Source organism: Micromonospora arborensis (assembly GCF_003205615.1).
Lineage (GTDB): Bacteria > Actinomycetota > Actinomycetes > Mycobacteriales > Micromonosporaceae > Micromonospora > Micromonospora arborensis.
Genome location: NZ_PYBV01000024.1, coordinates 1 through 57671, shown reverse-complemented (window position 1 = coordinate 57671; position 57671 = coordinate 1). Strand labels below are relative to the sequence as shown.

The 57671-nt window shown below is 68.8% G+C and carries 49 protein-coding genes and 1 pseudogene (1 of these 50 running past the window's edge); 20 read left to right on the top strand and 30 right to left on the bottom strand.

Going from position 1 to position 57671, the window contains the following annotated elements; genetic code table 11:
* Positions 1-634 carry the 5' portion of a nucleotidyltransferase domain-containing protein gene (locus C7C45_RS19690; RefSeq protein WP_110565156.1) on the bottom strand. The gene continues 143 nt to the left of window position 1, outside the view, so the window shows 634 of its 777 coding nt (coding positions 1-634); the start codon lies at positions 632-634; the stop codon falls past the left edge of the window.
* A 301-nt stretch (positions 635-935) separates the two neighbouring features.
* Between C7C45_RS19690 and C7C45_RS19685 the strand changes: the two genes are divergently transcribed.
* From C7C45_RS19685 to C7C45_RS19665, 5 genes are all read left to right on the top strand, one after another.
* Positions 936-2129 (top strand): endo-1,4-beta-xylanase, encoded by a 1194-nt coding sequence (locus tag C7C45_RS19685; RefSeq protein ID WP_110565155.1) that lies wholly within the window; start codon positions 936-938, stop codon positions 2127-2129.
* A 224-nt stretch (positions 2130-2353) separates the two neighbouring features.
* Positions 2354-2695 (top strand): ArsR/SmtB family transcription factor, encoded by a 342-nt coding sequence (locus C7C45_RS19680; protein WP_208641223.1) that lies wholly within the window; start codon positions 2354-2356, stop codon positions 2693-2695.
* A gap of 175 nt (positions 2696-2870) precedes the next feature.
* On the top strand, positions 2871-3635 hold the full coding sequence (locus C7C45_RS19675; RefSeq protein WP_146247352.1) for a hypothetical protein: 765 nt from the start codon (positions 2871-2873) through the stop codon (positions 3633-3635).
* Between the two features lie 119 nt (positions 3636-3754).
* A complete protein-coding gene (locus tag C7C45_RS19670) occupies positions 3755-4243 on the top strand; it encodes a nitroreductase/quinone reductase family protein (protein ID WP_110565152.1) in 489 nt (162 codons plus the stop codon).
* A gap of 8 nt (positions 4244-4251) precedes the next feature.
* Complete coding sequence (locus C7C45_RS19665; protein WP_244200455.1) at positions 4252-4917, top strand: class I SAM-dependent DNA methyltransferase; 666 nt, start codon at positions 4252-4254, stop codon at positions 4915-4917.
* Position 4918: 1 nt separating this feature from the next.
* On the opposite strand, the gene C7C45_RS19660 is transcribed toward C7C45_RS19665, so the two are convergent.
* Positions 4919-5302: a hypothetical protein gene (locus tag C7C45_RS19660; RefSeq protein ID WP_110565151.1), complete on the bottom strand. Its 384-nt coding sequence runs from the start codon at positions 5300-5302 to the stop codon at positions 4919-4921.
* 338 nt (positions 5303-5640) lie between these two features.
* Between C7C45_RS19660 and C7C45_RS19655 the strand changes: the two genes are divergently transcribed.
* Positions 5641-6075 carry a DUF6223 family protein gene (locus C7C45_RS19655; RefSeq protein WP_110565150.1) on the top strand — a complete coding sequence of 145 codons (435 nt, stop codon included), beginning with the start codon at positions 5641-5643 and terminating at the stop codon, positions 6073-6075.
* Positions 6076-6080: 5 nt separating this feature from the next.
* Here C7C45_RS19655 and C7C45_RS19650 read toward each other — a convergent pair whose 3' ends face one another.
* Together C7C45_RS19650 and C7C45_RS19645 are read right to left on the bottom strand one after the other, a co-directional pair.
* The gene (locus C7C45_RS19650; protein ID WP_110565149.1) at positions 6081-6743 is read right to left on the bottom strand and encodes a response regulator; all 663 of its coding nucleotides are present in this window, start codon (positions 6741-6743) and stop codon (positions 6081-6083) included.
* Positions 6740-7870, bottom strand: a complete 1131-nt coding sequence (locus C7C45_RS19645; RefSeq protein ID WP_110565148.1) for a sensor histidine kinase — start codon at positions 7868-7870, stop codon at positions 6740-6742. The genes C7C45_RS19650 and C7C45_RS19645 overlap by 4 nt, the downstream gene beginning before the upstream one ends.
* A 77-nt stretch (positions 7871-7947) precedes the next feature.
* On the opposite strand from C7C45_RS19645, the gene C7C45_RS19640 reads away from it, so the two are divergent.
* Positions 7948-8340 carry a hypothetical protein gene (locus C7C45_RS19640; protein ID WP_110565147.1) on the top strand — a complete coding sequence of 131 codons (393 nt, stop codon included), beginning with the start codon at positions 7948-7950 and terminating at the stop codon, positions 8338-8340.
* Between the two features lies 1 nt (position 8341).
* Complete coding sequence (locus C7C45_RS19635; RefSeq protein ID WP_146247351.1) at positions 8342-10774, top strand: DUF4132 domain-containing protein; 2433 nt, start codon at positions 8342-8344, stop codon at positions 10772-10774.
* Between the two features lie 19 nt (positions 10775-10793).
* Here the strand turns inward: C7C45_RS19635 and C7C45_RS19630 are convergent, their stop codons facing one another.
* Positions 10794-11285, bottom strand: coding sequence for a MarR family winged helix-turn-helix transcriptional regulator (locus C7C45_RS19630; RefSeq protein WP_110565145.1), 492 nt, complete (start codon positions 11283-11285; stop codon positions 10794-10796).
* A 108-nt stretch (positions 11286-11393) separates the two neighbouring features.
* Here C7C45_RS19630 and C7C45_RS19625 point away from each other — a divergent pair, with 108 nt between their 5' ends.
* Genes C7C45_RS19625 through C7C45_RS19615 form a run of 3 tightly spaced genes read left to right on the top strand, consistent with a single transcriptional unit; the run spans position 11394 to position 14222 of the window.
* Positions 11394-12443: an LLM class flavin-dependent oxidoreductase gene (locus tag C7C45_RS19625; protein ID WP_110565144.1), complete on the top strand. Its 1050-nt coding sequence runs from the start codon at positions 11394-11396 to the stop codon at positions 12441-12443.
* A complete protein-coding gene (locus tag C7C45_RS19620) occupies positions 12436-13467 on the top strand; it encodes an LLM class flavin-dependent oxidoreductase (protein WP_110565143.1) in 1032 nt (343 codons plus the stop codon). Before C7C45_RS19625 ends, C7C45_RS19620 begins: the two co-directional genes overlap by 8 nt.
* 38 nt (positions 13468-13505) lie before the next feature.
* Complete coding sequence (locus C7C45_RS19615) at positions 13506-14222, top strand: NADPH-dependent F420 reductase (RefSeq protein ID WP_110565142.1); 717 nt, start codon at positions 13506-13508, stop codon at positions 14220-14222.
* A 61-nt stretch (positions 14223-14283) separates the two neighbouring features.
* Here the strand turns inward: C7C45_RS19615 and C7C45_RS35095 are convergent.
* Positions 14284-14382 (bottom strand): annotated as a pseudogene (locus C7C45_RS35095) (IS5/IS1182 family transposase); the annotation flags it as partial.
* 1 nt (position 14383) lies between these two features.
* Positions 14384-15379, bottom strand: coding sequence for an aldo/keto reductase (locus tag C7C45_RS19605; protein ID WP_244200454.1), 996 nt, complete (start codon positions 15377-15379; stop codon positions 14384-14386).
* A gap of 78 nt (positions 15380-15457) precedes the next feature.
* Between C7C45_RS19605 and C7C45_RS19600 the strand changes: the two genes are divergently transcribed.
* The 5 genes from C7C45_RS19600 to sodN all read left to right on the top strand — a co-directional run bounded on the left by C7C45_RS19600 (position 15458) and on the right by sodN (position 19060).
* Complete coding sequence (locus C7C45_RS19600) at positions 15458-16351, top strand: LysR family transcriptional regulator (RefSeq protein ID WP_110565141.1); 894 nt, start codon at positions 15458-15460, stop codon at positions 16349-16351.
* Between the two features lie 157 nt (positions 16352-16508).
* Positions 16509-16958 carry an iron chaperone gene (locus C7C45_RS19595; RefSeq protein ID WP_110565140.1) on the top strand — a complete coding sequence of 150 codons (450 nt, stop codon included), beginning with the start codon at positions 16509-16511 and terminating at the stop codon, positions 16956-16958.
* Positions 16959-17011: 53 nt separating this feature from the next.
* Positions 17012-17818: an inositol monophosphatase family protein gene (locus C7C45_RS19590; protein WP_110565139.1), complete on the top strand. Its 807-nt coding sequence runs from the start codon at positions 17012-17014 to the stop codon at positions 17816-17818.
* A gap of 58 nt (positions 17819-17876) precedes the next feature.
* Positions 17877-18560 carry an HAD family hydrolase gene (locus tag C7C45_RS19585; protein ID WP_110565138.1) on the top strand — a complete coding sequence of 228 codons (684 nt, stop codon included), beginning with the start codon at positions 17877-17879 and terminating at the stop codon, positions 18558-18560.
* Between the two features lie 95 nt (positions 18561-18655).
* Complete coding sequence (sodN, locus tag C7C45_RS19580) at positions 18656-19060, top strand: superoxide dismutase, Ni (protein WP_110565137.1); 405 nt, start codon at positions 18656-18658, stop codon at positions 19058-19060.
* Between the two features lie 213 nt (positions 19061-19273).
* Here the strand turns inward: sodN and C7C45_RS19575 are convergent, their stop codons facing one another.
* Positions 19274-20830: a pectate lyase family protein gene (locus tag C7C45_RS19575; RefSeq protein ID WP_110565136.1), complete on the bottom strand. Its 1557-nt coding sequence runs from the start codon at positions 20828-20830 to the stop codon at positions 19274-19276.
* A gap of 475 nt (positions 20831-21305) precedes the next feature.
* On the opposite strand from C7C45_RS19575, the gene C7C45_RS19570 reads away from it, so the two are divergent.
* A complete protein-coding gene (locus tag C7C45_RS19570) occupies positions 21306-22634 on the top strand; it encodes a hypothetical protein (protein ID WP_110565135.1) in 1329 nt (442 codons plus the stop codon).
* Between the two features lie 61 nt (positions 22635-22695).
* Here the strand turns inward: C7C45_RS19570 and C7C45_RS19565 are convergent, their stop codons facing one another.
* The 8 genes from C7C45_RS19565 to C7C45_RS19530 form a co-directional block, all read right to left on the bottom strand.
* On the bottom strand, positions 22696-23775 hold the full coding sequence (locus C7C45_RS19565; protein WP_110565134.1) for a hypothetical protein: 1080 nt from the start codon (positions 23773-23775) through the stop codon (positions 22696-22698).
* 58 nt (positions 23776-23833) lie between these two features.
* A complete protein-coding gene (locus tag C7C45_RS19560) occupies positions 23834-24466 on the bottom strand; it encodes a hypothetical protein (RefSeq protein ID WP_110565133.1) in 633 nt (210 codons plus the stop codon).
* Positions 24467-24492: 26 nt separating this feature from the next.
* Positions 24493-26919 (bottom strand): family 43 glycosylhydrolase, encoded by a 2427-nt coding sequence (locus C7C45_RS19555; RefSeq protein ID WP_110565132.1) that lies wholly within the window; start codon positions 26917-26919, stop codon positions 24493-24495.
* A 202-nt stretch (positions 26920-27121) separates the two neighbouring features.
* On the bottom strand, positions 27122-29455 hold the full coding sequence (locus tag C7C45_RS19550) for a glycoside hydrolase family 43 protein (RefSeq protein WP_244200453.1): 2334 nt from the start codon (positions 29453-29455) through the stop codon (positions 27122-27124).
* A gap of 442 nt (positions 29456-29897) precedes the next feature.
* Positions 29898-31052 (bottom strand): serine hydrolase domain-containing protein, encoded by a 1155-nt coding sequence (locus tag C7C45_RS19545; protein ID WP_110565130.1) that lies wholly within the window; start codon positions 31050-31052, stop codon positions 29898-29900.
* A gap of 3 nt (positions 31053-31055) precedes the next feature.
* Positions 31056-31880 carry a carbohydrate ABC transporter permease gene (locus C7C45_RS19540; RefSeq protein ID WP_110565129.1) on the bottom strand — a complete coding sequence of 275 codons (825 nt, stop codon included), beginning with the start codon at positions 31878-31880 and terminating at the stop codon, positions 31056-31058.
* Positions 31877-32830 carry a carbohydrate ABC transporter permease gene (locus tag C7C45_RS19535; protein WP_110565128.1) on the bottom strand — a complete coding sequence of 318 codons (954 nt, stop codon included), beginning with the start codon at positions 32828-32830 and terminating at the stop codon, positions 31877-31879. Before C7C45_RS19535 ends, C7C45_RS19540 begins: the two co-directional genes overlap by 4 nt.
* A complete protein-coding gene (locus C7C45_RS19530; protein WP_244200452.1) occupies positions 32827-34143 on the bottom strand; it encodes an ABC transporter substrate-binding protein in 1317 nt (438 codons plus the stop codon). The genes C7C45_RS19535 and C7C45_RS19530 overlap by 4 nt, the downstream gene beginning before the upstream one ends.
* Before the next feature lie 413 nt (positions 34144-34556).
* On the opposite strand from C7C45_RS19530, the gene C7C45_RS19525 reads away from it, so the two are divergent.
* Positions 34557-35582, top strand: a complete 1026-nt coding sequence (locus tag C7C45_RS19525; protein ID WP_110565126.1) for a LacI family DNA-binding transcriptional regulator — start codon at positions 34557-34559, stop codon at positions 35580-35582.
* Between the two features lie 144 nt (positions 35583-35726).
* On the opposite strand, the gene C7C45_RS19520 is transcribed toward C7C45_RS19525, so the two are convergent.
* From C7C45_RS19520 to C7C45_RS19495, 6 genes are all read right to left on the bottom strand, one after another.
* Entirely contained in the window at positions 35727-38090 is a 2364-nt protein-coding gene (locus C7C45_RS19520) for an RICIN domain-containing protein (protein ID WP_110565125.1), read from the bottom strand.
* A gap of 105 nt (positions 38091-38195) precedes the next feature.
* Entirely contained in the window at positions 38196-39047 is an 852-nt protein-coding gene (locus C7C45_RS19515) for a sugar phosphate isomerase/epimerase family protein (protein ID WP_110565124.1), read from the bottom strand.
* Between the two features lie 6 nt (positions 39048-39053).
* On the bottom strand, positions 39054-40232 hold the full coding sequence (locus C7C45_RS19510; protein WP_244200451.1) for a substrate-binding domain-containing protein: 1179 nt from the start codon (positions 40230-40232) through the stop codon (positions 39054-39056).
* A 12-nt stretch (positions 40233-40244) separates the two neighbouring features.
* Entirely contained in the window at positions 40245-41228 is a 984-nt protein-coding gene (locus tag C7C45_RS19505) for an ABC transporter permease (protein ID WP_208641221.1), read from the bottom strand.
* A 2-nt stretch (positions 41229-41230) separates the two neighbouring features.
* Positions 41231-42205, bottom strand: coding sequence for an ABC transporter permease (locus C7C45_RS19500; RefSeq protein WP_110565122.1), 975 nt, complete (start codon positions 42203-42205; stop codon positions 41231-41233).
* Positions 42202-43713: a sugar ABC transporter ATP-binding protein gene (locus C7C45_RS19495; RefSeq protein WP_110565121.1), complete on the bottom strand. Its 1512-nt coding sequence runs from the start codon at positions 43711-43713 to the stop codon at positions 42202-42204. Before C7C45_RS19495 ends, C7C45_RS19500 begins: the two co-directional genes overlap by 4 nt.
* Positions 43714-44238: 525 nt before the next feature.
* On the opposite strand from C7C45_RS19495, the gene C7C45_RS19490 reads away from it, so the two are divergent.
* Positions 44239-47787: a ThuA domain-containing protein gene (locus C7C45_RS19490; protein WP_110565120.1), complete on the top strand. Its 3549-nt coding sequence runs from the start codon at positions 44239-44241 to the stop codon at positions 47785-47787.
* Positions 47788-47865: 78 nt separating this feature from the next.
* On the opposite strand, the gene C7C45_RS19485 is transcribed toward C7C45_RS19490, so the two are convergent.
* From C7C45_RS19485 to C7C45_RS19455, 7 genes are all read right to left on the bottom strand, one after another.
* Complete coding sequence (locus C7C45_RS19485; protein ID WP_110565119.1) at positions 47866-48873, bottom strand: aldo/keto reductase; 1008 nt, start codon at positions 48871-48873, stop codon at positions 47866-47868.
* Positions 48870-49631, bottom strand: coding sequence for a 2-dehydro-3-deoxy-D-gluconate 5-dehydrogenase KduD (kduD, locus tag C7C45_RS19480; protein WP_110565118.1), 762 nt, complete (start codon positions 49629-49631; stop codon positions 48870-48872). Before kduD ends, C7C45_RS19485 begins: the two co-directional genes overlap by 4 nt.
* Complete coding sequence (locus C7C45_RS19475) at positions 49628-50653, bottom strand: zinc-dependent alcohol dehydrogenase (RefSeq protein ID WP_110565117.1); 1026 nt, start codon at positions 50651-50653, stop codon at positions 49628-49630. Before C7C45_RS19475 ends, kduD begins: the two co-directional genes overlap by 4 nt.
* A gap of 105 nt (positions 50654-50758) precedes the next feature.
* Positions 50759-51982: a mandelate racemase/muconate lactonizing enzyme family protein gene (locus C7C45_RS19470; RefSeq protein ID WP_110565116.1), complete on the bottom strand. Its 1224-nt coding sequence runs from the start codon at positions 51980-51982 to the stop codon at positions 50759-50761.
* 1 nt (position 51983) lies between these two features.
* A complete protein-coding gene (locus C7C45_RS19465; protein WP_110565115.1) occupies positions 51984-52811 on the bottom strand; it encodes a carbohydrate ABC transporter permease in 828 nt (275 codons plus the stop codon).
* Positions 52811-53791 (bottom strand): carbohydrate ABC transporter permease, encoded by a 981-nt coding sequence (locus tag C7C45_RS19460; protein ID WP_110565114.1) that lies wholly within the window; start codon positions 53789-53791, stop codon positions 52811-52813. The genes C7C45_RS19465 and C7C45_RS19460 overlap by 1 nt, the downstream gene beginning before the upstream one ends.
* A gap of 4 nt (positions 53792-53795) precedes the next feature.
* Complete coding sequence (locus tag C7C45_RS19455) at positions 53796-55058, bottom strand: ABC transporter substrate-binding protein (protein ID WP_110565113.1); 1263 nt, start codon at positions 55056-55058, stop codon at positions 53796-53798.
* A 145-nt stretch (positions 55059-55203) separates the two neighbouring features.
* On the opposite strand from C7C45_RS19455, the gene C7C45_RS19450 reads away from it, so the two are divergent.
* The gene (locus C7C45_RS19450) at positions 55204-55974 is read left to right on the top strand and encodes a FadR/GntR family transcriptional regulator (RefSeq protein WP_110565112.1); all 771 of its coding nucleotides are present in this window, start codon (positions 55204-55206) and stop codon (positions 55972-55974) included.
* A 71-nt stretch (positions 55975-56045) separates the two neighbouring features.
* Here C7C45_RS19450 and C7C45_RS19445 read toward each other — a convergent pair.
* The coding region (locus C7C45_RS19445; protein WP_110565111.1) for an RICIN domain-containing protein at positions 56046-57671 on the bottom strand (1626 nt) is incomplete at its 5' end.

Sequence of the window (57671 nt, the reverse complement as noted above, 5' to 3'; positions counted from 1 at the left end):
AGAGCTGCCCAAGGTACGTCCCCGCGGCCGACTTCGAGATGATGTCGCTGTGGGCGAGCGTGTAGTGCAGGCGCGGTGGCCCGAGCACGAACCAGCAGACCGTTTCGGCGTCCATGACCTCGTCCGGGGCGACACCGGCGAGCGCTGACGGAAACGTCGCGACCGCCGACTGCCAGTATTCCCGCAGGTTTGTCAGGTTGTAGCGCCGCAGCGCCTCCGGATCGACGCGCACACCCAGCGCGGCCGTGGCTGGACCGCGTACGGGGATGCCGTACCGCTGCAAGGTCAACCACAGCACCGGGTTGAGCTCTCCGCAGGGCCTGGCCGTCCTGAACTCACCGTTGACGACGAACGGTACGACTTGTTTGTCGCTCGGCCAGGATCGCGCCATCGCCGGTTCCAGGTAGACCCCGTCTAGGTGGGGTGACGCCGGCATCCTGGCGTGGACCGCCGCGAGTGCGGCGAGGTCGTCGATGCTGGCCGGCCGTGACGTCAGGATCACCGTGTCGACGTCGCTCACGTTGGGCTGCCACGCGCCGAGTGCGGCGGACCCCACCACATACAGGGCGGTCACGTAGCCGGGCAGCGCCCTGTCGACCGCCTCAAGGTAGGCCTGCGTGCGCTGCTCGATCATGCGCGCCACGGTATCGGGTCGACCTGGAAGGCGGCAGCAGGCTGCGGGGCTTCGAAAGTTTCGGGCGCGCAACGCGTGGGGCTACCCAGCTCACAGGAGCAATTTCCGGAAGTTTTCCCCATTGACGCCCAGACATCGACGGCCTTAACGTTTCGAGCAAGTTTCCGGTTCCGGCCGGAACTACCAGCGCCACGGACGAGCAGACCAAACCCGGGCGCCACACTCCGCTCCCACCCGCCAGCAGCCGGACCCGCACCTTCTTGATCGACTAACGTCTATCGATGATGTGAAAGGTAGGCAGATGAAGCTGAGACAGTGGACGACCGTCGGGGTGGTCGCCGTCGCGACCGTCGCGGCGCTGAACACTGTGCCGGCCACCGCGAGCCGACCGTACGACCCCACGGCGCAGAGCCTCGCCGCCCTCGGCCTGCGCCACGGCCTCCAGGTCGGCACCGCGGTGAGCATTGATGCCCTCAACGACGCCAGCGACCCGCAGTACCGCAGGCTGGCCGCCTCCGAGTTTTCCTCGGTCACCGCCGAGAACGCGATGAAGTGGGAGAGTCTGGAGCCCACCCGCGGCGCCTACAACTGGGCGCCGGCCGACCAAACTGTCGAGTTCGCCAAGCGCAACCGGCAGAGCGTGCGCGGCCACGTGCTGGTCTGGCACAACCAGCTGCCCGGCTGGCTGACCAGTGGCGTCGCCGACGGGTCCATCAGCAAGCAGGAGCTGCGCGACCTGCTGCGCAAGCACATCACCACCGTCGTCAACCGCTACAAGGGCAAGATCTGGCAGTGGGACGTGGTCAACGAGGCGGTCAGCGACCCGTGGGACACCCCGTCGACCCTGCACTACAAGGGCTTCTGGGCGGAGAATCTCGGACCCGGCTACATCGCCGACGCGTTCCGGTGGGCCCGAGCCGCCGACCCGAAGGCACTGCTGTTCTACAACGACTACAACATCGAGGCATTCGGCTCGGGCAACCCGGCCGACGACAAGACCCAGTTCGTCTACGACATGACCAAGGGCCTGCGCGCCCAGGGTGTCCCGATCGACGGCGTCGGCTCCCAGGGCCACCTGGGCACCCAGTACGGCAACTACGACACCCTCCAGGTGACCGCCGCGCTGAAGAAGTTCAGTGGGCTCGGCGTCGCCACCGCGTTCACCGAGGTCGACGTCCGCAGTCAGATGACGGCGGCGGTCCAGGCCGGCAACTCGGAGGAGATCAACCCCCGGTTGCAGGCGTCGGCCGCCAACTTCAGCGTGCTGATGAAGGCGTGCCTCGCCGTCCGCAGCTGCCTGTCGTACACGGTCTGGGGGTTCAGCGACAACCACTCCTGGGTGCCGGGCTGGTTCGACGACCCACTGGAGGGCCTGGCCACGATCTACGACGAGAACTACCAGCCCAAGCGGGCGTACCACGAACTGAAGTCCGACCTGATCTTCGCTGGGCCGCCGTACGTCCTGCCGCGGATCACCCCCAAACCCCGCCGCTGACCAGTGGACTCGGCTGATCCGGCGGCGCGGATTCAGCCGTGCGGCCGTGTGGGGCTTCGCGAGGCCCCACACGGCCGGTCCGCCACCACGGACGTCGAAGAATTGCTCACGTTCGGTCGTCCCGGTCAGCCATACGGACGCCATTGGAGTATTGATGCCGGTTCTACCGGCTTATCGATGGTGTTGGTGTAACGATAGGACGCGTGGGAACTGCGAAAACTGCCATGCCTGCGATCTCGCCGCTCACCGGCGATCCAATCAAGCGGGCCGATGCCGAGCGACTTGCGGGAGTGCTGAAGGCATTCGCCGACCCGGCTCGACTGCGTCTGCTCAGCCTGATCCAGTCCGCGCCGGAAGGTGAGGCATCCGTCAGTGACCTCACCGGGGCGCTCAACCTCTCCCAGCCGACGGTGAGTCATCACCTTCGAATTCTCACCGAGGCTGGCCTACTCGAACGCGACAAGCGGGGGGTCTGGGCGTACTACCGCCTGGTGCCGGCCGCGATCGCACAGATCGCCGACCTGTTGACGCCGCCCCGAAAGCGGGCGACGAAGAAGACCCGCTGATCCTGCGCAGCAGCAGCCAACTCGCCGCACCTCGTCCGGGCGGATGCTGGCGGCTCGATGCGCCGACCGTAGGCGCGACCGCGATCCCGTGGGTCCGGTCGGCGTCCGGCGCTGCGCATTGTCGTTTGGGCCGGCTCACCACAGGGAACCTCTCGAATATCGACGAGAGGTGATCATGAGCCGATACGCACCGCCACAGCCCGCCCGTATGCGAAACCTGCTGGTGCTGGTCCCGCTGCTGGGCACCATCGCTGTCGCCACCGCCTGCACCGCTACCTCGGACCCGTCCGACTCGGCCTCGTCGACCCCGGCGCCGACGACCGCGGCGGCAGCGGTGGATCCGACCGGGTCACCGTCGCCGAGCGCGAGCACCCCGGCGACAATCCCGACGTCAGCCTTCATCGAGTTGCCGTCCGAGCTACGGAAGTCTCCACGACGTGCGACGGCCGTCGAGGAGGCCCTGCCGAAGCTGTGTGCCAACGAGTTCGGCAGCGGAGGCCGACAGGTGACCGCGAGCGCCGCGATGACCGTCACCTACAAGAAGCCCGGCGACAACGAGGGCAATACGCCGCAGGGGATGATCCACCAAACCATCTTCACCTTCGACGGTGACGGCGCCTCGGCGTACCTGGCACGCGTCCGCACCGCCGTGGAGGCGTGTCCCTCCTACACGCAACTCGAGAACTCCACCACCGTCAAGAGTCAAACCCTGCCCGGCGTCGGCGACGAGGCGCTGCTGGTGACCCGGACGTGGCCCTATGCGAACCTGAACGGGACACGCACCGGCGGCAACGGGTCCAGCCAGATCGCGGTGGCGCGTGTCGGCAACGCCGTGACGGTCTTCGACGACCAGGGGTGGGAGGGCAGCAGCGGCGATCCCACCCTCCTGGACCGGATTGTCCGCGACGGTGCAAAGACCCTCGACGCCTGGCAGCGGTAGGAGGCGGCGGTGTACGGGGGTCCATCGAACGGCCCAGTCTTGGGTCGGATCAAGGACAGCAGGACACCGGGCGCGCGCACACCCGCAGACTGAGTTATCAGTCCAGGTGGGAGGCGATCATGTCGGACGGTCAGACGGCGAAGGCACCGTGGCTCCCGCCGCGTTGGTTCATCCGCCTGGCCTGGTCGGTGCACCGGGGCCTGTACAAGGTCTCCGGCAGTCGGGTCGGGCTGTGGCAGCCACGCAGTAATCGCTGGGGTGCGCTGCGGCTGACCACTACCGGTCGTCGGACCGGGCAGCAGCGAAGCGTCATCGTCGCGTACTTCGAGGATGGCCCGAACCTGGTCACCGTGGCGATGAACGGGTGGGGTGAGGGCCAGCCCGCCTGGTGGCTCAACCTGCAGGCGCATCCGGACGCGTCCGTCGACGTGGTCGGCGGGCCGCGGCTGGTCCGCGGTCGCGCCGCCACCGACGACGAGCGGTTGCGACTGTGGCCACGGTGGAGCGAGTCCGACGCGAACTTCGACGCCCACGCGGCGCGAAGGTCGTCCGAAACCACGGTGGTGGTGCTGGAGCCCAGACCGGGTGGTGCCTCGGCGGTGCAATGATGCGGCTCGTGATCTCCTCGCCCGCAGAGCCGCTCGACTTCCGCGGTGTGCGACGTGCCTACGACACGGTGGCCGAGGCCTACGCCAACAAACTGCCGGACACGCGCGCCGAGGCACCCCTCGACCTCGCCATGATCGACGCCTTTGTTGAGGCGGTGACGTCCAGAGGCGACGCCCGAGTCCTCGATGCGGGGTGCGGCCCCGGCCGGATGAGCAGGTACCTCGCCCAGCGCGGGTGTCAGGTGCAGGGCCTCGATCTGTCTCCGGGCATGATCGCCATGGCCCGACGCGACCACCCGGACCTGATGTGCACGGTGGGCTCGTTGACCGCCCTCCCCTACCCGGACGACCAGTTCGCCGGCGTGCTCCTGTGGTATTCCACCATCCACACACCTCCCGCCGGGCAGGCCCGCATCTTCGCGGAGGCGGCCCGGGTCCTACGCCCAACCGGCCACCTGCTCGTCGGATTCCAGGCCGGCGAGGGTACGCGTGACCTGTCGGCGGCGTACCGCCGCTTCGGCCACGAGATCCACCTTGAGCGACACCATTACGCCGTGGACCAGGTCGCCGCCGAAATCGCGGCCGCCGGTCTGCGGGAGGAGTGCCGCCTGGTGCGACGGGCTCGGGGCACCGAGCGCGACGATCAGGCGTTCCTGCTGGCCAGAGCCGGTTGAGTCAGCGGTTGAAGGCGAGGTACAGGCCGAGGCCGAAGTTGACCACCAGGATGATCGCGCCGACGACGGCGAACCAGCGCTGCCACGCCGTCCATCGGACCGTCCTCTGGGACTCGACGTTGTCCGCCTCCTCCACCCGGACCTCCGCGATCCTGTCCCGTTCCTTTGCGTCCCGGCGATCCGCGACCACACCGGCACTGAACAGGGTGACGTTGGCGCGAAGCTCCTCGGTGAGACTTCGCAACGCCTGGGTCATCGATTCGATCGAACCATTGATATGCCGGAGGTGCTCATCGTGCCCCTGCAGACGTTGCTCGATCCGGCCCGCGTCGAGACCGCGGTTGTAGGCGGCTGCCTTCTCCTCGGTGTTCTCCGGGCCCGTCACGACGGTCTCGCCGGCCGATCCGGGGATCTGGTGCTGGAGAGACGCACGGCCCTACCTCCTACTGACCACCGCAGCTGCCGAATGGTCGATGCTCCAGTCGTACCACTCCCAGCCGGAGAAAGCCACTGCTCGGATCCGACAAAACCGCAGGTCAGAGCAGTGTTTCCGGCCAGTGGAGGGGCAGCTCGAGGCTCGGGATGACAACTTCGGCAGTACGACGCCCAGGACGCGTACAGCCCTGGTGGTAGACGCGGAGTCAACTCCGGCAGGACGACCAACGTGCACTCCGATACCTACGCTGCCGGCTGTACCCGTCAGACGACCGAAGGGGAAACGCCATGTCCATCTGTCACCTGCTCACCACCGCCGTAGCCGCCCCGCTCGGGGGGATCGACCTGGCCGCACCGGCAGCCGCACACGCCTCCGTCCAACCGGCCGCCGCAGCTGTTCTCGCCATGAGCTCCGGGCGACTCGGTGCCAGCGTGGCCGCCCTGCTCGGGCTGGTCGGCGCGGTCATCGGCGGGCTGGCACTGGCCCGCCCCGCCAGTCGCGTCGGCACCGGCACCGGGCGGCTCGGCGCCGTCCTGGCCCTGGCAGCAGGGCTGACCGCCATGGCGCTCGGCGGTGTGGTGGTGGCCACCTCCGACAGTGGCATCGGCACGGGCAACGGGCGTGGTGGGGCCTTCGTGGCCCTGGCGGTCGGGCTGGTCAGCGTGGTCCTCGGTGGGCTGGCACTGGGCCGCTCCCGCCGCGCCGGCCGGTTGCCCGCCTGAGGTGGTCAGGGTCGGGCGAGCCAACCAGGAACGGTCAGGCCGGACTCGTAGGCGAGGATCACCAGCTGGGCGCGATCCCGGACCTGCGCCTTGGTCATGATCCGGCTGACATGCGTCTTGGCGGTCGCTGGACTCAGCACCAGCCGCGCCGCGATCTCGTCATTCGAGAGGCCGGCGGCGACCAGCGTCAGCACCTCACGCTCCCGCTCGGTGAGCGCGCTCAGTCGCGGCGCGGGGTCCGGATGCATGACCCGGGCGGTGAACTCGGCGATCAACCGACGGGTGATCGCCGGCGCGATCAGCGCGTCGCCACGGGCGACCACCCGCACCCCGTGGATCAGCTCGGCCGGCTCGGTGTCCTTCACCAGGAAGCCGCTCGCACCGGCCCGCAGGGCACGGTAGACATAATCGTCCAGGTCGAACGTGGTCAGGATGATCACGCGGGCAGCGCAGCTCGCGACGATCTTCGCGGTGGCAGCGAGGCCATCCAGCACCGGCATCTGGATGTCCATGAGGACGACATCCGGTCGCAGCTGCCCGGCGAGCCGCACCGCCTCGGCGCCGTCGGCGGCCTCGCCGACCACCTCGATGCCGTCCTCACCCTCCAGGATGGACCGGAAGCCGGCACGTACCAGGGTCTGGTCATCGACGAGCAGCAGCCGGATCACGCCAGCTCCCCCGCCGGCAGCGGCAGGCGAGCGCAGACCCGAAAGCCGCCCTCCGGCTGGGCGCCCGTGGTCAGCGAACCGCCAAGCGCCCGGGCACGCTCGCGCATGCCGAGGATCCCGCTGCCGGGCATGCCTGGTGTGCTGGTGCCGTCGTCCTCCACCTCCACCACCACGTCGTCGTGGTCAGGCCGGATCCGGACCACCGCGGCGGTGGCGCCCGCGTGCCGGGCCACGTTGGTGAGCGCCTCCTGGACGATCCGGTACACCGCGAGGTCGACCTCCGGCGGCAGCGACCGGGTCTCGGCGAGCTCGGTGCGGATCGTCAACTCGGATCGCCCGGCCGCCGTGATCAGATCGCCGAGGCGGTTCAGGCCCGGCCTGGGCACCAACGGCTCCGCACCCTCCTGCCGTAGCACGCCGAGCGTCGTACGCAACTCCCGCAACGTCTCCTTGCTGGTCTGTTTGATCGCGGTGAGCGCCTGCTCGGACCGGGTCGGGTCCGGCCGGTGCAACGCCGCGCTGGCCTGCACATTGATCAGCGAGAGGTGGTGACCGAGCGCGTCGTGCAGCTCGCGGGCGATGCGCAACCGCTCCTCGGTGGCACGCCGCCGGGCCTCCTCCTCCATCCGCTGCTCGGCGACGATCGCGCGGGCCTGTGCTTCGGCAAGGTAGGCCCGACGGTTGCGGGTCACACCGACGATGACCGCGATCAGCCAACCAGCGTGCAGCAGCGTCGCCCCATTCATCGTGTCCGGGGATCGGTTGTAGCTGTCGGCGACGGCGAAGGCCAGCACCGAGGCGAGACCGAGCCCGACGGCGACCCGGAGATATCCCTCGTCGACAACGGTGTAGAGCGCCACGACGAACACCAGCATGATCGGGCCGGGCTTGTGTAGCAACGCCCCGTACGCGCCGATGCCGGCCAGCGCCACCACGCCGACCGGCACCGGATGGCGGCGGCGGACGCAGAGCGCAGCGGAGGAACCGAGCACCACCACCAGCGCCGTCCATTCGGCGGTGGTGTCGATGCCACTTGACTGCACCACCAGGCCGACGAGGGCGACCAGACCGACGGCGAGCACCAGGGCCGTGTCCGCCGTCCGGCCACGCCACCGCGACCCTGACATAGGCCGAAGCCTAACCCGCGTTTCGTCGGAGGCTCGTGCCATGATGCGGCGCACCTCGAGGCAAGGAGCTTGGCGGGATGGCCACGGCGATCGTGCGGGACGAGACAGCGACCGGGAGAGCCATCGACCAGTGGCCGTTGACCGGGTTGCCGGAGCGCATCTCTGCCCGGGAGTTGGTCCGCCTGCGGGTGCGCGAGGAGGTCGCCCGATTCAACGCCCACCGCCCGGAGCACTTCCGCGGGCTGGTGCAGCCGACCGACACGGAGGCCACGTTGAACGGCTACCGGGTCGCCCGGGGCAGGCGTCTCGACTGGGAGCACCAGGCAGACGCCGCCTGCGCCGCCTTCGCCCGTAACGGTTTCCTGCTGCTGGTCGGCAACCGCCAGATCGATGACCTCGACGAGGAGATCGACCTGCTCGCCGACCTGGATGTGGCCTTCGTGCGGCTCGTTGCGCTGGTGGGTGGTTGACGTGGGCGACTGGACGGAGTTCCTTCCCGACCTGAGCGATGCGGATCGACGGCAGGTGGAGATCGGCCTTGCCGAGGCCGATGCTCAGGTCAGGGCTGTTCTGCACGTCGCACGGACGTACCACTGGAGGCACTCGATAATCAACGTGCCGGAGTGGGCCGCGGTCGAGTCGTGGCCGGTCGAGGTGCGCCGCAGCGCCGCGCTGGCCATGCATCTGGAGTCGTCGACCAGTTCGACTCCGACCGCGCTCAACGATGTCGTGCGGAGTCTGGCCGACGGAGACCTGCCCTGGACGCGGGCGGACCTCGTGTGGTGCCTGGAGGTCGTGGCACGCGGGGAGTCCTATGACAACGGCGCACACCTGGAGCTGCCGGCGGTGATCGCCACGCGCCTGGCGCCTGCCGAGCTGGCCGACCTGGCACAGGTCCTCGACGCCTTCCTCAGCGAGCTGGTGAGCGACTATTTCGTCGCGGCGGAGCCGCGACGACGCTTTATCACGCTGATCGGCGACGCCCTCGATCGCGCCACCGGCCGTCGCGTGCCGTCGTGGCTGCTCCACGACGGAGACGGGTTCGGGCCGCTCGTTCGCGCCGAGATGACTGCTGTCCTCGCCGCGCCGGGCGTGCCGGAGGTGTTGGCGCACTGCGCCTCTCTGGAAAGACCGGCAGCGCCGGCGAAATGGCAGCGGCGCCTCGACGAGCTGCTCGCCGCCACACCGGGCGGCGCTCAGGTCGTTCGGTCGGTCCTCGAAGCGTTCGCCGCCTACGGGCGGCCCCTGCACGACGACTCGGACCGCCTCGTTCGAGGCCTGGTCTGGGCGCTGTCGCGGCAGCCCGACGAGCCGGCGACAGACCTGTTGGCACGGGTCACCGCAGCCGCCGCGACGGCGCCACGGCAGTCCTCGGGTTTCCCCCACGCCCAGCGGACTGCTGTCGCGGCCGTGCAACTGCTCGAGGGCCGGAAAGGCGAGGTGCCGGTACGCACGCTGGCGAGGCTGGCCGGTACGGTCAAGAACAAGGCGCTGCAGAAGCGGATCCAGACCGCGCTGACCCGCATCGGCGCGCTGCGGGGATGGTCGCTCAGCGAGGTGGTGGAGCTCGCCGTCGACGACCACGGGCTCGGCCTCGACGGGCGACTACGCACACCGGTCGGGCCGTACGAAGCGACGGTCGACGTCCTGGGCGAGAAGGCACGCCTGACCTTCGCTCGTGACGGTGTCCCGCTCAAGGGCGTCCCGGTTCAGGTCAAGCAGGCGTACGGCGACGAGCTGAAGCAGTTACGTGACCTCGTCAAACGCGTTGGCGCGACCCTGGCCGCCGAGCGCCTGCGGGTGGAAGGGCTGCTGTCCGAGGAGCGCATCTGGTCGTACCCGCAATGGTCGTCCCGATTCCTCGTACACCCGATCACCGGTGCCTACGGACGGCGGCTGTTGTGGGAGACCAGCACCGACGGACGAACGTGGACGGCGGGCCTGCCCCGACGCGACGGCGACGATTGGACGATCGCCGGCCTGGACGGCCAGGACGTTCCTCGCGGCCAGGTCAGGCTGTGGCATCCCGCCCGAGCGACGACCGACGAGGTCCTCGCCTGGCGTGAGCACGTGGTCGCCGCCGGTCTGGCACAGCCGTTCAAGCAGGCCTTCCGAGAGGTCTACCTCCTTACGCCCGCCGAGGAGAGGACGCTCGTCTACTCCAACCGGTTCGCCGCTCACATCCTGCGGTACCGGCAGGCGAACGCCCTCATGCGCGCCCGGGGCTGGCAGGCCGGATACCTCGGCACCTGGGATGGCGGTTATGACAGCGACGCCACCAAGCTCTTCGGCGGCGGTGCGTGGCGGGCGTCGTTCCGCCACCAACTGGTCGACAACCCGGATCCGCACAGCTACGACGTCGAATACTGCTCCACCGACCAGGTGCGTTTCGCCCGCCGCGACGGGGCGACGTGGCAGCAGGTGCCGGTCGTCGACGTGCCACCACTGGTCTTCACCGAGGCCATGCGTGACGTGGACCTGTTCGTCGGCGTCACGTCGATCGCCACCGACCCGCAGTGGGCCGACCGCGGCGAGGACCAGCTGCACACCTATTGGCGCAGCACCGTCAGCGCCGCGCTGACCCCCTCTGCGGAGGTACGTCGAGACGCGCTGGCCCGGCTGCTACCGCGTACGAACATCGCCGGTCGGGTGGCCCTCTCCGACCGGTACCTGCACGTCCGCGGGAACGTCCGCACCTATCGGATACACCTCGGCTCCGGCAACATCCTGACGGAGCCCGACGATTCGTACCTGTGCATCGTCCCGGCCCGCGACCGCACCGGCCGGCTTCACCTGCCCTTCGACGACGACCCCATGCTGTCGACGATCCTGTCCAAGGCGATCATGCTCGCCGCCGACGACACGATCACCGACACCACGGTGCTCCGACAGCTCAGCAGATGACGGACGGAGCCCTTGGAGATCATTTCTCGCCTAGGGCGTCGAGGTGCACTCTGAGCGCCGCTGCGATCTCGCCCGCCACGAGGACCTGATCCGGCGTCAGGGCGTCGACGAAGAGTTCGCGAATGGCACGCAGGTGCGGAAACGTGGCTCCCCGGAACGCCTCGGCTCCGGCCGGGGTGAGCAGCACCTCCGCGCCCCGGGGCACAGTCGCGCACTCCTGCCGGCGAATGAGGCCACGCCGCTCCATCCGCCCCAGGTGGTGGGAGAGCCGACTGCGCTCCCAGCCGATGTGCGCCGCGAGTGCGGAGGAACGCATCGCCTGCCCCTCGGCCTCGCTGAGAGCGAGCAGGACGGCGTAGTCCCCCGTCGAGAGCGAGGAGTCGTTCTGTAGGCGGGACTCGAGCCGGGAGCTCAGCGCCGCCGTCGTCTCGATGAAGTCCCGCCAGATCCGTAGCTCGTCCGAGGTGGGGAGTTGGCGTCCTCCCCGTCGGGCGGGTGTGGCCTCCGTCATCTCACTCTCCTGGAATTGACGTGTCAATCGCCAAGTTAGCATCATTGACACGTCAACCGGTAGGTCCGCTCCCGCGGGTCGCCGGCCCGGAGCACCGAGGAGCACACGATGACAGCTGCAGGTTTCGAACTGGGGCTCAACTCGTTCGGGGAGGTGGCCACCGACGGCGACCGGGTCCTGAGCGACGCCGAGACCGTCCGGCTCCTCGTGGACGAGGCACGACTCGCCGAGTCGGTCGGACTCGACGTGTTCAGCCTCGGCGAGCACTACCGCGAGGGCCACAACGACTCGGCGACACCGGTGTTGCTCGCGGCAGCCGCGACCGCGACCGAGCGGATTCGCCTCGGCACCTCGGTCACGGTGCTCAGCACCAACGATCCGGTACGCCTCTACCACGAGTTCGCCACCCTCGACGCCGTCTCCAACGGCCGCGCTCAGATGGTCCTCGGACGCGCATCGGCGACCGAGTCGTTTCCGCTGTTCGGCTACGACCTGGCCGACTACGAGCGGTTGTTCGAGGAGAAGCTGGACCTCTTCCTGCGGCTTCAGCGGGACGAACCCGTCACCTGGTCCGGCACCGTGCGAAGCCCCCTGACCGGGCAGCGCCTCCATCCGCGGATGCAGCCCGGGGGCATCCCGACGTGGATCGGCGTCGGAGGGAGCCCGAACTCGGTCGTCCGCGCCGCCCGGCACGGACTTCCGCTCATGCTCGCGATCATCGGTGGGCGCCCTCAGCGCTTCGCCAGCCACGTCGACCTCTACACCAGGGCGCTCGAACAATTCGGGCATACCCTGCAGCCGATCGGGCAGCACTCACTCGGCCTTGTCGCGGACACCGACGAAGAGGCGGTGGAGACGTGGTGGCGGTACTGGCAGCCGGTCGTGGCGGCGCTCGCCGCGGAACGCGGCTTCTACAAACCGGACCGCGCACGCTACGAGGCGGAAATCGACCAGGGCGCGCTCTTCGTCGGATCACCCGAGACGGTGGCGCAGAAGATCGCCACAGTCGCCCGTGACCTGCGGCTGAGCCGCTTCGACCTGAAGTACGACATCATGCACCTGCCCCGCGAGGCACGCGCACGCACCATCCAACTGCTCGGCAGTGAGGTCGCGCCGCGGGTCCGGGAGCTGCTGGCGAAGGAGCCCACCCATGTCTGACCTCATGTTCGGCCTCGACACGTTCGGCGACGTACCGGAGGACGACGCCGGCAAGCTCGTGTCGCACGCCGCGGCGATCCGGCAGGTCGTCGACGAGGCGGTGCTCGCCGACGACCTCGGCGTCGACGTCATCGCGCTCGGCGAGCACCATCGGCCGGAGTACTCGGTGTCGACGCCGGAGACGGTGCTCGCGGGGATCGCCACCCGTACGTCGCGGATCCGGCTGGCGTCCGGGGTGACCGTGCTGAGTTCGGACGACCCGGTCCGGGTGTTCCAGCGTTTCGCCACGGTCGACGCGCTGTCGCACGGCCGGGCCGAGGTCATCCTCGGTCGCGGCTCGTTCACCGAGTCGTTTCCCCTCTTCGGCTACGACCTGCGCGACTACGACACGCTGTTCGAGGAGAAGATCGACCTGTTCGTCAAGCTCCTCGACGAGAAGCCGGTCACCTGGAGCGGCACCCTGCGTGCCCCGCTGGACAACGCCGACGTCTTCCCGAAGACGGAGTCGGGGCACCTGAGCACCTGGGTCGGCGTGGGCGGCTCACCGCAGTCGGTCGTGCGGACCGCCCAGTACGGGCTTCCGCTGATGCTCGCCATCATCGGCGGCGCCCCCGAGCGGTTCGCGCCCTACCTGGACCTCTATCGGAGAGCCGCCGAGCAACTCGGTACGACCGCACACCCGGTCGGCATGCACTCGCCAGGCTTCATCGCCGACACCGACGAGGAGGCGAAGGAGATTTACTGGCCGCACTACCGCGTCATGCGTAACCGGATCGGCGCGCTGCGGGGCTGGCCACCGATCCGTCGCCAGGAGTTCGACTCCGAGGTGGAGGGTGGTTCCCTGTACATCGGCTCGCCGGAGACCGTGGCCCGGCGGATGGCCCGCGCGATCCGCAGCCTCGGCGTCGGCCGGTTCGACCTCATCTACTCGGCCGGCGCGCAACCGGTCAGCGCCCGGATGCGTGCCGTGGAACTGTACGGCTCCAGGGTGATCCCCATGGTCCGCGACATCCTGGCCAGCTGACCAGCACTCCCGAAGGCACGGAATACCGAAAGGACGACATGAACGACAACGACCGGAGCCGGCCTGTGACCCTCGGCATCCTCGGGGCCGGCAAGGTGGGTACGGTGCTCGCCCGGCTCGCCGTCGCCGCCGGCTACCGGGTGCTGGTCGCCGGCTCCGGCGACCCGGCGAAGATCGCACTCACCGTCGAGGTGCTCGCTCCCGGGGCGGCAGCCACCACGGCTGTCGACGCGGTGGCCGGCGCGGACATCGTCATCCTCGCCCTTCCGCTGGGCAAGTACCGCAGCGTTCCCGCCGAGGCGCTGCACGGCAAGCTTGTCGTCGATGCCATGAACTACTGGTGGGAGATCGACGGCATTCGGGACGACCTCACCAACCCGCGTACCTCGTCGAGCGAGATCGTCCAGGCGTTCCTGTCCGGGTCCCGTGTCGTCAAGGCGTTCAACCACATGGGCTACCACGATCTTGAGGACGAGGCTCGACCAGTGGGGACACCTGGCCGCAAGGCCATCGTGATCGCCGGCGACAGCGCCACTGACCTCACCACGGTCGCCGGACTGGTGGACGCGTTGGGGTTCGATCCGGTCGTCGCCGGTCCCCTCGCCGAGGGCGTACGGCTCGAGCCGGGCAGCGAGTTGTTCGGCGCCAACGTGAGCGCCGACGAGGTGCGTGCCATGCTCGACCGGTTCCCTGAGTCGGAGCGTGGGCGGACCATCGCCGCTGCCCGAGCCTCGACGTCGAACGAGGCCGCTTAGCGCGACCGGCAATAGGTGTCACCTGAGTCTGCGGGTGGTGGGCCAGGCGTCCGCTGCACGCCTCGGAGGTATCGCGCAGCAGTGGCGAGTCGTGCCGGTCGGCCGGGGCGCCGGCCATTCCCAGTGGGATGCCGTAGCCGTCCACGCCGGTCGAGCGTTTCTTAGCGGGCCCGAGTTGTGCCGTGCGCGGCGAACGACGTGCGGTCACCCTGCCAGGACTCGCGGGGCACAGCCAGGTCCAAGTCCGCCAAGTTCTGTTCGGAAAGTTGCACGTCGGCGGCTGCGGCGTTCTCTGCGAGCCGCGCCCGGCTGCGGGTGCCAGGGATCGGCACCACGTCCGGTCCCTGCGCTAGCAGCCAGGCCAGAGCCAGCTGCCCCGGAGTGACGCCGTGCTCGTCGGCCAGCTTGGTCAGGGTCTGCACCAGGTTGAGGTTGCTGGCCAGGTTCTGAGCGGCGAAGCGGGGATCGGTGCGCCGGAAGTCGCCCTCCGGGAACGGGCCGGCTGACAGCGCACCGGTCAGCAGTCCACGGCCGAGCGGGCTGTACGGCACCAGGCCCACCCCCAGCTGGCGGGCGGCCGGCACCACGTCGTCCTCAGGCTCGCGCCAGGCCAGCGACCACTCGAACTGGACGGCGGCGATCGGGTGCACCGTGACCGCCTGCTCCAGCTGGGCAGGGTTGACCTCGGAGACGCCCAGGTGTCGCACCTTCCCGGCGGTCACCAGTTCGCCCATCGCGCCGATCGTCTCGGTCACTGGCACCTCGGGGTCGACGCGGTGCAGGTAGTACAGATCGATGGTGTCGACGCCGAGCCGCTCGAGCGAGGCGTCACAGTAGCCGCGCACGTTTTCCGGGCGGCCATCGAGGCGTACGCCGTCGGCGTCGCGCACGATGCCGAACTTGGTGGCCAGCACGACGTCGTCACGCCGGCCGGCGATCGCGCGGGCGACGAGCCGCTCGTTGTGTCCTCGGCCGTAGCTCATCGCCGTATCAATCATGGTGATGCCGGTGTCCAGGGCGTCGTGCAGCACGGCGAGCGATTCGTCGTCATCGGCTGGCCCGTACGCCTGAGAGAAGCCCATGCAGCCGAGCCCGATCGCGGACGTCGTTACGCCGGCGGTGCCGAGAATCCGTTGGTCCATGCGTTGTTGTGCCATGCCATCAGCCTTCCGCTGCTTCTTTGATATGTCCAAGTCAGGTTTGTGCTGACACTCATCTCGATCCAAGATAGGCCGATGGAGTTGCGCCAGTTGCGATATTTCGAGGCCGTCGCCCGCCACGGCGGGTTCACCAGGGCCGCCGAACACCTGCGTGTCGCCCAGTCGGCGATCTCCGCCCAGGTACGAGCCCTGGAGACCGACATCGGCGCCGAGCTGTTCGCCCGGACCACCCGGCGGGTCTCGCTAACCGCGGCCGGCGAGCTGCTGCTGCACCGGGTACGGCGGGTGCTGAACGAACTCGACGGCGCCCGAGGCGACCTGGCGGATCTGGCCGCCGTCCTCAGTGGCCAAGTGACGATCGGCGCGACCGCAGTGGTCGGCGGCTTCGACTTGCCGGCGGCGCTCGCCAGCTTCCACTCCCGCCATCCGGGTGTCGCGCTCACGCTGCGATCCGGGCTGATCGCGCCGCTGCTCGCCGATCTGGACGCGGGCTCGCTGGATTTCGTGGTCGGCCCGGTGCACAACGACCTGCCATCGCGCTTCTCGGCACGCCGGGTCGGCCGGGAGGAGGTGGTGCTGATCCTCCCGTCCGGCCACCGGCTTGCCGGCTCGCGCCCGATCCCATTCGCCGACCTGCGTGACGAGTCCTTCGTGTGCCTGCCGGCCGGCAGCGGCCTGCGCGCCATCCTGGACGGGGCCGCGCACCGGGCCGGGTTCGAGCCCAGGGTGCCGTTCGAAACGCACGGCCCGGCTAGCATCCGCGAGCTGGTGAGCGCGGGCCTCGGCGTGGCGCTGCTGGCCCGCACAGCTGCTGTGGCGGCCGGGCCGCCGGTGGCTGTGCAGCCAGCGGACCGGGCACCCGCGCACCCACAGATCGGCCTCATCCACCACCGGGACCGCCGGCTCAGCGCTGCGGCCCAAGCGTGTCGCCGCCAGTTTGTTGAACGAGCGGCGACCGGCCCGACCTGACCGGTCCGGCCTCGAACGGGCCGGGCCGGACCCCTTAGGGGACGCCGGCTCCGCGGACCGATCAGGAATCAAGAAGCTCGGGGGCGTCGTCCCGGCTTAGCCTTTTCCCAGGTCGCCGGCAGCACGCCGGGCCTGGACGACGAGAGGGAGCCCGAGCATGTCCGCGAAGACCACCACGACCACGTCCGATGGTTTCAGCCCGGAAGAGCGGGCCGCGATGAAGGAACGCGCCTCCGAACTGCGCGCCGAGGGCAAGAAGGGTGCAAAGAAGGCCGACGGGCTGCAGGCGATCCTCGACCGGATCGCGCAGATGGCGCCGGAGGATCGCGCGCTCGCCGAGCGCGTCCACGTGACGGTGACCGCCGCCGCCCCGGATCTGATGCCGAAGACCTGGTACGGCATGCCCGCCTACGCGAACGCGGACGGCAAGATCGTCGTGTTCTTCCAGGACTCCGGCAAGTTCAACTACCGGTACTCGACCCTGGGCTTCCAGGACACGGCCAACCTCGACGACGGCGACCTGTGGCCGGTGTCGTACGCGCTGCAGAAGTGGACCCCGGCGGTGGAGAAGAGGGTCATCGAGCTGGTGAAGGCCGCCGTGTCCTGACCGCCGCCCGCGCCGACGGTCAGGGGCTGGCGTCGGGTGCCTATGGTTCGAGCATGTCGATCACCGACCATGCGCTGGCCATCGAGGCGGCGGAAGCCGGAGCTGCCGTCGTCCGCTCCCACTACGGATCAGCGCTGACGCGCTTCCTGAAGACTGCGGGCGACTTCGCCACCACCGCCGACGTCGAGGCGGAGAAGGCAATCCTCGGTGTCCTGCGGGCCAAGCGTCCCCACGACGTCGTGTTGGCGGAGGAGAGCGGGCGCACCGGCACCGACGGAAACGGACGTACGTGGCTGGTCGACCCGTTGTGCGGAACGTTGAACTATGCCGTGGGTAACCTGCTGACCTCGGTCAGCGTCGCTCTGCGGTCAGGGGCAGACGGCACGGTGGCCGCCTCGGCCGACCCGTTCACCGATGAGGTGTTCTGGACCGACGGCACCGCCGCGTTCGTGCGCCATGGTGGCATCGACGAGCGACTCACCCCGTCGGCCGAGTCGAGTCTGGTCGACGTCAATCTCGACCCGCCATTTCCCAACAAGCACGTTTTCCTGGCGGCCCGGATGCTCGCTGACGATGGCTTCATCGAACAGTTCCGCCCGCGCGTCGTCTCCACCACCCTGGCCGTGGCATGGGTCGCTGCCGGTCGCCGCGCGGCCTACGTCACGGACGGTCGCCACCTGCGCGACAGCGTTCACTTCGCGGCCGGGATCGCCCTCTGCCAGGCGGCCGGTTGCGTGGTCACCGGGATCGACGGTCAGCCGGTGCACGCCGGTGGCAACGGTCTCCTCGTCGCCGCGGACGAGCCGACACACGCCGCCCTGTTGACTCTCATTCAGAATCAGCGCCCCCACAGGGACTGAGGCCCGAGCGCGCCAACCACCTGGTGGGCAGGTGACCAGGACCGGGATACTGGCCGCTGTGACGACCAGAGCGCTGATTCTCGACTTCGACGGCCTGCTGATGGACACGGAGACGACCCTGCTCGAGAGTTGGCGTTGGGAGTGGGCGCGGCATGGCCTGCAACTCGACCCACAGGGCTTCTTCGCCGACCATGGCGGGGATGCGAACGCGGCCCGCTACACGGCGCTCGAAGCGGCAGTCGGGTCCGCCTACGACCGCACGTCCAGCCACGTGCTGCGGATGGCGTACCGAGCAGAGCTGAATGCGGCGCTGAAGCCCGCGCCCGGCATCATCGAGTGGCTGGACCAGGCCGCAGAGCTGGGGCTGCGGCTCGCCGTGGCGAGCAGTTCCCCGCTCACCCACGTGGGTGCCCTGCTGGATCAGGCAGGGCTGCGGGCGCGGTTCGAGGTGCTGGCGACCGGCGACGAGGTCCCCGCGCACAAGCCGGATCCGGCTGTCTACCTGCTGGCACTCGAACGGCTCGGGCTGCCCGCGGAGCAGGCGGTCGCGTTCGAGGACACCGCGCACGGCGTGACGGCGGCACTCGCCGCTGGGCTCCGCTGCGTCGCCGTGCCGAACCCACACGCGGACCACGCCCGCTTCACGGCGGCAGACCTGGTGCTATCCAGCGCCGCGGACCTCTCCCTGGACGCACTCCTGGCCCGGCTGGCACTGCGCGTGAACAGCGTCCCGGTGGCGTGAGTCGGCACCCACCGGCCAACGGCGCACTCTTGACATGAAGCTCGGTTGAGGTTCTAGCGTTCGCCATCCAACACCCGTTGTCGAAAGGGATCCGGATGTACCTGCCACGCCTACTCCGTCCGCGCGTCGTCGTGAGCGCGCACTGCGACCTCCCCTGCGGCGTGTACGACCCCGCGCAGGCCCGCATCGAGGCTGAGTCGATCAAGGCGATCTCCGAGAAGTACCAGGCCAGCGACGATCCAGAGTTCCGGACTCGATCGCTGATCATCAAGGAGCAGCGCGCCGAACTGGTCAAGCACCACCTCTGGGTCCTGTGGACCGACTACTTCAAGGCACCACACTTCGAGAAGTACCCGCACCTGCACGGCCTCTTCAACGAGGCCACCAAGCTGGCCGGCGCCGGCGGGGCTAAGGGAGTCGCCGACCCGGCGGTCGCGGAGCAACTCCTTGCGAAGATCGAGGAGATCTCGAAGATCTTCTGGGAGACCAAGCAGAGCTGATCCACCCCGGAGCGATCACCGCGCGGTCCAGCGGGTCAAGATCCGCACAACAGCACTGAAACTGCTGCCTCAGCATGCCCGGAGGCAGCAGTTTCAGTGAATCTGTGCGGATCTTGATCTCGCCGCGAGGCGAGACCGCTCGTCGTGACGGGTGCTCACGCGGGCGGGAGCGACGGTGCCCGCCGCTTCCGCCCGCGCCGACCTGACAACGCACTACTGGCTGGCGTACGTCTCGAACTCGCCGACCCGTGGCGTACCGCTCGAGCTGTTGATCTTGAAGGTGATCTTGCTCAGTGACGTCGCGGAGAAACTGATGGACCCCGCGCCGCTGCCGGAGGCCAGGACAGCCCCGGTGTCGTGGTCGATGAGCTGCCACGACCCGATGGAGCCCTGCGTCCCCGATGGCTCGCGGATGATCGCCCGGGACACCCGGGTGGCCGAGCCCCACTTGATCGAGATGGAGCCGGTCGATCCGGCCGGCGACCAGTACGTGCTGATGTTGCCGTCCCGCACGTTGCCGTAGCTCGTCCCGCTGGCCTTGCTGGAGCCGTCGGCACCGGCACCGAGGCTGAGGTTGGTCCCGCTGGTCGGCGGCGGGGTGCTCGGCGCAGGCGTGGTGGGCGGCGGCGTGGTCGGCGCAGGTGTGCTGGGCGGCGGGGTCTGCGGCGAGCAACTACCGTCCGACACCCGCAGACCCGTGTTGGCACCCACCGTCTGACGGACGATGTCCGGCACGCAGCTCGCCCCGTCGAGGCGGTACGGGTACGGGATGCTGATCGTGGTGTTCGACGTCGGGTTGGGGCCGGCGGGGTAGTTCTGGCTGCCGGCGCTGGACCAGGTCACGTTGTCGAAGACGTTGCCACTCACCTGCCAGTAGCCGCGTTCGTCGGTGTAGAAGGTGCCCAGAACGTCCTTGGAGTCGCGGAAGTAGTTGTTGTCCACTTTGGCCCTGGCCCCGGCTCGGGAGTTGATGCCGGACTCGTGGAGGCCCACGTAGTGGTTGTTGTAGATGTGGGCGGTGCCGCCACGCAGCAACGGCGTCCGGGAGTCGATGTTCTCGTACAGGTTGTGGTGGTACGTGATGAAGCCGTTCGAGAGGTCGCTCTCGCTGGACCCGACGAGGCCGCCGCGACCGGAGTTGCGCAGGATGCTGTAGGACAGCGTGACGTACTGGGTGTTGTCCTTCATGTCGAAGAGTCCGTCGTACCCCTCCGACTCCCCGCCGGAGGCCTCCAGGGTGACGTGGTCGACCCAGACGTTGCGCACCGTGCTCTCCATGCCGATGGCGTCTCCGCCGTTGGAGGTGGGCGAACCGGACTTCTTGACGTTCCGGACGGTCACGTTCTGGATGATGATGTTGCTGGAGTCGCGGATGTGGATGCCGAGCTGGTCGAAGACGGCTCCGCTGCCGACTCCGATGATGGTGACGTTGCTGATCTGCTTGAGCTCGATCACGTCCGCCGCGGTGTCGCAACTCGAACCGGACACCTTGCTGGTGTTGCCGTGGTTGATGGTCCCCGTGACCTCGATGGTGATCGGGGTGCTGCTGCTGGCCCGACCACACAGCGCCGCGTGGATCGCGGTCCCCGTGGTGGCCCGTACCGTCTGCCCGCCAGCACCGCCGGTGGTCCCGCCGTTCTGCGTGGCGTAGCCGGTCGCGCTACCGACCGCCGCCGACGCCTGGGGGGTCGACAGGGCCACCCCGATCGCGATCCCGACGGCCAGCGTGGCCAGTGCTGCCTGAAGTCGCAATGCGACTGGTCGTCTCATCTCGCCTCACTTCGCATTCGTTTGGTCTTCGCCGAGGCGGGCGCGGCCCTCGCGATCGGCCGGCACCTCGCAACCTCCTGCACATTGGCGTCTGTTAATTGCTGGACGGATCTAGCCATCCCTGCCGCCCAGGTGGACGCGGATAGGCGTCGCGCCATCGCCGCCCACTGGCAGCACTGGGCAAAATGCGAATCGCCCGACCCAGGAATGAAACATCGATGTGACTCAATCGTAGGAAAGCGATTTCCCTGAAGGCAAGGGTTGACGCTTGCAGGTTTGTTGCAGCGCCAAGGGGAGGCCTCGCGCCGAGCCGGGTCAGGCCGATGGCCGCCTCGACGGGCGTTCGTTGCGCGGGGTGCCCGGTATTGACACGGCAGGGCCTGCCGTCGATGCTCTGCTAAATCAGTTTAGCGACCGTTCCCGTCCCGCTCTGTGGGGTCGCTACTGAGCGCACCGCCGAAGAGAAAGGACTCGCATGCGACTGCGAAAAGGACTGGCTCCGCTCATCGCCACCCTCGTGCTGGCTGGCGCCTCGGGCACGGCATACGGCAGCACGAGCGGCAGCCGGGGCCCCGATGGCGGCATCCGCAGCATCACCCCGATCACCACCGTCTACACGTACGGCCAGAAGGTCTCCGCGGTGGCGATCGAGTACGACGCGGCGGTCAATCCCGGCACCCTCGACACCGGCACGTTCTCGGTCACCGACACCATCTACAACTTCCGTTTCAACCCGATCGAGGACCTGCCGAAGCTGGCCGACCGGACCATCACCCACACCTACACCAACAGCGTGGCGGGCACCCGTACCGACCACCGGTCGTCGCCGGGCAGGTACGTCATCGTCGAGCTCGACCCGGCGGACACGGGCGGGTCGACGGTCATCGTCTCCAAATGCCCGACCTTCCTCTGCACCGTGAAGGTCAATCCCGAGCTGCCCACCCGGGTGGTGCAACGCAAGGACGTGCATGCCCAGCCCGGCCGCGGATCCGGCAAGGGGCCGGTGCTCGCCCGGGCCACCCCGCGCGAATCTCGTCCGGTCACCGAGAAGCCGGTCAACCAGGTGGTCGACGAGTTCACCTACGGCTCGTTCCTCAGTGGCGGGATGGTAGTGCCGTACCACTACCACCTGCCGAAGAACTACCAGCCCGGTCGCAGGTATCCCCTGATGGTCGTCCTGCCCGGTCACGGGATGGGTTGGGACGGCGACAACCTCGGCGTCCAACTCGCCGCCGACATCCCGGCGACCGCGTGGCTGCAGCCAGAGTGGACCGGCAGCTCCGAGGACGTGATCGTCCTGGCCCCGCAGCACCAGCGGGTGGGTGGGGCCGCCGAGGCTGATCTGCTGGTCAAACTGCTCGACCAGTTCGTCGGCCAGTTCTCCGTGGACACCCGCCGGGTCTATGCGACCACCGTGTCCTACGGCTCCCAACTGCTGTGGGAGGCGTTCGCCAAGCGACCGGACCTGTTCGCCGGTGGGCTGGTGACCGGCGGCTTCCCGGTCAACGCCGCGCAGGCCACCGCGATCGCGACGGCCGAGGTCCCGGTCTGGATCACGCACGGCGAGCACGACCACCTGCTCAACGTCTCGGGCGCGCGGAACTCCACGGCGATGCTGCGGCAGGCGTACGAGGCCCGGGGCAAGAGCCCGGAGCAGGCCGCCGACGTCGTTCGCTACACCGAGTACGCCGACGCGGCCTTCGCACTGCCGGACTACCACGCGTCGTTCGGCCCGACCTACGAGGACGCCAGCATTCTCCGTTGGCTGCTCGCCCAGACCAAGCCCGCCGGCGCGGGCGGCTGACGGTGCGAGCCCGGGCGACGTTTCGCCACGATCGGCCGGCGCGGTCTCATCGCACCGGCCGTTACCGGCGAGCGTCGTCCGGGTCGGGCTCGGCACGGGAAGGAGCGCCACCGACGAGCACCGACTCCTGACCCTCCTGCCGACCCTCCTGCCGTGCCCGGTCCAGTAGCCCGGCCAGCCGACGCCGACGGTGACGGGCCGCCGCCCGCGCGCCGATGAGCAGTACGACGAGGAGACACAGCAGCCCGAGCTGCGCCCACGGCACGACCCAGGTGGTGACGGTGGCGGTGACCGGTCGGAGGTCGGCACCTGCCTGGCCGTCGCCGAGCAGGGCCGGAGACGTGGTGACGGTCGTGCGGAGGCGTCCCAGCGCCCAGACGCCGTCGGCCCGGGTCTCCACCTGACGGCTACCGCCCGGGAGCAACTCCTCGACCGCGCTTGTGGCGTCGTGGTCGGTAACGCCGAGGAGGTCGGACACCGCCACGCGGCTGGTTCCGCTGACCCAGACGTTGCCGTCGTTGACGACGGTGTAGCGGACCCGGGCGGTGCCCGCGGCGAAGGGATTCCACGACGGGGTGTACGTCGTGGTGAGGCCCTGGATGGGCAGCGCCGCCCGGACGGACCCGTTGACCCGCACCATGACGCGGAACCCCACTCGGCTCTCGACGTTGACCGTGCCACCGGTGCTGGTGACGGTCGCGGCGATGCCGGCCGGGTGGTCGCCCGGGGTGGCGTCCTTGGGCACCGTGATCGTGAACGGCACCACCTTCGTCTCGTCGGGGCCGACGGTGACCCTCTCCTGCACGTCGATCCAGGTGCCACCGTCGACCGAGGGTCGGTCGGACGACAGCATGTTGAAGCGGCCCTTGTCGGTGAGGTAGCCGTCGGCCGCCTTCAACGAGAAGACGACAGCGTTGCGGCTGAAGTTGCGGACCGCCAGGTGCTCGGTCACGACCTTCCCCGGGTCGAGGCTGGCATTGATCCACCGACGTTCGTCCGGCCCGCTCGCGGTGGCCGGCTGGACCGTCCAGGTGAGGGCTTTCGGGTCCGGTTCCGCCGCCGCCACGGCCGGCGCGGCCGCAACCGTGAAGGTGGCGACGGCGAGGACGGTGAGCGCCCGGCGCAGCGGGGAGACGGTCATGACGGCGGCCCTTCGGCACGGGGTGTGGCGGGGGCCGAAGAAGGCCCCCGCCCTACCACTATTCGAACAGTGAGAGCGTGAGCGTGGAGCTGTACTCGCCGGCGGCGACCTCCGCCGGGGTCCGCAGATACAGGTCGGCGTTGACGGAGTACGAGTCGCTGGCGACGGCCTCGGAGTCGAAGGCCGAGACCAACAGCTCCTGGTCGACGAGGCCGACGTTGTTGCCCGGCAGGGTCTCCTCGTCGAGCGCGGTCACGACCTCCTCGCCTTCGGTGACCAGGCCGGTCTCCCCGCCGTCGAGCAGGCGGGGCTTCCAGCCGAGGTGGTCGGCGGTGATGGGCGCCTGGCCGGAACTGCCCGCGAAGTCGCTCGCGCTGCCGAGCACCGCCCAGGCCGCACCATCGGGAACCTCGTCGGCGACCCGGGTGTCGGTGACCGTCACGGTCGGCAGCGTACCGACGAACTGGCGAACCAGCAGGGTCGAGCCGTCCTCGGACAGCGCGACGGCGTCGCCGGCGATCGACAGGGCGAGAACGCCCGGTTCCCTGATCTCGTCGATGTCGACCGTGACCCGCACGCTGGCGTCGTCGCCCGGCTCGGCCATGGCGGGCGACGGCAGCACCGCGGCCCCGGCCAGAACGGCGCCGACGGCGCTGGCCGCGAGCATCTGCCGCCGTTTGTATGTGTTCATGTGATCTCCGTTCTCATCCATGAGGGTTATCCGCCGCAGGTGCTGGCGGGGTATTGCACGGTGCGAACGGTCGTCACGTCCTGTCCGCCGGTCGTCCCGGTCACCCGGACCGTCGCCGAACCCGCTGGAACCGAGGCGGCACGGGTGTTGAACGACTGGTAGGCGTTCGCACCCGCCGCGACGGCCGTGAACGACCGCTGGCCGTACGAGGTCTCCAGGGCGATACCCACCGGCGCGTCGTGGTCGTTGCGTGCCTGCACCGCCACGTACGCCTTGCCGCCCACACACCGCGTCTCGGCGGTGACCGTGACGGGCAGCTCCGGCTGGCCCGTCGCGGCGGCGAAGGCCCAGGAGTCGAGCTCGAAGAGGTCAGCGCCCGCCGGGCCGGTGTAGGTGAAGTACACGTCGTGCACGCCGGTGACGCCCTCGAGCTCGGCGGTCACCTCGGCCCACTGACCCGACGCCGTGTCGACCGGGATCGTCTTGACAACGGGACCGTTGACGTCGTCCAGGCGCACCTGGATCTGCGCGCCGGCGGCGAGCGCTCGCACCCGCGCCGTGACGCTCCGCGCGCCGTTGTCGCCGAAGTTCACCGACGACAGGGCGGTCCAGTCGCCATTGTCGATGTCACGCACCACCAGGTTCGGTGCCGCGCCGCCGAACTGGGGTGAGCTGCCGTCGACCTTCGTGGTCGCGACGCCCTTGCTCCAGCCGAAGGTCTCGGCCTCGAAGACGCGGTACGGATCGAAGTTCCGGACCTGGTTGACGCCGGCGTACGTGCCGACCACCTGCTGGATCGTGCCGTCCGGGTTGAACGCCAGTTCCTGGATGTGCGGGCTGCGGTACCCCTGGGTCGTGTTGCCGTTGATGCGCTTGTTCAACGTCGGGGCGTGGTAGGTGAAGTAGTACTTGCCCTCGAACTCGAACACCGACTGGTGGTTGTTGCCACCGGTGCCCGAGCCGAAGAACTGCGACTGGTTCGGGAAGAGCACGCCGGCGTAGGCCTCCTTCGGCCACGACATCGGGCTGTCGGAGATCATGTAGCCGATCTGGCCGCCCCCGGGGTAACCGGGGAGCGGTTGCTGGTTGCCACCGAAGTCGTTCCCGCCGAAGTGCGAGGAGTACGAGAAGTAGTACTTGCCCTCGCGCTTGAAGACGTGGCCCGCCTCGAAGGCGACCGGAGCGTCGACCACCGCGGCGGAACCCTCGGTCGAGACCATGTCGTCACCGAGTTCGATCGACCGGATGTTCTTCGGGTTGTTGAAACGCTCGGCCGGCGGCATGCTCGTCGCCGCGGGACCGCCACCGAAGATGAGGTACGGCTCGCCGTCGTCGTCCACGAACGGAGCCGGGTCGAACTTCCACGCGACGGTCTCGGCGCCGGGGGTCCGGCCGTCGATCAGCGTGCTCGTGCGCTCGCTGGTCCACGGACCGAGCGGCGACGCACCCGTGATCACGTTGCTGGAACCGCCGCCGTTGGCGTAGTAGAGGAAGAACTTCTCCACGCCGTTCACCACCTTCTTGGTGATGCCCGGAGCCCACGAGTTGCCGGTAAACGGCGCCACCCCGTTCGGGCCGGCGACCTGGATCTCGCCGTGGTCGGTCCAGTTCACGAGGTCCTCCGAGGAGATCACCGTGATCTGGTTGATGTTGCCGTAGTTGATCCCGGGCGAGACGCCCGTGACGGGGTCGGGCGCATAGCCCTGGGTGTCGTTGGTCATGTACATGTACACCCGGCCGTCGTGCACGAAGCCGAAGCCGTCGGCGCCGAACTTGTGCCCGATCAACGGGTTGTGCTCACCGGGCAGCTTGCCGACGACCTCGATCGTCTTCGACGCCGGCGCGGGCGGCGCCGCGCCGACCACCGACACGTCGTCGAGCTTGAAGTCCATCAGGTGCAGGTCCGGGTCCGTGGACGGCGTGGCCGTCCACGGGGTCTCGAAGAACAGGCGTGCCGTCGAGACGCTCTGCCCCGTCGGGATGGTGAACGTCCCGTTGAACTGCGCCCACTGGCCCTTCGTCGCCGTCACGCTGACGAGGTTGGTGTAGGTGCCACCGCCGTAGTGCATGGTGGCGAAGAACTGCTTCGTGGCCGGCCCGTTCGGGTTCTCGTACTTGATGCGGGCCGTTAGGGCGTAGGCCTGGCCGGCCTGCACCTTGCCGCTGAGGTCCTGCATCGGTCCGGATCCGGTCGTCGTCCGGCTGGTGACGAGCGCGGCACCGGAGCCGGAGTAGGCGTCCGACGTGGCCGACAGCTGGGCGCCGTCGGTGGCGTTCCCGTTGTTGACGAACCAGTTGGCGAGGCCCGCCTCGAAACCGCCGTTGACGACGAGATTCGTGTCGGCGGCCTGGACGGGTGCCGCCCCGGCGCCGAACCCTGCGGCCAGCATCAGGCCAACCGTCGCGAGCGCCGCGACCCGTCCTCGGGTCGCCCGTCGCATTCGTTGTCTCACGAGACATCCTCCTTCAACTCTGACGTGCGGTCATCGGTGTACGGGGGATCGTTGGGTGTGCTTCCGTGGGTGGTCCGGACATCAGGGGTCGACTGCCGCCACCGGCTCGCCCGCGGCCGGCGACGCGGAACAGGTCCGCTGTTCCGCGCCGCCCGGCCGGTCGCCGGTGGTGCTGGTCGGTGAGCCGAGGGCTCGTGGTGGGTTATCCGCCGCAGGTGATGGCGGGGTGCTGCGCGGTGCGTACGGTGGTCACGTCCCGGCCACCGATCACCCCGGTGACCCGGACCGTCGCCGAACCGGCCTGCACCGATGCCGCACGCGTGTTGAGCGACTGGTAGACGTTCGCCCCCGGCGCCACGGCCGCGAACGACCGGTTTCCGTACGGGGTTTCCACGGTGATCCCGACCGGCCCGTCGTGGTCGTTGCGGGCCTGCACTGCCACGTACGCCTTCCCGGCCAGGCACCGCACCCCGGCGGTGACCGTGACGGGCAGTGCGGCGAGCACACCGAGCTGGGCCAGTTGGTAGCTGAGCGCCCGCTCGGGGGCGTCGATCTGGTTCTGGGTGCCGAACCGTCCGGCCCGTGCTGCCGTCGCCGCCGCGAGTGCGGACTGCGTCGCGGCCCAGGCGTCGGCCGGGTAGTGGCGCGGGTCGAGCGTCTCGGCGTGCGCGATGGCCGCGTCGAGGGCACTGGTGTCCAGCGGCCGGGCCTGCGCGGTCAGTGTGTCGCTGAGCAGGTAGTGGTCGAAGTCGACGCTCCCGCCGGTCTCCTGGGTCGCGTAGTTGAACAGACCGACCCGGTGACCCATGAAGTGCGCGAGGCTGCCGTCGAGCGCCTGCGGGCCGACGCGGTTGCCCAGGCGGGTCCACTCCAACCCGTCCAGGCTGTAGTAGAACGTCGTCCACAACTGGCCGACCGGCGAGGAAAAGTCGAGGTCCGCCTTCACGTGCACCTCGGTCGCGTCACCCAACGACACCGTCGTGCCCGACACGAAGTTCTCCAGCGTCGACTGGTCGAGGTCGACCGCGAACGGCTGCGACCGGTTGACGACCCCCAGGGTGTTGACCCCACCGACGCGCTTGACCGCCACGTACGAGAACCCGCGGTTGTAGGCCGCCAGGCCGGCGACGTCCCCGTTCTTCATCGCGGAGATGTCCATCCGGGTCTCCACCGACTGCCGTGGCCCGAACGTCCGCTGCGAGAGCGTGTTGCGGGCTTCCTCGAACCAGGCCAGCTCGGCCCGGTTGGACAGCTTCGTGTAGACGTACTGGCCGGTGACCACCTTGCCGGCCGTCAACCGCAGCCAACCCTCGCGGTCGGTGAGCGACCAGTACCGGTTGTCCGGGGCGTGGTTCCATTCCCACGCCAGGTCCAGCCGTGACCCGTTGGGGGCGATCTCCGCCGGGTCGAGCGGCGCCGGGACCGTCCACTGCTCGTCCTGGTACGCCTTGTGTGGCGCGTCGTTGGCGAAGTCGTCCGAGGCGACGATGCTCTTCTGCCGCTCGAAGACCTCCTCGGCCGGGCTGAGCTGGATTGGCTTGTCGAACAGGCCGTTGACCGGCACGACCCCGTTGGTGCCGAAGGTCGGCCACCCGTCCTGCCAGGTGGCGGGAATGAGCGCCGGGATCCGACCGATCGGGAACGTGTCGCGGAAGAACATGCCGTGCCAGTCGGTCCGGCCGCCCTCGCGGCTGATCGGCACCAGGCTGCCCTGTGCGAAGCCGTTCGAGTTGAGCACTCCGCGCGCCTCGTAGGTGTTGACTCCGCCGACCGAGGTGTAGCGCCCGAGCAGGTCCTTCGACCGGAACATGACGACCTGGCGCCCCTGACCGGACGGCCAGGTGATGATGACGGCGTAGTACCAGCCGTCGATGTGGTAGACCTGCGCGCCCTCGAACAGGCCGCCGATGAACGGCTGCCCGGCGTAGTTGCTGGCCGTGAAGATGTTCGGGTAGTCCTGCGCGATGGCCGTCAGGCCGGCGTTGAGGCGTACGGCGCTGGTGCCACCGGAGCCGTAGAAGATGTACGGCGTGCCGTCGACGTCGAAGAAGAGCGACGGGTCGTGCAGACCACGGCCGAGGGCGGTGCGCTGCCACGCCCCGTTCTCGATGTCGTCGGTGCGGTAGAGGTACGCCCCGCTGAGGTTGTTGGTGTTGAAGACGGCGTAGAACATGCCGTCGTGGTAACGCAGCGATGAGGCCCACTGGCCCTGGCCGTACGAGTTCTGGCCGTTGCGCAGCGAGAAGGCGTCGCCGATGCTCGCCCGGTCGAAGACGTAGTTGACGATCTCCCAGTTGACGAGGTCGTACGACTTCATGATCGGCGCGCCCGGGCTCAGGTGCATCGTCGTGCTGATCATGTAGTAGACGTCCCGGCCCTCGTCGTTCTCGGCGGCCGGCACGCGCTCGACGCTGATGTCCGGCACGTCGGCGTTGAGCAGTGGCACCGAGTAGGTGCCCGCGCCGGTGTCGGTCGAGGTGTACGACGGGCGCGGCGACCATGCCTCGGCGGCGTGCGCGACTGCGGGTGTGGTCACGAGGCTGGCACCCAGCAGGACGGCGACCAATGCGAGCGCGCACATCGCGTTGGGCCGACGCGGTTGCACCGTGGAGGGAAACCCCTTCAATGCCCCGACGACGCGGCGGATGGCGTTGTTCCGGCTGGTGGGACCGAGCGACTGGGAGGAGCTAGGGACACGCGAGCGGATCGACACGGCCAAGGTGAGCTCCAAGCGCGAGGGCGGCGTGAAGGCCATCGTGTTATCGCTAACAAGGACTGTCAAGACCTTCGATGAAACGCGCCCGAAGTGTCCCCGTAACACCGTGGACTCACCAGTATGGACCGAGGTGCCACCCGTGGGAGCGCGACCATGAAACAGCAGGCAGACGGGGCTGACACGGAGGCAGCTCCGACTCGGCCTCGCCGGCTCCCCTGCGCCGTCCTGACGACACCGGGGAGCCGAACGCGAGCCGTTTGTCTCAGGCGTCGAGGCAGGAGCGCACAGCCGCGGTGAGCCGGTTGGCCCGCTCGTCGCCCATGCCGCGCATCTGGTTGATCACGTAACCGAATCCCACCTGGTGCTGGGCGTCGGCGAAGGCCAGGTTCCCACCGGCGCCATCGTGGCCGAAGCTGCGCTCGCCCAGAAGGGGTCGGGCCGGCGGTGAGTGCAGCAGAAAGCCGGTGCCCCAGCGCTGCCCGGTGTCCGGCGGGCCGTGTCGCTGCTGGCCACGTGCACGGACGACGACCGCGTCATCCACCGACGTGGCCGCGAGCAGGGGTCCATGCTGGACGTCGGACACGCAGGCCGCGTAGAGACGCGCCAGGCCCTCCGCGGTGCTCACCGCGCCCGCACCGGGAATGCCTGCGGCCCGGATGGCGGGGTCGTTGAAGCTCACCAGTCCGTCAGCGTCGGCAGGGAAGGCGAAGGCGCCACCCATGGTGATTCCCCGCTCGGCGACCGGGTCCACGAACGGGTCGGCGTCCGGAGGCGGCGCCAGCCCCCAGGCGACGCTGTCGTTCTCGCCGACGGGAAGCCCGAGCCAGGTGTGCAGGCCGAGCGGCTCCGCGACGGTGTCGGAGAAGAACGCGCCGGGAAGCTGGCCGGTGCTGCGGCGAATCACCTCCCCGACCAACCAGCCGTAGGTCATCGAGTGGTAGCCGTGCGCCGTGCCCGGCTGCCACAACGGGGCCTGCGCCTCGATCGCCTTGATGACCGGATCCCAGGCCAGAACCTCGTCGAGGGTCAGCGGGCGGTCCAGCGCGGAAAGGCCGGCCTGGTGGGTGAGCAGCCAACGCACCGGGATGTCCGCCTTGCCGTGCTGTCCGAACTCCGGCCAGTAGCGCGTCACCGGAGCGTCGAGATCGAGCCGGCCCTGCTGAACCAACAGGTAGGCGCAGATCGCCAGGATTCCCTTGGTGCAGGAGAAGACGACGACCGGAGTGTGCGCGTCCCAGGGCCGCCCGGTCCGGGAGTCGGCCACCCCGCCGTACAGGTCGACGACCTTGCGACCCCGTACGTAGACGGTGACCGCGGCGCCGACCTCACCGTGGGAGGCGAAGTTGTCGCGGAAGATGTCGGCGACGCGGCCGTAGCGTTCGTCGACGTCGCCGTGGATCTGCGGCTGTGTGACCACTGCCTACCCCTTCACTGATCCCTGGATCAGGGCCTTGATGAACTGTCGCTGGAAGATCAGGAACACGATGAGGGTGGGGGTGAGAATCAGCAGCGACCCGGCGCACAGCAGCACCAGGTCGGTGCCCCACTGACCCTGGAACGCCCCGAGCGCCCCGGCCATGGTGCGTTTGGTGGCGTCATCGACGAGGACGATGGCGAGCAGGAACTGGTTCCACGTCCAGAGGAACAGGAGGATCGTCAGCGAGGCGATCGCCGGCCGGGCGAGTGGCACCTGGACCCGCCAGAACAGCTGCCACGTGCTGCTGCCGTCCACCCGGGCCGCCTCGGACAGCTCGACCGGCACGTTGGTGAAGTGCGCGCGCATCCAGAACACCGCGAACGGCATGTACAGGCCGATCAGCGGCAGGATGATGGCCCAGCGGGTGTTGAGCAGGCCGAGATCCTGCATCTGGTAATAGAGCGGGGTGACCACGGCCTCGAAGGGCAGGGTCAGACCGAGCAGGAGAAGACCGAAGACGAGTCGGCCGCCGGGCACCCGCAGCTGACCGAGCCCGAACCCGGCCATGGTGGCGATGAGCACGGACACCGGCACGACACCCGCGACGATGAGCAGGCTGGAGCGCAGCAGTGCGCCCATGTTGGCGGCCGTGAAGGCGTCGGCGAAGTTTCCCCACTGCGGGTCGGACGGCCAGGCCAGACCGGTCGGCACGGTGCCGCGGGGCTGCAGCGCCGCCGAGAGCATGCTCACGAACGGCAGCAGGGTGACGAGGATCAGCGCGATCAGGAAGACCCGGCCGGTCATCTGTTCACGTCGGCTCAGGTTCACGGCTTCTCCCCTCGGGTGAGTCGCTGGATCGGCAGCACACAGGCCAGCACCAGCACCATGAGCACGACAGCGAGCGCCGAGGCGAGCCCGACCTGACGCTGCGAGAAGGCCAGCCGGTAGATCTCCAGGCCGGGAACGGTGGTCTGCAGGCCCGGACCGCCGCTGGTGGAGATGTAGACGATGTCGAAGCTGGCCAGAGCCGCGATGATCGTCACGGTGAGGCAGACGCCGATCTCCTGGCGCAGGCTGGGCAGCGTCACCGCGAGGAACTCCCGTACCGGCCCGGCACCGTCCAGGCGGGCCGCCTCGTAGAGCGCCGGATCGATCTTGCTCATGCCGGTGACCAACAGGATCGTGCAGAGTCCGAGCAGGACCCAGGCCCCGATCACACCGACCGCAGGTAGCGCCGTGTCGAAGTCGCCGAGCCACGCGCGGGCGACGCCGCCCAGGCCCACCGCGCGCAGCGCCTGGTTGAGCAGGCCGTTCGACGAGAGCAGCCAGCTCCACGCGATGCCAGCCGCCACCAGAGGGATGACCTGCGGCAGGAACAGGATGGTCCGGACCACGGTCCCGAACGCGCCGGTGGTGATCCGGCGAACCATGCTCGCCACCAACAGCCCGAGCGCGACGGGAATGAAGCTGAAGAAGACGATCAGGATGACCGCGTTGCCGATGATTTTCAGCAGATCGCTGTCGGTGAACACGGTGAGGTAGTTGTCCAGGCCCGCCCAGCGGGCCACCCCGATCCCGTTCCAGTCGTAGAGCGAGTACTGGATGGTCAGGGCGAGCGGGCGTAGGACGAACACCGCGTACATCACCAGGGCGGGCAGGACGTACAACCAGCCTGTCCCGGCCGCGCGGGCCCACCGAAGTCGGTGAGCCCGCGTGGGGGTGGGACGGGCGCGACGAACGTCCCGCCCGGTTGGTGCGCTGCCGAGGGCAGACGTCATCGGGACAGTTCCTTCGCGTACTCGGCCTGGACCGCCTTCACGTACCCCTCGGGCGTCTGCTGGCCGGCGACCAGCTTCTGCAGCTCCGGCGTGATCGCGGCGGCGAAGATGCCGCCGGTCGCGTTCGCGGTGAAGTCCACCGCGCCGTTCTCGGCACCGAGCTGCTGGGACGCCTTCAGGGTCTCGGCCAGGACCGTGTTGGCGGCGGCGGCGGGCACCGGCAGGTCACTCGGGCCACCGGGGCTGGAGCCCCCGACCTTGACCGCGATCTCGCGCGCCGTGGCGTTGGTGTGCACCCAGTTCAGGAAGTAGGCGGCAGCATCCGGGTTCTTGGCCTTGGCGGAGACACCGAAGGTATTGGGGGCGGACATCGCCACGTGCTTGCCACCGGCGGTCTCGGCGGGAAAGAGGAAGAAGCCCGCGTTGCCGGGCATCCCCTTGTCGAGGTTGGCCGACTCCCAGTCACCGTTGAACATGAACAGGCCGTTGCCCTTCTGGAACTCCCCCACCATGCCCGCGTAGTCCAGCGCGTTGGCGTCCTTCGGGAAGTAGCCGGCCTGCGCCCACTTCTGAATGGCCTGGGTGGCCTTGAGGGCGGCCGGCGTGTCGAATGTGGCCCCCGGCTTCTGGAAGATCCAGTCGGCGACCTGGGTCGGATCGCCGAACTGGTTCTGCAGTGCCTGGTGCGGGAAGTTGATGCCCGCGGTGTTCTTGTTGAACTGCATGATCGGCTGGACACCAGCGGTCTTCGCCTTCGCCAGCAGCTGCTCGAACTCGACGACGGTGGCCGGCGGCTGGGTCATGCCGATCTGACTGGCCAGCTTCTTGTTGTAGAAGACGCCGGTGACGCTGTAACCGAGCCCCATCCCGTACAGCGAGCCGGTGCCCCGGGTGCCGACACCGACGCGCAACTGCATCAACTGCGAGGCCGGGAACTTGTCCCAGCCGTACGCGGTGAAGTACGGGTCGAGGTTCTTGAGCAGGTCGTCCTTGACCAGGTCGACCATGGTGGGGAGTCGGATGATGTCGGGTGAGTTGTCCGACGCCAGCACACGCGGAGCGTTCTCCACGATCACCGTGAACTGGTCCTCGCGGATGTTGAACTTGACGTTCGAGTGCTGCTTGGAGAACTCGTCGGCCAGCGCCTTGGCCAGCGGGAAGCCGGTCTCGGCGTACATCTCCAGGGTGATCGGGTCGGTCCCCAGCTCCGTCTTGACGGCGGCATCGGGCTTCGTGTTCGACGACCGGTCCTCCCCGGGCGCGCTGCAGGCCGTCGCGGTCATCCCGATCGCCAGCAGCGACGTGAGGAGCACAGTTCTCCGTCGCGGGAACCTTGTCAGCAATTCTGCCATTTCCTGACTCCTTGACATCTCCGCGCGTCCCGCAGCCCATGGCTGCGCGACGGCTCCACCGGGACCACCGCGACCGGGGTGCCGGCCACGCCGCGCACGTCGTGACCAGTCGCCCCAGCGCAGCACCCGTACCGTCATCACAAAGAACCCGGCAAAGCCCACCGAAGGCGCCTCTGGATGCGCCAGAAGTGGTCGCTAAACTGATTTAGCAGAGCATGCGCGTGGCACGGGAAGCTGTCAAGGACAACTTGGCAACGGTGCGGAAACGGCGCGTTCACACCACGCCCGGCATGACCGGCGCTGGCCCTCCGGCGGCGACGCATCATGATGGGCAGGAGCGGCGCCTGAGGCACCGCGCCTGATTCGGAGGACTGATGGGCCGCAACAGAGCAACCCTGGCCGATGTCGCGCGCAGAGCCGGGCTGTCCAAGACCGCCGCGTCGATGGTGCTCAACGGCAGAGAGGGCACCCGGCTCTCGGCCGAGGCGCACCAGCGCGTGTTCGCCGCCGCCGAGGAACTCGGCTACCGGCCCAACCTCGCCGCGCGCAGCCTGCGTACCCGCAAGACGGCCACCATCGCGTTCGTCTCCGACATCGTCGCCACCACCCGCTTCGCCGGTGACCTCATCCGCGGCGCCCTCGACGCGGCCCGCGAACGGGACCACGTGCTACTCATCACCGAGACGCAGGGCGACGCCACCTTCGAGCAGTACGCCATCGAGGCGGTACTGGACCGGCAGGTCGACGGGGTGATCTACGCGGCGATGGCCACCCGACGGCTGACGGTGCCCCCGGCCATCCTCGGCGGCCCGGTGGTGCTGCTCAACGCCACGAGTTCCGACGGCCTGCCCAGCGTGCTTCCCGACGACGAGCGGGCCGGCCTCTCGGTCGCCAGCGCCCTTCTCGAACTGGGGCACCGCGACGCGATCGCGCTCATCGGCCGCAACCGGCTCAAGGAGGACGACCCGGAGGTGTCGCTCGCGGCCCGGGCGCGACTGCACGGCATCCAGCAGGCACTGGGCGAGGCGGACGTCTCCCTGCTGGCCGAGTGTTTCTGCACCGAGTGGCTGCCCGAGCACGGCTACGCGGCCATGCGTACTCTCCTGAACCGGTCGAAGCGACCCAGCGCGATCATCTGCATGAACGACCGGCTGGCGTTCGGCGCGTACCAGGCGCTCGGCGAGGCGGGGCTGAGCGTCCCGGAGGACATCTCGGTGATCTCGTTCGACGACGACCCGATCGCCGCCTGGCTCCGTCCCAGCCTGGCCACGACGGCGCTGCCGCACGAACAGATGGGACGACGTGCTGTCGAACTGCTCCTGGACGGCGGCGTCGCCGAGTCGCCGCTCGTCCCGATGCCTCTGCGCCGACGCAGGTCCCTGGCGCCTCCGGCCGGCTGACCACGACTGCGGGATCGGCACCGCAGCCGAACCTTGTCCGGCGCTAAAACGGACACGGCGCGGGCGCTCACCACGACGTGACGGCACAGGTCCGGGCTGAGGCGTGTCGCCCCAGCCCGGACCGCTCGGTGCCCCGCTGTCAGGTCAGCTCCGCACCTGCCACTGCTGGTTCGTGCCGCCGCTGCAGGACCAGAGGATCAACTTCGTGCCGTTCGCCGTCGCGGCGCTGTTCGCGTCGAGACAGAGACCCGACTGCACGCCCGTGATCGTGCCGTTGGCATTGATGTTCCACTGCTGGTTGGTACCGCCGTTGCAGTCCCAGATCACCACCTGGGTGCCGTTGCTGGTGCCCTGCCCGGAGGCGTCCAGGCACTTGGTGCCGTAGACCATGAGCTGCCGGCTCGCGGTGTGGGTCCACCGCTGGTTGGCGGCACCACTGATGCAGTCCCAGATCTGGGCCTGCGTGCCGTTGGTCGTGCTGGAATTGCCGATCTCGGCACAGCGCCCCGACTGGACGCCCACGATCTGCACGTTCTGCGGGTTGGTGCTGCCGCCACTCTGCACGCCGGCCGCGTTGATCACCGTCTGCGCGCCGGACGGCCAGTTGCCGTTGCTGACCGTGACGTTGCTGTTGACGACGTTGCCGCGGTCACCGTTCGTCACGTTCGTGCTGCCGTTGGTCGACCAGTTGTTGGTGACGGTGAAGTTGCCCATGTTCTCCGCGTAGTAGTAGTTGGCGGTGGCCCAGGTGCCGGTGGAGGAGAACACGTTGTTGCGGGCGGTGTAGTAGCGCGAGCCCTCGTCGAAGTAGAGCCCGAACCAGCCGTTGGTCCGCAGGCAGTAGTTCTCGTTGATCGTCCCGCCCGGGTTCGCCGACAGGGAGTAGATGCAGCCACCGTCGGTCATCTGCTGCATGACGTCGTGGATGTAGTTGCCGATGACCTGGTTGTTCGCCGCCGTCGTCGCCGTGGTGTACCGCGGCTGGTAGTTGTACAGACCACGGTTGGCGTAGTGCTGGCTGCCACCGGCATCGTTGGCGCCCCAGCCGTAACCGACCGACAGGCCGGTGTACGGCATGTTGTAGACCTCGTTGTGCGAGACCAGCGCCGTGTTCACGTAGGTCGTCAGGATCGAGACCACGCCGCGGTACTCCAGGCCGAGATCGTGCACCCGGTTGTTGCTGATGGTGATGTTGCGGTTGACCATCCGCTGGTCGCTCGGGTGGTGGGCGTCGGCGCGGACACCGCCCACCACGATGCCACCGGCGGAGTTGCGGGCGATCTCGGAGCGGGTGACGGTGATGTTGCTGGCACCCAGGCCGACGCCGCTGGCGTGGGCGTTGGCGTCGTTGCCGATGCCGATGGCCGTCTGCCCCAGGTTGACGAACTGCGAGTCGCTGAAGGAGATGGTGTTGGCGGCGGAGACCTGCACGGCGGCGGGCATCTGGGCCCAGCTCGGGCGGGTGGCCTCGAACAGCGGGCAGCCCTCCTGGCAGGAGGTCAGCGCGTCGGACGGGCGGGCCCAGGAGCCGACGATGTGCGCGCCGGTCTGCTGGTCGGCGAAGCCGTTGCTGCTGCTCGGGCCGAGCCAGCTGGTGCCGGTGAAGGTGATCCCGCTGAACGAGATGTGGTGCGCGGGCGTGGCGAGGGTGCCGCCGACGTTGACCAGGGACTGCAACTGCGGCAGCTCCACGCTGACGGTGCTCATGTTCTGCCCGGCGAGCGGGATGTAGTTGAGCTGGCCGCTGCTGGGGTTGAGATACCACTCCCCCGCCGAGTCCAGGAACTCGTACGCGTTGGCCAGGTAGAACGGGCCGGCCCGGTGCGGGCGGGACAACGTGTCGAACCCGAAGGTGTTGTTGTTCCAGGCGGGCTGCTGCATCGTCAGGAAGTTGCCGCTGATGCTCTGCACCGGCGAGTACCGGTCGGTGAACGAACCGACGCTCTCCACCTCGACCCGGTTCTGGTTGCCGAGGTTGTTGAGGTAGTTCAGCGCGCTGTTGCTGAACCGCATACCGGAGGTGGTGAAGGTGAAGTCGGACCGGTTCACGGCGGTACGCGCCCGGGTGGCGACGGCCCCGTTGACGTAGAGCTGACGGCTGTCGAGCCCGGCGGGCACGTTGGCCCGCCAGATGTTCTTCCCGGAGTCGACGAGCGACCAACCGGTGACCGCGCGAGCGCCGGTGATCGTCGGACGTGCGCCTGCGGCCGCCCGCCAGATCACCTGGTAGCCGTTGTTGCCCGAGTCGGCCGCGGTGAACCGCAGCGGCGACGAGAGCCGGTACGCGCCGTTGGCCAACTCGACGACGATGTCACCGGACATCGAGCTGTTGATCGCCCGCACCGCGGTCTGCGCGGCACTCAGCGAACACGGTTGGCTGGCGGAACAACTGGTGCCGGTGCCGGAGGGCGACGCGTAGAGGGTGGTGGTGGCCGCGAGTGCCGGGGACGCCGAGGCGGTTACCGCGACCAGGGCGGTCACCGCTGTCGCGGCGGCGCCGGCCAGCATTCGCCGCAGCGGTGGAATGGACGAGACGGACACGGGACGGTGCTCCTCACGTGAGGGGGGCGGCGGACGGATCCCCGGAACGGGGCGGTGGGTGAGCGGGGGCGGTCACCCGAGGATCTCCCGCAGATAGCGCAGGCCGTCCGTGGCGAGACGGTCCTGCGAGGGGGCCAGCGGACGCCAGATCGCCGCGGCGACCGCGATGGCCTCGTTCTCCGCCGTGAACGACTCGATGCAGATCGCACCCTGGTAACCGGTGTCCCGCAGGACGGCGAAGAAGCGGGGCCAGTCGAAGTGGTCCGCACCGGGAGCGCCCCGGTTGCTGCCGCTGACCTGCACGTGCTTGATGTGCGGGCCAGCGGCAGCGAGAGCCGCGTAGGGGTCGGCCTCCTCGATGTTCATGTGATACGTATCGATCATGATGCCGACGTTCGGCGGGAGCCCGTCAATCAACTCGACCGTCTGCTCGATCGTGTTGACGACGCTGGTCTCGTAGCGGTTCAACGCCTCGACACCGATGCTCACGCCCAACTCGCCGGCCTGCTCGGCAACCGGCGCCAGGGCCCTCCGGAAATCCGCGTAGCAGGCCGCGCGAGCCATCGGTGTCATCCGCCAGGTGCGCCCGACCGAGGCGTACACGGGACCGCCGACGCACGGCGCTCCGACGGCCGCGGCGGCCGCCACGCACCCGTTGAGGTACGCGACTGTCGACTCCACCACGGCCGGCTCGGCGTCGACCAGCTCCCGCCCCGGCGAGAAGGCCGCGCAGACGCCGGCCGCGACGAGGCCGTGTTCGGCCAGCAGGTCCCGGGTACGGACCGGGTCCCAGTCGCCGGGCTGCTCGATCGGCAACTCGACCGCGTCGAAGCCGAACGAGGCGATCCGCGGGATCAATTCGGCCAGGGCCTTGTCGTCGACCGGCGAGGCCCACACCCAGGGGTTGACACCGATGGCGTACATCGCGACCTACTTCCAGCGCTGCGGGTAACCGGGCAGGTCGGTGCAGCCGCACATCGCGTAGTGCAGCGGCGGCATGCTCGCGTCGAGGTACCGGTCCAGGTTGTCCTGGGTGACGGTCGGCTGCGGCAGCTTCCACGGGTTGGACACCTGCTCGCCGTCGAGGATCCGCAGCGCCGCGATGACCGGCGTACGCCACTGGTAGGTCGGGTAGGTCGGCGCGATCGCGGTGAGGTTCTTGTCCTTCCAGATCTTCAGGAAGTCGAGCTGGTCCTCGCCGTTCATCGGCGGAACGGGCTTGCCCGCGTCCTGGAACGCCTCGACCGCCGCGACGGCCACCGCTCCGGCGTCCATCCAGACGCCGTCGATCGTGCCGTACCGCTGGATGTAGTCGTCGACGATCTTCTTGGTCTTGGCCGGATCGCCATCGGTGAACTCGACGCCAACGACGTCGACCTTCGCCTTGTCGAACGCCATCTTCGCCGCCGACCAGCGGGTTTCCAGCACGTCGACGCCGGGCAGGATCCGCAGGGCGAGGACCTTCCCGCCGGGCTTCATCTTCTGACTGACGAACTCGGCTCCGACGTGGCCGAAGCCGTAACCACCGATGGGGTTGATGAACGTCACCGGGCACTTGGTGTTGACACCACGGTCGAAGACGACGACCGGCAACCCGGCCTGGCAGGCCGCCTCGACGGCCGGCGTGAGCGTGGCAGTGGTGTTCGGCGAGACGATCAACGCGTCACAGCTCTTACCGAGCAGGTCGTTGATGTCCGCGATCTGCTTCTGGTCCTTGCCTTCGGCGTCGACGTGCACGAACTCCTTGATGCGACTCTTCTGCGCCTCCACCTCGGCCTGCATGGTCTTGAACCCGACCTGCCGCCAGGGGTTGTTCAGCGCGGCGTTCGAGAAGCAGATCTTGTGCGGACCCTTCTTCTTGAACTTGGCGGTGTCCACCATCTTCGGGTTGAGCACCTGCTCCCACGGCTTGTCGGCGGGACCCGTCGGGGTCGCGGTCAACAGCGCAAGCTCGGCGTCATAGTCGGCCTGCACGAAGAACTTCGACTGCTCCCCGGTGCCCGACCCGGCGGGCGCGCTGCCCGACGGGCTCGCGGCCGGCTCGTCGGTGGCACAGGCCGTGAGGGACAGCAGGGTGACAGCGGCCAGAACCGCCATGGAACGTCGCACTATGGTTCCCCTTTATCTCGACGAAGAACGTGTTGCCGAGACCGCCACGGCGAGCAGGATGATCGCGCCTTGGACGGTCGACCTGAGGGCGCCGGAGACGCCGTAGAAATTCATGAGGGCGAAGAGCAGTTCGAGGGTCAGCGCCCCGAGCATCGCGCCGACGACCGAGCCGCGACCCCCGCCCAGCGCGACACCACCGAGGACGACCGCGGTGATCGCGCCGAACTCCAGGCCGGCACCGGCCTGGAACGAGACGCCGCTGTAGCCGCCCAGGAGGATCGCCGCGAACGCCGCCGCGAGCCCGCTGAGGATGAAGGCGATCGTTCGGGTACGCCAGACGCGCACCCCGCTCAACTCGGCGGTGCGCGGATTGTCGCCGACGGCGACAAGCGTCCGGCCGAAGTCGGACCGCATCAGCAGCACGGCCACCACGGCCAGAGCCAGAAGGACCAACAGCGCGTACGGCACACGACCGAGCAGCGGCACGTCCTCGAAGGCCCGCCGACCGAACCGCCGGAACTCCTCGGAGAGCCCACCCTTCGGGGCGCCGTCGGACCACAGGTAGACCGCGCCGACGAGGATCAGGAACATGCCGAGGGTGGTGATGAACGACGGCACCCGCAGCCGCGTCGTGATCAGACCGTTGACCAACCCCACGAACGCGCCGAAGGCGAGCAGGAGCAGCACCACGGGCCAGGTACGCGCCGGGTCGCCGTCGATGAGCCGGGCGGCCACGACCACCTGCGCGGTGACCAGGGAACCGACCGAGAGGTCGAACTCGCCGGAGACGATCACGAAGTACTGGCCGGCGGCGAGCAGGATGATCGGCGCCGAACGGCCGAGGAACGACATCAGCGACGGCGGGGAGAGGAAGTCGGGCTGCCGGATGCCGACGAGCACCACCAGCACGGCGAGAATCGCGAGGATCGGCAGGAGACCGCCGGGGCGGACCCGCGGGAGACGCAGCGGCAGCGTACGACGCTGAACGGTCTGCATGGCTAGGCAGCCGCCTTTCGCATGGCCCTGCGGGCGTAGACGGCGACCGCGGCGATGATGATCGCGCCCCGGATCACCTGCTTGAAGAAGGCGTCGACCTCGAGCTGGTTGAAGATCGCGTCGATGCTGGCGAGCAGCAGCACGCCCCCAACCGTGCCGATGACACCGCCGCGCCCACCGGCCAGGGCGGTTCCACCGATGACCACCGCGGCGATCGACTCCAGGTCGTAGAGGCCCTCGGTGCCCACCCGGGGCGCGCCCGAGCCGAGCCGACTGGCGAGGTAGATGCCGGCGAGGCCGGCACACATCGAGCACAGCACGTGGGCGGTGACGAGGATCCGGTCGTTGCGGACCCCGGAGAGCCGGGCCACCTCCGGGTCCCCACCGACGGCGACCAGATGGTGGCCGAAGCGGGTCTTCGAGAGCGCGAACCAGGCCGCCGCGGTCACCGCGACCAGCAGCAGGAACGACACCGGCACCGGGCCGATCCGCTGGTAGCCGAGGGACTGCACGAGCGTGGGTGAGGTGGTGCCGGCCGGGCCGTCGTAGCCGTTGTCGAGGTAGCCCTTCAGCAGCAGCCCGACGCCGAGTGTCGCGATGAACGCGTTGACCCGGAGCTTGGTCACGAGGAGCCCGTTGAGCAGCCCGATACCAGCGCTGACCGCGAGCGCCAGGCCGACCGCCGGCAACAGCGCACCGTCACTGCCGTTCATCGTCTCGGCCGCGACGAGAGTGCTGAGGCTGATCACGTACGCCACGGAGAGGTCGAGCGAACCGCCCAGGATGACCAGGGTCTGGCCGACAGCCACAAGCCCGAGGCCGGCCGCGACGTGCAGGAGACTCACCGTCGTGGACTGGTTGAAGAGTTGGCCACCGTCCAGGAGGACAACCAGCCAGCCGATCGCCAGGGTGAGCGTCAGGGCCACGAACACACCCGGTACGGGTCGTCGGGCCGGCAGCAGCGACAGAGCGCTCACTGGGCCATCTCCCGTGTGGTCCCGACCGCCAACGCGACGACCTCCTCCTCGGTCGCGCCGGCGGGCAGCTCACCCGCGACGTGGCCGTCCCGCATGACGACGATCCGGTCACTCATCCCCAACAGCTCCGGTAGATCGGACGAGATCATCAGCACCGCCGCGCCATCACGGGCGAGGCGGCGGACGAGGTCGTGAATGGCTGACTTCGCACCCACGTCGATGCCTCGGGTCGGCTCGTCGAAGAGCAGGATCCGCGGGTTGAGGGCGAGCCATCGGGCCAGCACGACCTTCTGCTGGTTACCCCCGGACAGAAAACGGATCTCCTGGTCGTCGCCGGCGCCGCGGACCTCCACGGCGGCGAGCAACTCGCGCACCCGGACGGTCCGGGCCGCGCGGCCGGACCGGGCGGCGAAGACGGCTCGGCTGGCGAGCAGCGCGTTGTCGAGCACCGACTGCCGACCGACGATGCCCTCGCCCTTGCGGTCCTCGGTGACGTAGGCGATGCCGGCCCGCATCGCGGTGCGGGGTGAGCGCAGTCGGACCGGCCGGTCGTCGAGCGTGACGTCGCCGGTCGTGAAGGGCGACACCCCGAAGATCGCGCGGGCCAGCGCGGACCGTCCGGAGCCCTGCAGGCCGCCGATGCCGAGCACCTCGCCGGCGCGCAACTGGAGGTTGACGTCGCGCAGCTTCCGGTTTCCCACGTCGCGCAGGTTGAGCCGAACCGGACCCCGGTCCTCGGGTGCGGCCCGGTCCGGGTAGTAGCTGGACAGTTCCCGGCCGACCATGTGTCGTACCAACTCGTCGGCGGAGGTGTCCGCGGTGTCCACCGTGGTCACCCGACGGCCGTCCTTGAGGACCGTGATCCGGCTCGACAGGTCGAAGACCTCCTTGAGCCGGTGCGAGACGTACAGCAGGCCGATGCCCCGCTCCTGGAGTCGGCGCACCAACCCGTAGAGCAGCTCGACCTCGTGGTCGGCCAGCGCGGCGGTCGGCTCGTCCATGATGAGCAGCCGCGCGTCCAGGGCGAGAGCCTTGGCGATCTCGACGACCTGCTGCTGTGCGACGCCGAGCTGCCCCACCCGGGCGTCGGCCGGCAACGCGGTCTCCCCGATCGAGTCGAGCAGTCGCCTGGTGCGCTCGAGCATTTCCCGACGGTCGACCAGACCGCGACGGACCGGCTCGTGGCCCAGGTAGACGTTCTCCGCGACGGTGCGCTCCGGGAGCAGGTTGAACTCCTGGTGGATGATGCCGACCCCGGCCCGCTGCGCGTCGCGTGGGCCACGGAACGTGCGCGGTTCACCGGCGAACTCGACGGTGCCCCCGTCCGGGGCGTACCCACCCGAGACGATCTTCATGAGGGTCGACTTCCCGGCGCCGTTCTCACCGACCACGGCGTGCACCTCACCGGGCGCGACGTCGAGGTCGACACCGTCGAGTACGCGGACTCCGAGGAAGGACTTGCCGATGCCCCGAAGGGTGAGCAGCGGCGTCGGCGGCGGATCTGACATCCCGAAAGCCCTCACAGATAGTAGTTATCGACTGGATCCAGCCCCGCGTTCCGGCGGTTCTGTGGCACCGCACTGCGAACTTTCGTAGCTATCGACGAAGGCTTATGTTTGCGTGTAGCGAACATTCCCTTGACATCGACGAAACATCACACGTATGAAGATAGATGTTTGGTTGCGGGTCCGCAATCCTCGACCGGGGCTGATTGCCAGGGCCATCACCCGATCGACAGCGGCGCCGCAGCGAGGGAGCCGCGCACGACCGTCGTCACTTGGGCAGGACGTCGGACGTCGTCGTATTAATTGACAGAGGTCGATCTCTAGCTCATCCTGACCTCGTGGATCACCGGACGAGATCTACAGCGGTCATCACGCTGTGTGACGTCCTACGGGTCTGACTGCCGTTTCGGCGAACGGCACGAGGACCGACCACCGCACCCCGTGCACCCCTGCGCGTCCAGGCACAACCTGACGAGCCGTGGCGCCCGTGGTGGCAATCGGAGTTGCCCGCCCAACCTAGGAGACGGCATGCGTCGCAACACATTGCTCATCTCAGTGATCGCCGGCCTGTTGCTGGCGCTCGGACTCGCCCCACCCGCGTCGGCGGCCCCGGCCTTCCGCGCCCTGCTGTTCACCAAGACCGCCGGCTACCGGCACGACTCGATCCCCGCCGGGATCTCCATGTTCCAGCAGCAGGCAGCGGCGAACAACTTCGAGCTGGTGGCAACCGAGGACTCGAGTGTCTTCACCCCTGCCAACCTCGCGACCTTCGACGTCATCATCATGTTCCAGACCTCCGGCATGGTCTGGACCTCGGCCGCCCAGCGCCAGGCAGTGGAGGGTTACCTCGCCAGCGGCAAGGGCATCGTCGGCATCCACAACGCCACCGACATGGGTATCGAGTCCGAGTACCCGTGGTGGGACCAGACCATCAACGGCGGCGCCCACATGCCGGAGCACTCCCCCGGCGTGCTGCCCGGCACCGCGATCGTCGCCGACAAGCAGCACCCGTCGACGGCCGGTCTGCCGGATCGCTGGAACCGCAGCGAGGAGTGGTACAACTTCGACTCCAACCCGCGCGGCAAGGTGCACGTCCTGGTGACCGCCGACGAGCGGACGTACAACCCGGGGTCCCGCGCGATGGGCCCGGACCACCCGATCTCCTGGTGTCGCAACACCGCCGGCGGGCGGGTGTGGGCCACCGCGATGGGCCACGCGATCGACTCCTACAGCGAGACGAACTTCCGCAACCACGTGCTCGGTGGCGTGAAGTGGGCCGCCGGTAACGTCGCCGGCGACTGCGGTGGCACCGTCTGGAGCAACTTCGAGAAGCGCACCCTGGACGACAACACCGTCGACCCGATGGCGATGGCGGTAGCCCCGGACGGACGGGTGTTCTATGCCCAGCGCGGCGGGCAGTTGAAGATCTTCAAGCCCTCCACCAACAGCACCGTGACCGCCGGGACGCTGAGTGTCTACACCGGCGGCGAGGACGGCCTCACCGGCATGGCGCTGGACCCCAACTTCGCCACCAACGGGTACGTGTACCTCTACCACTCCCCGGCGAGCAGCTCGACCGACGTCAACCGCGTCTCCCGCTACACCGTCAGCGGTGACACGCTGAACATGTCCAGCGGCGTGACGATCATCGACATCCCGGCGTACCGGGACCGGACGTTCCCGGAGCCCGGTCACACCGGCGGCTACATCGAGTTCGGTCCGGACGGCAACCTCTTCATCGGCACCGGCGACGACACGCCCCCGAACCTCGACCCCAACTGGCAGGGCTACGCCCCGCTGGACTGGCGCTCGGGCAAGTCCAACCTGGACGCCGCCCGCAGCGCGGGCAACACCAACGACCTGCGCGGCAAGCTGCTGCGCATCCGCCCCGGAGCCAGCGGTGGCTACACCGTCCCGAGCGGCAACCTCTACCCCCAGGGCACCGCGCAGACCAAGCCGGAAATCTACGCCATGGGCTTCCGCAACCCGTTCCGGTTCTCGATCGACCCCGCCAACGGCTGGGTCTACCTGGCCGACTACGGGCCGGACCGCAACCCGCCGACCACCAACCGTGGCCCGGAGGGCCTGGTCGAGCTGAACGTGATCAAGACGCCCGGCAACTACGGCTGGCCGTTCTGCCACGGCAACAACCAGCCCTACGCTCCGTACAACCCGGACACCGGCGTGGTCGGCGCGAAGTTCAACTGCTCGGCACCGGTCAACAACTCGCCGAACAACACCGGTCTGGTCAACCTGAAGCCGGTCGTCATGCCCAACATCTGGTATGGCTACCCCGCCTCGACGACCTTCCCGGAGCTCGGCTCCGGCGGCTCCGCGCCGATGGGCGGCCCGGTCTACCGCTACGACGCGTCGAACCCCTCCCAGACGAAGTTCCCCGCCTACTACGACGGCGTGCACTTCTTCTACGAGTGGGCGCGCAACTACGTCAAGGAGGTGCACTTCGACTCCTCCTCGGCGGTGACCCGCACCAACTCGTTCCTGCCGGGCGTTGGCTTCAACAAGCCGATGGACATGGAGTTCGGCAAGGACGGCTCGCTCTACCTGCTGGAGTGGGGCACCAACTTCGGCGGCGGCAACAGCGACTCCGGGCTCTACCGGATCGACTACATCCAGGGCGGCCGGTCCCCGATCGTCAAGGCCACCGGCACGCCCACCAGCGGCAAGTCGCCGCTGACCGTCCAGTTCAGCAGTGCGGGCACGTCCGACCCGGACGGCAACACGCTGAGCTACCAGTGGACGTTCGGCGACGGCACCACCTCCACGGCGGCCAACCCGTCGAAGACGTACACCGCCAACGGCAACTACACGGCCCAGCTGAAGGTCACCGACAGCACCGGCAAGACGGGCTTCGCCAACGTCCAGATCACCGTCGGCAACAGCGCACCGGTGCTCACCATCACCACACCGGGCAACGGCGGCATGCTCACCTTCGGTGACAAGGTGCCATACCAGATCACCGTCACCGATCCGGACGGCGGCACTGTCGACTGCTCGAAGGTGTTCCTCAACCCGGCGCTGGGTCACGACGACCACGCCCACGAGACCACCGAGTACCCGGGCTGCTCGGGCACCATCTCCACCGACCTGCTCGGTGGGCACCCCGACGGCGCCAACCTGTTCTACGTGCTGAACGCCCGGTACACCGACAGCGGCGGTGCGGGGGGCGCGGCCCCGCTCACCGGGACCGCCCAGGCGATCCTCCAGCCGAAGCACAAGCAGTCCGAGTACTTCAGCAGCCAGTCCGGCATCCGGGTCGTCGACCAGGCGGCGGCGGAGAGCACCAAGCGGGTCGGCGACATCTCCACCAACGACTGGATCGCGTTCAGCCCGATGAGCCTGTCGGGCATCTCGACGGTCAGCTACCGGGTGTCGTCGCCCTCCGGTGGCGGTTCGATCGAGCTGCGCGCCGGCTCGCCGACCGGCACCCTGCTGGCCACCACCACGGTGCCCAATACGGGCGGCTGGGACAACTACCAGTCCACGACTCCGGTGAGCGTCGCCGCGCTCAGCGGGACACAGACGCTCTACATGGTGTTCAAGAACAGCAGCAACTCGTTCGATCTGGACTCGCACACCTTCGGCGGGAACGGCGTCGGGACACCCGGCACCGGCACCGGCGGTGGCCTGGCGGGGAAGACCTACACGGTCACGGCGCAGCACAGCAACAAGCTGATGGACGTCAGCGGTGTCTCCACCGCCGACGGCGCCCAGATCACCCAGTGGGCGTCCACCGGTGCCAACAACCAGAGGTGGCAGGCCGTCGACGCCGGTAATGGCGCGCTCTACCTCAAGGCGGTGCACAGCGGCAAGTGCGTCGAGGTGGTCGGTAGTTCGACTGCGGCGGGTGCCTTCCTCCAGCAGGCCACCTGCAACAACGGCAACCAGCAGAAGTTCACCGCCACGGCGACGGGAACCTCCGGCGTGTACACGGTGAAGAGTGTGCTGAGCGGCCTCTGCGTCGACGTCAACGGCGCGGCCACCACCGACGGCGCCCGACTGTTGCAGTGGACCTGCCACAGCGCGGCCAACCAGCAGTGGCGGTTCACCGCGGTGTGACCTGTCGCGGTAACAGATGACGTCCCGGTCGGGACCGGTGTCCGGAAATCGGAGCCGGTCCCGGCCGGGACGTCTGTGTCAGTTCGGTTGGACTGCGGAGTCCGGACCGGGCGGTGCGGTGAGCAGCCCGGCCGTGGCCAGGGCGTCCCACAGCTCCCCGGGTACGGCGACCTCGGACCGTCGCACCGTCTCGGCCACCTGCGCCTCGTTGCGGACGCCGACCACCGTCGACACCACGGCCGGATGCCGGCGGACGAAGGCGAGTGCCGCCTGCGGCAGGGTCACCCCGTACGTCTCGCAGACCGCGGCGATCCGCCGCGCCCGCTCGATCACCTCGGGTGGGGCCTGCTGGTAGTTGTAGACGGCATCGGCCGGCGGCCGATCCTGCGACAGCAGCCCCGAGTTGTAGACGCCCGCGATGACCACGCCCACCCCCCGGTTCTCGGCGACCGGCAGCAGGTCGTCGGCCGCACCCTGCTCAAGCAGGGTGTACCGCCCGGCGCACATCATGACGTCGACGTCGGTCTCCCGCACGAACCGCGCCAGCATCGCCGACTGGTTCATGCCAGCGCCGATAGCACCCACGACGCCCTGGTCCCGCAGGTCGATCAGGGCGGGTACGGCCTCGTGTGCGGCCTGCTCCCAGTGGTCGTCCGGGTCGTGCAGGTAGGCGATGTCGATCCGGTCCAGCCCGGTCCGGTCCAGGCTGGCCTCGATGGAGCGGAGGATGCCGTCGCGGCTGAAGTCCCACACTCGCCGGTGGCTCGCGGGGACATCGAATCCGTCGGAGTCCCGCCGGTGCGCGTCCTGAGGCGACGGCACCAGAAGTCGCCCGACCTTCGTCGACACCACGTACTCGTCGCGCGGCCGTTGCCGCAACGCCGCGCCGAGTCGGCGCTCGGACAGGCCGAGGCCGTAGTGCGGCGCGGTGTCGAAGTATCGGACGCCCGCCTCCCACGCCGCGTCGACCGCCGAGGCGAACTCCTCGTCTGCCGTCGTCCGGTAGAGGTTGCCACCCTGGGCCGCGCCGAAGCCCAGCTCGGTGAGGAGCACCTCCGGGCGACGCGGCAGTGCGCGCTCCCTCATCGGCCCAGCCAGCCGCCGTCGACGGGCAGCACGATGCCGTTGACGTAGTCCGACGCGGTCGACGCCAGGAACACCGTGGCACCGCCGAGATCGTCGGCGCGACCCCACCGGCTGGCCGGGATCCGGGCGAGGATCGCCTGGTTGCGGTCTGGGTCGTCGCGCAACGCCTGGGTGTTGTCGGTGGCGATGTAGCCGGGGGCGATGGCGTTGACGTTCACCCCGTGGGCAGCCCACTCGTTCGCCAGCGCCTTGGTGAGGCCAGCCACGCCCGACTTCGAAGCGGCGTAACCGGGGACGGTGATGCCACCCTGGAAGCTCAACAGCGAGGCCGTGAAAATGATCTTCCCACGGCCACGCTCGACCATCGTCCGGCCGATCTCCCGGCTCAGGACGAACTGGCTGCTGAGGTTCACCTCGATCACGTGGTCCCACATCTCGTCCGGGTGCTCCGTGGCCGGGGTCCGGGCGATCGTGCCGCCGTTGTTCACCAGGATGTCGACCGGTCCGAGAGCGGTGATGTCGCGGGCCAACCGGTGTACGGCGGCGCGGTCGCCGAGGTCCGCCCGCAGCGCGGTGAACCGCCGACCGGCGGCCCGCACCCGACGTTCGACCTCGCTGCCCTCCGCCTCGAGCTGGGCGGAGACACCCACGATGTCGGCACCGGCCAGGGCCAGGGCCTCGGCCATGGCCAGGCCGATGCCACGTCGGGCCCCGGTCACGACGGCGGTACGTCCGGACAGATCGAACAACGCGGTCACTTGTTGCCCTCCCGCACATCGAGCAGCACCTTCATCACGCCGCCACCCTCCAACGCGGCGAAGGCGGCGCTGGCCGCCTCGACCGGCTCGACCCGGGAGATGAGCTGCCGTGCCGGGATCTCACCCGCGGCGACCAGCCGGATCGCCTCCACCATGTCGTCGCGCTGGTAGAGCCGGGCTCCGAGCAGTTCCAACTCGCGCCAGAAGAACCGGTGCAGGTTGACCTCCCGGGGCTGGGGATGGATCGCCACCATGACCAGCCGGCCGCGGGTGGTGAGGACGTCGACCGCCGTGGTGACGCCGGCGGCGGAGCCGGACACCTCGAAGGCGATGTCGGCGCCCGCGCCATCGGTACGGTCGTTGACCAGTGCCACGACATCGGTCGATCGCGGATCGACGGTGTCGATACCGATTCCCTCCGCCACCTCACGGCGGAACGGGTCCGGCTCGACGAGGAGCACCCGCGCGCCGCGGCCCCGCGCGACGGTGGCGATGAGGACCCCGACCGGGCCACCGCCGACCACGACCACCTGGTCGTCGGCGGTCACGTTCCCTCGACGTACGTCGTGCACGGCGACCGCGACGGGCTCGACAAGCGCGGCGTGGTCGAGGGGCAGCTCCTCCGGAAGCGGCAGGACCAACTCCGCCGGCACGTTCCAGTAGGACTGCATGGCACCCGCCGAGTCGATGCCCAGGAAGTTCATCGCGTGGCAGACGTGGGAGTTCCCACGCTTGCAGGCTGCGCACCGTCCGCAGGGCCGGGTCGGCATCACGGTGACTGCCTGACCGACGTTCCAGCCGGTCACGTCCTCGCCGATGGCCGCGATCCGCCCGGACATCTCGTGCCCGATGATCGCGGAGTCACCGACCCGGGCGTCCATGTCGCCGTGGTAGATGTGCAGATCCGTGCCGCAGATGCCGGTGTACGCCACCTCGATCCGTACCTGGCCGCGACCCGGTGCCTCCGGGTCACGGTCCTCGATTCCGAGGTTTCGCGCCCCCCGGTAGACGACTGCCTTCATCGTTCCTCCGTCTCGACGGTCGGTACGTCGGTCGTGCCGACCGGGCATGGTCGTGGGTGCACCGCCGTGGCGATGCACCCACGCCTTCCTGTTCTGGTTGGCAGCTCAGTGTCGTACGGTCGGCGACACCTCGTTGCGCGAGTTCAGCGGCAAGACGGGCACCTGGCGGGCGGGGATCACGCCGTCCACCCCGGCCAGCAGCCGCCGTCCGGCCCGCTCCGGCCGGACGTTGGGGCTGTCGGCCGTCTGTGCCTGCGGGCGGCGGTTGGCCGCCCGGATCTGCTCCTCGTCCACCCGGACCCCCAGCCCGGGTGAGTCGCCGAGGATGAAGGCGCCATCCTCGACGTGCAGGTCGATGGAGACACCGACCGGTGGGTGCAGGTCCTGCAATTCGCTGGTCAGGTGGTTCGGCACCGAGGTCGCGGCGTGCAGGAGCCCGAACGGGCTGTTGCCGATCGGGCTGACCGGCAGGTCGTGGGCGTGGGCCAGGGCGGCCGTCCGCAGGAAGTGGGTGACCCCCCAGACGGCCGCCATCTGGACGACGTCGACCGCGCCAGCGGCGATCAGCGGACGGTACTGTTCGAGCCCGGTGAGGTTCTCGCCGGTAGCGACCGACGCGCACACTCCTCGGCTGACCGCGGCAAGGCCCTCGGCGTCCCAGCGCCGGACCGGCTCCTCGATCCAGATGAGGTCCAGGGTGCGTTCCAGTTCGCAGACGTGCCGGACGGCCTGCTTGCGGGTCCACACCTCGTTGACGTCGAGCATCAGACCCGGCCGTCGGCCGTGCCCGGCCTCGGTCAGGACGTCCTTGACCAGGCCGAGGCGGTGCCGGTCGCTCTCGATGTCGAGGCCGCCCTTGAGCTTGGCCGCCCGCAAGCCGTGGCTCGCGTAGACCTCGTACTCGGCGACGAGTTCGTCGTCGGTGAGCCCGATGTCCAGACCGGACGCGTAGGCGTTGACCCGCCGGTCACGTCCGCCCAGCAGCCGCCACAGCGGCTCACCGGCAGCCTGCGCCTTGATGTCCCAGAGTGCGGTGTCCAGAGCGCCGATGGTGCCGAACACCGGCCCTGCGTGGCCCGCCTTGAAGGTGTGCCGCAGCATGCGGTCGTACAGGGACGTCACGGCACGGGGGTCTTCGCCCTCGATGGCTGCGAAGATCCGCTCGATCTCGACGTGCGGGCCGATGCCGACCCCCGAGATGCCCTCGTCGGTGTCGACGACGACGAGCGAGACCGGGACCACCCCGTCGGCGAAGACCCCGTTGGCATCGCCGACGGGTCGCCCCCATTCCTGGACCGTGGTGAGCGTCCGATATCCCGTGATCCGCATGTCAACCCTTCGTGGAACCGGCGGCGACGCCGTCGGCAATTTGGCGCTGGAGGAACAGGTAAACCAACAGAACGGGTATCGCGGCGATCAGCACTCCGGAGGCGAAGCTAGGGATGTTGTCGGAGTACTGCCCGCGCAACGAGGTCACGCCGACCATGAGCGTCCGGTGCTCGGCCGAGGGCATCATCACCAGCGCCATGAGGACGTCGTTCCAGCAGAACAGGGCGTTGAGGATGCCCACCGACAGCAGCGCCGGGGTGCCCAGGGGCAGCATGATCCGGCGATACACGCCGTACACGGTGCTGCCGTCGATCCGCGCGGCGTCGACGATCTCCGGCGGGATGCCCTTGTAGTAACTCGTCATGAGGAAGACCGTGAAGGGCAGGAACTGGGCAACGTAGGTCAGGATCAGGCCGGGGTACGTGTCGATGAGCGCGGTGTCGGCCATGATCCGGGCGAGCGGCACCATGACCACCTGGAACGGGATGAAGAGCCCCGCGAGGCAGCCCAGGAACAACGCCGACGAGCCACGGAACCGCAGTTGGCTCAGGGCGAAGCCGGCCATCGACCCGAGCAACAGCAGCAGGAACACCGATGCCATCACCACGAACAGCGAGTTGGCGAAGTAGCGGCCCATGCCGACGCTGTTCCAGGCCGTGCTGATGTTTTCCCAGCGCAGCGCGTCGGTCAGGCCGAACCGGTCGAGGATGTAGTCCCGCCGGGTCTTCATCGCGACGTTGGCGGTGAACAGCAGGGGGTAGATCGTCGCCAGGGCGAGCAGCGACATGGGGATGGCGATCAACCACCGTCCCAGGCGGAGGCGAGACATCAGTCCTCCTTTCCGGATCGTTCGAGCAGCTTGATCTGCAGAAGCCCCACGACGAGCATGATCATGAAGAGGATCGTCGAGGCGGCCGACGCGAGAGCCGGACGGTTCATCTGGCCCTGCTGCTTCCAGATGTAGAACTCCGGCAGGTACGTCGACCCCTCCGGCCCACCGCTGGTCATGATGTAGAGCAACCCGAACATCGAGGTCAGCATCCCGATCATCGTGGTCACGAAGACGAACTGGATGGTGCGCGAGAGGGCCGGGATGATCACGTGCCAGACGACCTGGCGGAGCGTCGCCCCGTCCACCCGGGCGGCGTCCAGGAGCGCGGCGTCCAGGGTGGCGAAGCCAGCGAGGAACACCACCAGGGCCATCCCGAAGGTGGCCCAGATGTGCACGCCCACCACCATGTACATCGCGAGGTCCGGGTCACCGAGCCAGTCCACCGGGCCAACACCGACCGATCCGAGGACGGCGTTGAGGGGGCCGTCGAAGGCGAGCAGCATGTTGAAGATCGCACCGACGATGACCGGCGACAGCACCGCGGGGAAGAAGTAGACGCTGCGGTAGAAACGGTGACCGGGCACCCGCAGGTAGATGAACGTCGCGAGCAGACCGGGGATCGCCACCGCCACCGGAAGCAACAGCACCAGCAGCCCGACATTGCGCAGCGCGGTCTGGAACAGGGGGTCTGCGAACAGCTCACGATAGTTGCCGAATCCGACCGCCGTCCCGTTCTGCTCACCGTCACCGGTGAAGGAGAAGTTGACCCCGAGCAGCAGCGGGTAGAGGCGCAGCACCACGATGATCAGGACGGCCGGAGCGACCAGGATGTAGGGGGCGTAGCGCTCGGCCCGCAGGCCGCCCCCGGCGCGACGGGGGCGCGCGCCTTTCCGATGTGCGGAGGAGGTGACCGCCGCCCCGCCGGCCCGTCCGGCCTGAGCCGAACGGACCGACGGTTGCGTGTTTCCGATCGGCACGAGGTCAGCCCGCCTGGTCGGAAGCGGCCAACTGCTTCACCACCTCGTCGACGGTGATCGAACCGCTGAGCAGCTGCTGGGAGAGGCGCCCCATCAGGTCCAGCGTCTTCGAGGAGAGCGCCACGTGCAGAGCGGGCTTGCCGCTCTTCAGCTCGCTGACGAGCGTGGCGGCGGCCGGACCGGCCGCGGACACGTCGATGGTGGTGTCGGCGGCGATCGCGCCGGCGTCGGCGTAGAAGGCCTTCAACGCGTCGGCCGAGCTCAGGGAGCGCGCCAGGTCGGCGGCCACCTTCGGGTCCTTGGTCCACTTGGCGACCGCGTAGCCGATGCCACCGTCGTACGGCAGGCTCGGGGTGGTGCCGGCGGTGATGATCGGGGCCTTCATGACGCCGAGCTTCTCCGGGGTCAGGAACTCGTTGAAGTCCTGCCAGTGCCCCACGTCCGACATCAGACCCATGACGTGCGCGGCCTTACCGGACTGGAAGAGCGCGAAGGAGTCGTTGAACATCGCGGTCGAGTTGGCCCCGTCGCTGTTCATCTTCTTGTCGCCGGCCTCCTTCCAGAGCTGGAAGAGCCGCTTGACGTTGGGCGACTGCCAGTCGCGCTTGCCGGCGATCCAGGCGTCGTACTCGGCAGCGGTGAGGGTGGTCGACCCGAGGCTCGAGAGCCAGAACTGGATGCCGACGCCCTCCTTGTTGCCGAGGGCGAAGCACTTGGCGCCAGCCCTGGCGATGGCGGCGCAGTCGGCGGAGAACTTGTCCCACGTGGTGGCGGGGCTCGCCGGGTCGAGGTTCGCCTTCTGGTAGATCGCCTTGTTGTAGTAGATGGGGTAACCCTGCAACGTCACCGGGCTGGCGTAGATCTTGCTGTCCTTGGTGAACGCTTCCCAGCCGGCCAGCCGCTGCTTGTCCTCGGCCACGTAGTCGTCCAGTGGCACCAGCGCGTCCACCCGGTCGCGGATCTGGCCGCCACCGTTGAACAGCATGACGTCCGGGCCCTTGCCGGACTGGATCGCCGCACCGAGCAGCGTGTAGTACTGGTCGAAGGGCTGTGCGACGAATTCGACCTCGACGTCGGAGTGCTTTTTCTTGAAGTCGGCCTTGACCTTCTCCAGATAGGATTTGGCGAACGGCTCGCCGGACTTCCAGTCCCACACCACCAGCTTGCCATCCGAGCTGGTCGATTTGCCCGAATCACTAGCACTTCCACAACCGGCCAGGGCCAGGCCCACGACGAGGACGGCCGACCACATTGCGCGCTGTCTCATCAGTTGTCACCTCTATATGGGGGGTGGCCGGCGGGTGTCCCGCGAGCCAATGTTGACCGGAAGGTAACTCGTATGACGTGTGACGTCAACACTCGGCCGTACACTGAGCCAGACGTCGTGCCACGGCGAGCCATTCGGAGGGGACATGACGCCACCGCAGGAGACGGCCCTGAACAGCCCGGCAACCCCGGCGTGGGTGCGTCGGCCGACCAACCTCGCCAGGGCGGTCACCGCCGAACTGGTGGAACGCATCGTCCGTGGCGTACACCCGTCCGGGACATCGTTGCCCCCCGAGCCGATCCTCTGCGAGACCTTCGGCGTGAGCCGGACCGTCGTCCGGGAAGCAGTGAAGATCCTTCAGGAGAAGGGGCTGGTGCAGGTCCGCCAGGGCGCCGGCACGATGGTCACCCCGCCGTCACACTGGGACATGCTCGACGAGCTCGTTCTCGCGGCCACCATCGCGGTGGACGACAGCCTCGCCATCCTCGATGACCTGGTCGTCACCCGGCGCGTCCTGGAATCCGACATGGCGAATGTCGCCGCCCGCCTCGCCGACGCCGAGACCGTCGATCGACTGCGGGCCATGGTGGACCGGATGGACGAGCTCGTCGACGACCACGTCACCTACCACGACCACGACCGGGCCTTCCATGACACGATCATGCAGGCATCGGGGAACCGCATCGCTCGTGGTGTGGTGCGCGCGCTGGAGAGCCAGGTCATCAACACCGCCCGCTACATGGGCCGGACCGAACGCGCGTTGTGCGTGGCGTCCAACCAGGGCCACCGACGCATCTACGAGCGCATCGCCGCCCGCGACTCCAACGGCGCCGCGGAGGCGATGTTCACCCACATCACCGAGGCCTGGCTGGTCCGTCGCAGTGGCTCGGGCAAGCCGGTTCGTCTGCAGCGCTGACGGACGACCGACGAGGCGGCGCCCACCCCCGGGGTACGGGAGCAGGCGCCGCCAGCTGAGACCGACCGGTCCTACGAGAACTGGGCGAAGAACCTCCAGATCTCACCCTTGGTCCAGGTCGTGATGCCACTCTCGGCGTAGGTGCCGTCCACCGGGCCGGGCATGTGACCGTTGTCGTACGCGGCCCACTGCACCGGGTACCCGGACCGGCAACCGGAGTAGGCGGTCGTGATGTGCGCACGACTGCCGCCTGCCGGCTCGGGCGGGTTCTGGGCGGTGCAACCGTTGTTGCGGACGAAGGTGTCGCGCAGCGCCCTTCCCCCGGAGATGTTCAGGACGTTGTCCGAGATGCCGTGCAGCCCGAAGTACGCGATGGGCTGCGTACCGCCGCTGCACCCGCTGATCTGCCCGCCGGAGATGACCGCGACGGCCCGGAAGACGGTGGCCCGTGCGCAGGCGATGGCGTAGCTCATGCCGCCACCCCAGCTGAAGCCGAGGGCGAAGCGCTGTCGCGGGTTGACGCAGAGGCTGCTCTCGATCCGGCTGATCATGTCATCCACGAAGGTGATGTCCTCACCGCCGGAGTTGCCCCAGCCATTGCCGAGCCCCTGAGGCGCGACCAGGATCGCGCTGTTGTTCGACTGCTCCTGCTGCCCGTAGTAGGACCACGGGGTCCCGCTGGTGCCGCCGGAGGAGATCTCCTGCATGGTGCCGCCCCGCCAGTGGAACGCGAAGATCAGCCGGTAGGGATTGCTGTTGTTGTAGTTGGCGGGTACCCGCAGGATGAAGGAGCGGCTCTTGCCGTTGCTCTGAATCGTGTACGTGCCGCTGGACAGCGTCGGGGCCTTGCCGCACCCGCTACCACCCGTCGGTGGTGGGTTGCCGCCGCCGACGGGAACGAGTTGCCACTGCTGGTTGGTGCCGCCCCAGTCGGCGTACTGCACGACGTTTGCACCGTCGGCGGTGGACGCGCCCTGCACCTCGACGGCCTTGTTGCTGTTGCGGTTGAGCAGCCGGACGTAGCCACCGTCCGAGTCGGCCAGCCGGAACTGCTGGTTCGTCCCGTTGAGGTCGGACCACTGCACGATCGCACCGCCGTCGGCGGTGGAGAAGTTGCTGACATCGAGCACCTTGCCCGAGTGCCGCGACTTGATCCGGTAGTAGCCACCCCCGGAGTCCACGAACTGCCACTGCTGGTTGACGCCGTTGTTGCGCGTCCACTGGCTGATTCGCGCCCCGTCGTTGGTGGCTGAGGCGTACACGTCCAGCGCCTTGCCGCTGTTCCGATTCAGCAACACGTACCAGGCACTGGTGTCCACTCCGGAGCCCGGCGGGGGCGTGGTGGGCGGGGTGGAGCCGCCGTTGAGGGCGTCCAGGACGGCGGTGTACGCGGCCTTCTTGTTGCCGTTGCAGTCGAACAGCAGGGCGTTGTCGGACCCGCGCCAGGAGTCGCAGTCGCGCACGCCCCACGTGGTGATGCCGGTGCAGCGCGAGACGGCCATGCAGGCCCGGGTGACGGCACCGAAGATGTTGGCCTGGTTGCCGCCGGTCATCACGTCCAGCTCGGTGATCTGCACATCCACACCGAGATCGGCGAAACGCTGCAGATTCGCCTGGTAGTCACTGGCCAACGAGGTGCCCAGGTGCGACTGGAACCCCACACAGTCGATCGGCACGCCACGGGACCGGAAGTCCCG

Bases quoted from the DNA above. Each gene is read 5' to 3' on its own strand.
- C7C45_RS19495 (WP_110565121.1), bottom strand. From the start codon at position 43,713: ATGTCAGATCCGCCGCCGACGCCGCTGCTCACCCTTCGGGGCATCGGC.
- C7C45_RS19655 (WP_110565150.1), top strand. From the start codon at position 5,641: ATGTCCATCTGTCACCTGCTCACCACCGCCGTAGCCGCCCCGCTCGGG.
- C7C45_RS19640 (WP_110565147.1), top strand. From the start codon at position 7,948: ATGGCCACGGCGATCGTGCGGGACGAGACAGCGACCGGGAGAGCCATC.
- C7C45_RS19615 (WP_110565142.1), top strand. From the start codon at position 13,506: ATGAACGACAACGACCGGAGCCGGCCTGTGACCCTCGGCATCCTCGGG.
- C7C45_RS19560 (WP_110565133.1), bottom strand. From the start codon at position 24,466: ATGAACACATACAAACGGCGGCAGATGCTCGCGGCCAGCGCCGTCGGC.
- C7C45_RS19525 (WP_110565126.1), top strand. From the start codon at position 34,557: ATGGGCCGCAACAGAGCAACCCTGGCCGATGTCGCGCGCAGAGCCGGG.
- C7C45_RS19685 (WP_110565155.1), top strand. From the start codon at position 936: ATGAAGCTGAGACAGTGGACGACCGTCGGGGTGGTCGCCGTCGCGACC.
- C7C45_RS19670 (WP_110565152.1), top strand. From the start codon at position 3,755: ATGTCGGACGGTCAGACGGCGAAGGCACCGTGGCTCCCGCCGCGTTGG.
- C7C45_RS19645 (WP_110565148.1), bottom strand. From the start codon at position 7,870: ATGTCAGGGTCGCGGTGGCGTGGCCGGACGGCGGACACGGCCCTGGTG.
- C7C45_RS19590 (WP_110565139.1), top strand. From the start codon at position 17,012: ATGTCGATCACCGACCATGCGCTGGCCATCGAGGCGGCGGAAGCCGGA.
- C7C45_RS19680 (WP_208641223.1), top strand. From the start codon at position 2,354: ATGCCTGCGATCTCGCCGCTCACCGGCGATCCAATCAAGCGGGCCGAT.
- C7C45_RS19470 (WP_110565116.1), bottom strand. From the start codon at position 51,982: ATGCGGATCACGGGATATCGGACGCTCACCACGGTCCAGGAATGGGGG.
- C7C45_RS19455 (WP_110565113.1), bottom strand. From the start codon at position 55,058: ATGAGACAGCGCGCAATGTGGTCGGCCGTCCTCGTCGTGGGCCTGGCC.
- C7C45_RS19535 (WP_110565128.1), bottom strand. From the start codon at position 32,830: ATGACGTCTGCCCTCGGCAGCGCACCAACCGGGCGGGACGTTCGTCGC.
- C7C45_RS19575 (WP_110565136.1), bottom strand. From the start codon at position 20,830: ATGAGACGACCAGTCGCATTGCGACTTCAGGCAGCACTGGCCACGCTG.
- C7C45_RS19520 (WP_110565125.1), bottom strand. From the start codon at position 38,090: ATGCTGGCCGGCGCCGCCGCGACAGCGGTGACCGCCCTGGTCGCGGTA.
- C7C45_RS19475 (WP_110565117.1), bottom strand. From the start codon at position 50,653: ATGAAGGCAGTCGTCTACCGGGGGGCGCGAAACCTCGGAATCGAGGAC.
- C7C45_RS19620 (WP_110565143.1), top strand. From the start codon at position 12,436: ATGTCTGACCTCATGTTCGGCCTCGACACGTTCGGCGACGTACCGGAG.
- C7C45_RS19485 (WP_110565119.1), bottom strand. From the start codon at position 48,873: ATGAGGGAGCGCGCACTGCCGCGTCGCCCGGAGGTGCTCCTCACCGAG.
- C7C45_RS19600 (WP_110565141.1), top strand. From the start codon at position 15,458: ATGGAGTTGCGCCAGTTGCGATATTTCGAGGCCGTCGCCCGCCACGGC.
- C7C45_RS19565 (WP_110565134.1), bottom strand. From the start codon at position 23,775: ATGACCGTCTCCCCGCTGCGCCGGGCGCTCACCGTCCTCGCCGTCGCC.
- C7C45_RS19465 (WP_110565115.1), bottom strand. From the start codon at position 52,811: ATGTCTCGCCTCCGCCTGGGACGGTGGTTGATCGCCATCCCCATGTCG.
- C7C45_RS19675 (WP_146247352.1), top strand. From the start codon at position 2,871: ATGAGCCGATACGCACCGCCACAGCCCGCCCGTATGCGAAACCTGCTG.
- C7C45_RS19515 (WP_110565124.1), bottom strand. From the start codon at position 39,047: ATGTACGCCATCGGTGTCAACCCCTGGGTGTGGGCCTCGCCGGTCGAC.
- C7C45_RS19630 (WP_110565145.1), bottom strand. From the start codon at position 11,285: ATGACGGAGGCCACACCCGCCCGACGGGGAGGACGCCAACTCCCCACC.
- C7C45_RS19605 (WP_244200454.1), bottom strand. From the start codon at position 15,379: ATGGCACAACAACGCATGGACCAACGGATTCTCGGCACCGCCGGCGTA.
- sodN (WP_110565137.1), top strand. From the start codon at position 18,656: ATGTACCTGCCACGCCTACTCCGTCCGCGCGTCGTCGTGAGCGCGCAC.
- C7C45_RS19490 (WP_110565120.1), top strand. From the start codon at position 44,239: ATGCGTCGCAACACATTGCTCATCTCAGTGATCGCCGGCCTGTTGCTG.
- C7C45_RS19450 (WP_110565112.1), top strand. From the start codon at position 55,204: ATGACGCCACCGCAGGAGACGGCCCTGAACAGCCCGGCAACCCCGGCG.
- C7C45_RS19505 (WP_208641221.1), bottom strand. From the start codon at position 41,228: ATGCAGACCGTTCAGCGTCGTACGCTGCCGCTGCGTCTCCCGCGGGTC.
- C7C45_RS19570 (WP_110565135.1), top strand. From the start codon at position 21,306: ATGCGACTGCGAAAAGGACTGGCTCCGCTCATCGCCACCCTCGTGCTG.
- C7C45_RS19595 (WP_110565140.1), top strand. From the start codon at position 16,509: ATGTCCGCGAAGACCACCACGACCACGTCCGATGGTTTCAGCCCGGAA.
- C7C45_RS19625 (WP_110565144.1), top strand. From the start codon at position 11,394: ATGACAGCTGCAGGTTTCGAACTGGGGCTCAACTCGTTCGGGGAGGTG.